51 protein-coding genes, 1 tRNA gene and 3 pseudogenes (2 of these 55 cut by a window edge) are annotated in these 56,174 nt (G+C 72.1%); 23 read left to right on the top strand and 32 right to left on the bottom strand.

The genetic code is table 11. The features are described 5' to 3' along the window. A protein-coding gene (gene rsmI, locus ABZ945_RS01765) for a 16S rRNA (cytidine(1402)-2'-O)-methyltransferase (RefSeq protein ID WP_361262237.1) crosses the window boundary here: on the bottom strand, positions 1-402 show its start. It extends 531 nt beyond the left edge of the window; the window shows 402 of its 933 coding nt (coding positions 1-402); it begins with the start codon at positions 400-402; the stop codon falls past the left edge of the window. A gap of 130 nt (positions 403-532) precedes the next feature. On the opposite strand from rsmI, the gene ABZ945_RS01760 reads away from it, so the two are divergent. The 6 genes from ABZ945_RS01760 to ABZ945_RS01735 all read left to right on the top strand — a co-directional run bounded on the left by ABZ945_RS01760 (position 533) and on the right by ABZ945_RS01735 (position 6,709). Then, on the top strand, positions 533-2,281 hold the full coding sequence (locus ABZ945_RS01760; RefSeq protein WP_361262234.1) for a phospholipid carrier-dependent glycosyltransferase: 1,749 nt from the start codon (positions 533-535) through the stop codon (positions 2,279-2,281). Continuing rightward, on the top strand, positions 2,260-2,847 hold the full coding sequence (locus ABZ945_RS01755) for a hypothetical protein (protein WP_361262231.1): 588 nt from the start codon (positions 2,260-2,262) through the stop codon (positions 2,845-2,847). Before ABZ945_RS01760 ends, ABZ945_RS01755 begins: the two co-directional genes overlap by 22 nt. A 292-nt stretch (positions 2,848-3,139) precedes the next feature. Continuing rightward, on the top strand, positions 3,140-4,780 hold the full coding sequence (locus tag ABZ945_RS01750; RefSeq protein ID WP_361262228.1) for a penicillin-binding transpeptidase domain-containing protein: 1,641 nt from the start codon (positions 3,140-3,142) through the stop codon (positions 4,778-4,780). A 164-nt stretch (positions 4,781-4,944) separates the two neighbouring features. Next, positions 4,945-5,796 (top strand): EamA family transporter, encoded by an 852-nt coding sequence (locus ABZ945_RS01745; RefSeq protein ID WP_361262225.1) that lies wholly within the window; start codon positions 4,945-4,947, stop codon positions 5,794-5,796. Between the two features lie 108 nt (positions 5,797-5,904). After that, a complete protein-coding gene (locus ABZ945_RS01740) occupies positions 5,905-6,336 on the top strand; it encodes a DUF6003 family protein (RefSeq protein WP_361262222.1) in 432 nt (143 codons plus the stop codon). Between the two features lie 46 nt (positions 6,337-6,382). Beyond that, positions 6,383-6,709 carry a hypothetical protein gene (locus ABZ945_RS01735; protein ID WP_361262219.1) on the top strand — a complete coding sequence of 109 codons (327 nt, stop codon included), beginning with the start codon at positions 6,383-6,385 and terminating at the stop codon, positions 6,707-6,709. A gap of 45 nt (positions 6,710-6,754) precedes the next feature. Here ABZ945_RS01735 and ABZ945_RS01730 read toward each other — a convergent pair whose 3' ends face one another. The 4 genes from ABZ945_RS01730 to ABZ945_RS01715 form a co-directional block, all read right to left on the bottom strand. Continuing rightward, positions 6,755-7,918 (bottom strand): serine hydrolase domain-containing protein, encoded by a 1,164-nt coding sequence (locus tag ABZ945_RS01730; RefSeq protein WP_361262216.1) that lies wholly within the window; start codon positions 7,916-7,918, stop codon positions 6,755-6,757. 82 nt (positions 7,919-8,000) lie between these two features. Continuing rightward, positions 8,001-8,798, bottom strand: a complete 798-nt coding sequence (locus ABZ945_RS01725) for an ABC transporter ATP-binding protein (RefSeq protein WP_361262213.1) — start codon at positions 8,796-8,798, stop codon at positions 8,001-8,003. Positions 8,799-8,841: 43 nt separating this feature from the next. Continuing rightward, positions 8,842-9,612, bottom strand: coding sequence for a cobalt ECF transporter T component CbiQ (cbiQ, locus tag ABZ945_RS01720; RefSeq protein WP_361262210.1), 771 nt, complete (start codon positions 9,610-9,612; stop codon positions 8,842-8,844). A 45-nt stretch (positions 9,613-9,657) separates the two neighbouring features. Then, positions 9,658-10,722: an energy-coupling factor ABC transporter permease gene (locus ABZ945_RS01715; RefSeq protein WP_361262207.1), complete on the bottom strand. Its 1,065-nt coding sequence runs from the start codon at positions 10,720-10,722 to the stop codon at positions 9,658-9,660. A 173-nt stretch (positions 10,723-10,895) separates the two neighbouring features. Between ABZ945_RS01715 and ABZ945_RS01710 the strand changes: the two genes are divergently transcribed. Next, the gene (locus ABZ945_RS01710) at positions 10,896-11,306 is read left to right on the top strand and encodes an SsgA family sporulation/cell division regulator (protein WP_361262203.1); all 411 of its coding nucleotides are present in this window, start codon (positions 10,896-10,898) and stop codon (positions 11,304-11,306) included. Positions 11,307-11,389: 83 nt separating this feature from the next. Here ABZ945_RS01710 and ABZ945_RS01705 read toward each other — a convergent pair whose 3' ends face one another. Further along, positions 11,390-13,585: an MMPL family transporter gene (locus ABZ945_RS01705; RefSeq protein ID WP_361262200.1), complete on the bottom strand. Its 2,196-nt coding sequence runs from the start codon at positions 13,583-13,585 to the stop codon at positions 11,390-11,392. A gap of 113 nt (positions 13,586-13,698) precedes the next feature. Continuing rightward, positions 13,699-14,292 (bottom strand): TetR/AcrR family transcriptional regulator, encoded by a 594-nt coding sequence (locus tag ABZ945_RS01700; RefSeq protein WP_248636005.1) that lies wholly within the window; start codon positions 14,290-14,292, stop codon positions 13,699-13,701. Between the two features lie 280 nt (positions 14,293-14,572). Here ABZ945_RS01700 and ABZ945_RS01695 point away from each other — a divergent pair, with 280 nt between their 5' ends. After that, on the top strand, positions 14,573-18,148 hold the full coding sequence (locus ABZ945_RS01695) for a S41 family peptidase (RefSeq protein WP_361262196.1): 3,576 nt from the start codon (positions 14,573-14,575) through the stop codon (positions 18,146-18,148). A gap of 17 nt (positions 18,149-18,165) precedes the next feature. Here ABZ945_RS01695 and ABZ945_RS01690 read toward each other — a convergent pair whose 3' ends face one another. The 4 genes from ABZ945_RS01690 to ABZ945_RS01675 all read right to left on the bottom strand — a co-directional run bounded on the left by ABZ945_RS01690 (position 18,166) and on the right by ABZ945_RS01675 (position 20,428). Next, the gene (locus ABZ945_RS01690; protein ID WP_361262193.1) at positions 18,166-18,474 is read right to left on the bottom strand and encodes a hypothetical protein; all 309 of its coding nucleotides are present in this window, start codon (positions 18,472-18,474) and stop codon (positions 18,166-18,168) included. Positions 18,475-18,523: 49 nt separating this feature from the next. Further along, positions 18,524-18,916, bottom strand: a complete 393-nt coding sequence (locus ABZ945_RS01685; RefSeq protein WP_361262191.1) for a PIN domain-containing protein — start codon at positions 18,914-18,916, stop codon at positions 18,524-18,526. Then, complete coding sequence (locus ABZ945_RS01680; protein ID WP_361262188.1) at positions 18,913-19,179, bottom strand: hypothetical protein; 267 nt, start codon at positions 19,177-19,179, stop codon at positions 18,913-18,915. Before ABZ945_RS01680 ends, ABZ945_RS01685 begins: the two co-directional genes overlap by 4 nt. Positions 19,180-19,243: 64 nt before the next feature. Next, entirely contained in the window at positions 19,244-20,428 is a 1,185-nt protein-coding gene (locus ABZ945_RS01675; RefSeq protein ID WP_361262186.1) for an alpha/beta hydrolase, read from the bottom strand. Positions 20,429-20,522: 94 nt separating this feature from the next. Between ABZ945_RS01675 and ABZ945_RS01670 the strand changes: the two genes are divergently transcribed. The 3 genes from ABZ945_RS01670 (at position 20,523) to ABZ945_RS01660 (ending at position 22,730) form a co-directional block, all read left to right on the top strand. Then, complete coding sequence (locus ABZ945_RS01670; protein WP_361262183.1) at positions 20,523-21,407, top strand: aldo/keto reductase; 885 nt, start codon at positions 20,523-20,525, stop codon at positions 21,405-21,407. 148 nt (positions 21,408-21,555) lie between these two features. Then, the gene (locus ABZ945_RS01665) at positions 21,556-22,461 is read left to right on the top strand and encodes a helix-turn-helix transcriptional regulator (protein ID WP_361262180.1); all 906 of its coding nucleotides are present in this window, start codon (positions 21,556-21,558) and stop codon (positions 22,459-22,461) included. Next, positions 22,458-22,730, top strand: a complete 273-nt coding sequence (locus ABZ945_RS01660; RefSeq protein WP_361262177.1) for a DUF397 domain-containing protein — start codon at positions 22,458-22,460, stop codon at positions 22,728-22,730. The genes ABZ945_RS01665 and ABZ945_RS01660 overlap by 4 nt, the downstream gene beginning before the upstream one ends. A 56-nt stretch (positions 22,731-22,786) precedes the next feature. On the opposite strand, the gene ABZ945_RS01655 is transcribed toward ABZ945_RS01660, so the two are convergent. The 5 genes from ABZ945_RS01655 to ABZ945_RS01635 all read right to left on the bottom strand — a co-directional run bounded on the left by ABZ945_RS01655 (position 22,787) and on the right by ABZ945_RS01635 (position 28,632). Then, positions 22,787-24,784, bottom strand: a complete 1,998-nt coding sequence (locus tag ABZ945_RS01655; RefSeq protein ID WP_361262174.1) for a hypothetical protein — start codon at positions 24,782-24,784, stop codon at positions 22,787-22,789. A 217-nt stretch (positions 24,785-25,001) separates the two neighbouring features. Further along, positions 25,002-25,217, bottom strand: a complete 216-nt coding sequence (locus ABZ945_RS01650) for a hypothetical protein (protein ID WP_361262171.1) — start codon at positions 25,215-25,217, stop codon at positions 25,002-25,004. 96 nt (positions 25,218-25,313) lie between these two features. Then, positions 25,314-26,222, bottom strand: coding sequence for an SDR family oxidoreductase (locus ABZ945_RS01645; protein WP_361262168.1), 909 nt, complete (start codon positions 26,220-26,222; stop codon positions 25,314-25,316). Beyond that, a complete protein-coding gene (locus ABZ945_RS01640; RefSeq protein ID WP_361262165.1) occupies positions 26,219-27,097 on the bottom strand; it encodes an alpha/beta fold hydrolase in 879 nt (292 codons plus the stop codon). The genes ABZ945_RS01645 and ABZ945_RS01640 overlap by 4 nt, the downstream gene beginning before the upstream one ends. Continuing rightward, positions 27,097-28,632 (bottom strand): NAD(P)/FAD-dependent oxidoreductase, encoded by a 1,536-nt coding sequence (locus ABZ945_RS01635; protein ID WP_361262897.1) that lies wholly within the window; start codon positions 28,630-28,632, stop codon positions 27,097-27,099. Before ABZ945_RS01635 ends, ABZ945_RS01640 begins: the two co-directional genes overlap by 1 nt. Positions 28,633-28,928: 296 nt before the next feature. Here ABZ945_RS01635 and ABZ945_RS01630 point away from each other — a divergent pair, with 296 nt between their 5' ends. Further along, on the top strand, positions 28,929-29,540 hold the full coding sequence (locus ABZ945_RS01630; RefSeq protein ID WP_361262894.1) for a MerR family transcriptional regulator: 612 nt from the start codon (positions 28,929-28,931) through the stop codon (positions 29,538-29,540). Positions 29,541-29,627: 87 nt separating this feature from the next. On the opposite strand, the pseudogene ABZ945_RS01625 reads toward ABZ945_RS01630, so the two are convergent. The 6 genes and pseudogenes from ABZ945_RS01625 to ABZ945_RS01600 form a co-directional block, all read right to left on the bottom strand. Then, positions 29,628-29,717: pseudogene (locus tag ABZ945_RS01625) on the bottom strand (exodeoxyribonuclease III); the annotation flags it as partial. A 562-nt stretch (positions 29,718-30,279) separates the two neighbouring features. Then, complete coding sequence (locus tag ABZ945_RS01620) at positions 30,280-30,507, bottom strand: DUF397 domain-containing protein (RefSeq protein WP_361262162.1); 228 nt, start codon at positions 30,505-30,507, stop codon at positions 30,280-30,282. A 152-nt stretch (positions 30,508-30,659) separates the two neighbouring features. Continuing rightward, positions 30,660-31,508, bottom strand: a complete 849-nt coding sequence (locus ABZ945_RS01615; RefSeq protein WP_361262159.1) for a helix-turn-helix transcriptional regulator — start codon at positions 31,506-31,508, stop codon at positions 30,660-30,662. Next, a complete protein-coding gene (locus ABZ945_RS01610; protein WP_361262156.1) occupies positions 31,498-32,022 on the bottom strand; it encodes a DUF6879 family protein in 525 nt (174 codons plus the stop codon). Before ABZ945_RS01610 ends, ABZ945_RS01615 begins: the two co-directional genes overlap by 11 nt. Beyond that, entirely contained in the window at positions 32,006-32,212 is a 207-nt protein-coding gene (locus ABZ945_RS01605; RefSeq protein WP_361262153.1) for a hypothetical protein, read from the bottom strand. The genes ABZ945_RS01610 and ABZ945_RS01605 overlap by 17 nt, the downstream gene beginning before the upstream one ends. A 176-nt stretch (positions 32,213-32,388) precedes the next feature. Beyond that, positions 32,389-33,186, bottom strand: a complete 798-nt coding sequence (locus tag ABZ945_RS01600) for an exodeoxyribonuclease III (protein WP_361262150.1) — start codon at positions 33,184-33,186, stop codon at positions 32,389-32,391. 87 nt (positions 33,187-33,273) lie between these two features. Here ABZ945_RS01600 and ABZ945_RS01595 point away from each other — a divergent pair, with 87 nt between their 5' ends. The 5 genes and pseudogenes from ABZ945_RS01595 to ABZ945_RS01575 all read left to right on the top strand — a co-directional run bounded on the left by ABZ945_RS01595 (position 33,274) and on the right by ABZ945_RS01575 (position 39,547). Beyond that, complete coding sequence (locus tag ABZ945_RS01595) at positions 33,274-33,762, top strand: GNAT family N-acetyltransferase (RefSeq protein ID WP_361262147.1); 489 nt, start codon at positions 33,274-33,276, stop codon at positions 33,760-33,762. A 95-nt stretch (positions 33,763-33,857) separates the two neighbouring features. Continuing rightward, on the top strand, positions 33,858-35,117 hold the full coding sequence (locus tag ABZ945_RS01590; RefSeq protein WP_361262144.1) for a hypothetical protein: 1,260 nt from the start codon (positions 33,858-33,860) through the stop codon (positions 35,115-35,117). A 593-nt stretch (positions 35,118-35,710) separates the two neighbouring features. Continuing rightward, a pseudogene (locus tag ABZ945_RS01585) lies at positions 35,711-37,327 on the top strand (ABC transporter ATP-binding protein). Further along, the gene (locus ABZ945_RS01580; RefSeq protein ID WP_361262141.1) at positions 37,324-39,084 is read left to right on the top strand and encodes an ABC transporter ATP-binding protein; all 1,761 of its coding nucleotides are present in this window, start codon (positions 37,324-37,326) and stop codon (positions 39,082-39,084) included. Before ABZ945_RS01585 ends, ABZ945_RS01580 begins: the two are co-directional and overlap by 4 nt. Positions 39,085-39,373: 289 nt before the next feature. Further along, positions 39,374-39,547: a hypothetical protein gene (locus ABZ945_RS01575; RefSeq protein ID WP_361262138.1), complete on the top strand. Its 174-nt coding sequence runs from the start codon at positions 39,374-39,376 to the stop codon at positions 39,545-39,547. A 231-nt stretch (positions 39,548-39,778) separates the two neighbouring features. On the opposite strand, the gene ABZ945_RS01570 is transcribed toward ABZ945_RS01575, so the two are convergent. The 7 genes and pseudogenes from ABZ945_RS01570 to galU all read right to left on the bottom strand — a co-directional run bounded on the left by ABZ945_RS01570 (position 39,779) and on the right by galU (position 45,315). Further along, positions 39,779-39,852: transfer RNA gene (locus ABZ945_RS01570), tRNA-Ala, on the bottom strand. A gap of 73 nt (positions 39,853-39,925) precedes the next feature. Continuing rightward, entirely contained in the window at positions 39,926-40,981 is a 1,056-nt protein-coding gene (glpR, locus tag ABZ945_RS01565; protein WP_361262135.1) for a gephyrin-like molybdotransferase receptor GlpR, read from the bottom strand. A gap of 164 nt (positions 40,982-41,145) precedes the next feature. Continuing rightward, positions 41,146-41,772, bottom strand: coding sequence for a GNAT family protein (locus ABZ945_RS01560; RefSeq protein ID WP_361262132.1), 627 nt, complete (start codon positions 41,770-41,772; stop codon positions 41,146-41,148). Then, complete coding sequence (locus tag ABZ945_RS01555) at positions 41,769-42,374, bottom strand: MogA/MoaB family molybdenum cofactor biosynthesis protein (RefSeq protein WP_361262129.1); 606 nt, start codon at positions 42,372-42,374, stop codon at positions 41,769-41,771. Before ABZ945_RS01555 ends, ABZ945_RS01560 begins: the two co-directional genes overlap by 4 nt. A gap of 119 nt (positions 42,375-42,493) precedes the next feature. Further along, positions 42,494-43,006: pseudogene (moaC, locus tag ABZ945_RS01550) on the bottom strand (cyclic pyranopterin monophosphate synthase MoaC); the annotation flags it as partial. A gap of 75 nt (positions 43,007-43,081) precedes the next feature. Then, positions 43,082-44,407 carry a gephyrin-like molybdotransferase Glp gene (glp, locus tag ABZ945_RS01545; RefSeq protein ID WP_361262126.1) on the bottom strand — a complete coding sequence of 442 codons (1,326 nt, stop codon included), beginning with the start codon at positions 44,405-44,407 and terminating at the stop codon, positions 43,082-43,084. Continuing rightward, on the bottom strand, positions 44,404-45,315 hold the full coding sequence (galU, locus tag ABZ945_RS01540; protein WP_361262123.1) for a UTP--glucose-1-phosphate uridylyltransferase GalU: 912 nt from the start codon (positions 45,313-45,315) through the stop codon (positions 44,404-44,406). The genes glp and galU overlap by 4 nt, the downstream gene beginning before the upstream one ends. Positions 45,316-45,458: 143 nt before the next feature. On the opposite strand from galU, the gene ABZ945_RS01535 reads away from it, so the two are divergent. Next, positions 45,459-46,139, top strand: coding sequence for a 5-formyltetrahydrofolate cyclo-ligase (locus ABZ945_RS01535; protein WP_361262120.1), 681 nt, complete (start codon positions 45,459-45,461; stop codon positions 46,137-46,139). 211 nt (positions 46,140-46,350) lie between these two features. Here ABZ945_RS01535 and ABZ945_RS01530 read toward each other — a convergent pair whose 3' ends face one another. After that, entirely contained in the window at positions 46,351-49,320 is a 2,970-nt protein-coding gene (locus tag ABZ945_RS01530; protein ID WP_361262117.1) for a penicillin acylase family protein, read from the bottom strand. A gap of 372 nt (positions 49,321-49,692) precedes the next feature. Between ABZ945_RS01530 and ABZ945_RS01525 the strand changes: the two genes are divergently transcribed. From ABZ945_RS01525 to ABZ945_RS01505, 5 genes are all read left to right on the top strand, one after another. Further along, positions 49,693-51,627 (top strand): potassium/proton antiporter, encoded by a 1,935-nt coding sequence (locus ABZ945_RS01525; protein ID WP_361262114.1) that lies wholly within the window; start codon positions 49,693-49,695, stop codon positions 51,625-51,627. A 327-nt stretch (positions 51,628-51,954) separates the two neighbouring features. Beyond that, positions 51,955-53,244 carry an MFS transporter gene (locus tag ABZ945_RS01520; protein ID WP_361262111.1) on the top strand — a complete coding sequence of 430 codons (1,290 nt, stop codon included), beginning with the start codon at positions 51,955-51,957 and terminating at the stop codon, positions 53,242-53,244. A gap of 68 nt (positions 53,245-53,312) precedes the next feature. Continuing rightward, positions 53,313-53,660: an FmdB family zinc ribbon protein gene (locus ABZ945_RS01515; RefSeq protein WP_361262108.1), complete on the top strand. Its 348-nt coding sequence runs from the start codon at positions 53,313-53,315 to the stop codon at positions 53,658-53,660. A gap of 98 nt (positions 53,661-53,758) precedes the next feature. Beyond that, positions 53,759-54,781 carry an S-methyl-5'-thioadenosine phosphorylase gene (locus tag ABZ945_RS01510; protein WP_361262105.1) on the top strand — a complete coding sequence of 341 codons (1,023 nt, stop codon included), beginning with the start codon at positions 53,759-53,761 and terminating at the stop codon, positions 54,779-54,781. Positions 54,782-55,085: 304 nt separating this feature from the next. Continuing rightward, a complete protein-coding gene (locus ABZ945_RS01505) occupies positions 55,086-55,619 on the top strand; it encodes an RcpC/CpaB family pilus assembly protein (protein WP_361262102.1) in 534 nt (177 codons plus the stop codon). 166 nt (positions 55,620-55,785) lie between these two features. Here the strand turns inward: ABZ945_RS01505 and ABZ945_RS01500 are convergent, their stop codons facing one another. Together ABZ945_RS01500 and ABZ945_RS01495 are read right to left on the bottom strand one after the other, a co-directional pair. Next, a complete protein-coding gene (locus tag ABZ945_RS01500) occupies positions 55,786-56,010 on the bottom strand; it encodes a hypothetical protein (RefSeq protein ID WP_361262099.1) in 225 nt (74 codons plus the stop codon). A gap of 67 nt (positions 56,011-56,077) precedes the next feature. Beyond that, a protein-coding gene (locus tag ABZ945_RS01495; RefSeq protein WP_361262096.1) for a pyridoxamine 5'-phosphate oxidase family protein crosses the window boundary here: on the bottom strand, positions 56,078-56,174 show its 3' portion. 494 nt of this gene lie beyond the right edge of the window; 97 of the gene's 591 nt are visible here — the last part of the coding sequence; the start codon falls outside the window, past its right edge — the gene reads right to left on this strand; it ends in the stop codon at positions 56,078-56,080.

Genomic DNA, 56,174 nt, shown 5'->3' with positions numbered 1-56,174 from the left:
GGACGGGCCGGGTACGGCGGTGACCCGGATGTCCCGCTCCACGGCGGCGGCGACCAGCCGGTAGCCGGGGTCGGAGACGGAGGGCATGCCCGCGTCGGTGACCAGCAGCACCCGGGCGCCGCCGGCCAGCGCCTCGACCAGCTCGGGGGTGCGGGCGGACTCGTTGCCCTCGAAATAGGAGACGACCCGGCCGGTGGGCTGGACGTTCAGGGCGGCGGTCAGCCGGCGCAGCCGCCGGGTGTCCTCGGCGGCGACCACATCGGCGGCGGCCAGTTCGGCGGCGAGCCGGGGCGGGGCGTCGGCGGTGTCGCCGATCGGGGTGCCGGCGAGGACCAGCGTCCCGGCGGCGGAGTCTCGGATGCCTCCCCGCCGACTCGCCTCGATGCCCGTGTCGGCGGACATATCGTCTCGCACGTCCGTACTCGTCTCCGTGCCCGTCTCCGAGCCCGTGTCGCTGTCCGTTCCTGTCACACGGGCCATCCTCGCAGCCCGGACGCACGACGCGCACAGGCCTGTTCCCTACGATGGCGCGGTGACCAAGACTGCGCCTGAGGCTGCCGAGGCCGTGCCCGGCCGGGACGCCGGGGAAGAACCGCCGTCGTGGCGGCACCGCCTGCGCCGCTTCGGCTACGCCCCGCCGCCCTCGGCCGCCGGGCTGCGGGAGCGGCTGGTGCCGCCGTACGCCCGGCCCTCCGAGCGGGTGTGGGCGCTGTTCGGGGTACCGCCGGACGCGGCGGACCGGGTCTGGCGGCGGTGGGCGTGGGGCGGGCCGCTGCTGGTGGCGCTGGTCGCCGGGGTGCTGCGGTTCTGGCGGCTGGGCGAGCCCAAGGCGGTGATATTCGACGAGACGTACTACGCCAAGGACGCCTGGGCGCTGATCCACCAGGGCTACGAGGGGTCGTGGCCGAAAGACGTCGACAAGTCGATCCTGGCGAACCCGGACGCGGTGGCGGTACCGGTCGACCCCGGCTATGTGGTGCACCCGCCGCTGGGGAAGTGGGTGATCGGGCTCGGCGAGGCGATGTTCGGGTTCGACCCGTTCGGCTGGCGGTTCATGATGGCGGTGCTCGGCACGCTGTCGGTGCTGATGCTCTGCCGGATCGGGCGGCGGCTGTTCCGCTCGACGTTCCTGGGCTGCCTGGCGGGCGCGCTGCTCGCGGTGGACGGGCTGCACTTCGTGATGAGCCGCACCGCGCTGCTGGACCTGGTGGTGATGTTCTTCGTACTGGCGGCGTTCGGTTGCCTGCTGGTGGACCGGGACCGGGCGCGGGCCCGGCTGGCGGCGGCGCTGCCGATGAGCGAGGACGGGGGCGTGCTCCGGCCGGACGCCGATATCGCGGAACGGCTGGGGCTGGGCTGGCGGCCGTGGCGGCTGGCGGCCGGGGTGATGCTCGGCATGGCGGCGGCCACCAAGTGGAACGGGCTGTTCGTGCTGGCGGCCTTCGGGCTGCTGACGGTGCTCTGGGACGTGGGCGCGCGGCGGACGGCGGGCGCGGTCCGCCCGTACGCGGCGGTGCTGCGGCGGGATCTGGTGCCCGCCTTCCTCTCCACCGTCCCGGTGGCCATCGCCACCTATCTGGCCTCCTGGACGGGGTGGATCGCGACCGACCGGGGCTACTTCCGGAACTGGGCGGCCACCGAGGGCAAGGACAGCTCCTGGTCATGGCTGGCGCCGGACTGGCTGCGCAGCCTGTGGCACTACGAGACCCAGGTCTACGACTTCCATGTGGAGCTGACCTCGGGCCATACGTACCAGTCGAACCCGTGGAGCTGGATCGTGCTGGGCCGCCCGGTCTCGTACTTCTACGAGGACCCGGCCCCCGGCACCGGCGGCTGCCCGGCCGGCACCGCGGAGAAGTGCGCCAGCGAGGTGCTGGCCATCGGCACCCCGCTGCTGTGGTGGGCGGCCTGCTTCGCCGTGCTGTACGTGCTGTGGCGCTGGCTGTTCCGCCGGGACTGGCGGGCCGGGGCCATCGCCTGCGCCATCGCGGCGGGGTGGCTGCCCTGGTTCCACTACCAGGAGCGGACGATCTTCCTGTTCTACGCGGTGGTGTTCGTGCCGTTCCTCTGCCTGGCTGTCGCCATGATGATCGGCGCCATCCTCGGCCCACCCGGCACCGGCCCGGCCGCCGAGCGGCGCCGCACCGTCGGCGCGATCGGCGCGGGGGTGCTGGTGCTGCTGATCATCTGGAACTTCATCTACTTCTGGCCGCTGTTCACCGCCGAGCCGATCCCGCTGGACGACTGGCGGGGGCGGATGTGGCTGGATACGTGGGTATAGCGGCCCCGCTTGTGCGGGGCTGCGCCGCCGCCCTGGCCGCCACGGCCCTCGCCCTGCTCGGCCGGCCACTGCTGGGCGGTGGGACGCCGGGGCACCCGGTGGGCACCGCGCTGGACGGGAAGGCCGGGGCGGGCGGGACGGCGACCTACGCGCACGCCGAGGTGGGCGGGGAGTACTGGGTGGCCCTGCCCCCGGCGGAGAACGTCTCCGACGAGCCGGTGACGCTGCTGGCGGGCGAGTTCACGGACGTCCCGCGCGGCCTGAAGCTGGTCGAGTACCGGGCCCTCAGCCACCGGGACACGGACGGGCACCCGCTGGGGGTCTCCCCCGTCAGGCGCGGAACCGGCCTGCCCGATCCCATCCCCCTGCGGGCCCACTCCGCCCGCCCGTCGCCCATCGCGCCGCACCGGCCGGGGGAGGTGTTCTGGGCGGCCCGGTTCCAGGTGGTGGGAAGGATCACCGGCGACCTCTCCGGCTGCCGCTACCGCTACCGCCACGGCGGCGTGGAGTACGAACAGACGCTGAGCTGCGCCACCCGCGTCCGGCTGGGCCCGCCGGTGGGGTAGGGCGCCGACGGGCGGGCGCCCGAGGCGCGTTCCGGACAGGGGCCCGGGGCGTTCCGGACAGGCGCCCGGGGCGCGTTCCGGACAGGCGCCCGAGGCGCGTTCCAGTCGGGCACCCGGGGCGCGTTCCAGTCGGCCCCCAGGGGCGTTCCAGTCGGCTCCCAGGGCGCGTTCCGGTCGGGTAACGATCCGAACTGTTGTCAGAGGGGTCGCGTAGAGTGCCCGAGGTATCACGCTTGAACGTGTTCAAGCACGGTTTCAGGCTCACGGGGGCTCCTGGGGAGGGGACTGCACCATGCGCAGCGGAGCGAAGGTCGCCATCGTCGGCGGCGCGTTCGTCCTGGTGGCGGGCGGCGTCGGCTATGCGGGGTTCAACCTGTGGAACGGCATCACGGGCGGGGTGGACAACGTTGGCGAGGCGCGACCGCTGAAGGCCTCCGGGCCGATCACCGCGGAGGAGACCGAGCGGACCTCGCGGGACTTCCTGGCCGCCTGGGCCAAGGGGGACGCGGAGGCGGCCGGGCAGCTGACCAACGACCCGGCGAACGCCACCCCGGTGGTGGGGAGCTTCCGGGAGGCGGCCCATGTGACCAAGGCGGTGATCACCCCCGGGACGGCGAACGGCGCCAGCGTGCCGTACACGGTGAAGGCGACCGTCAGCCACCAGGGGCACAGCAAGGTGCTGTCGTACTCCTCGAAGCTGACCGTGGTGCGCGGGGCCACCACCGGCCGGCCCCTGGTCGACTGGGCGCCGGCGGTGCTGCACCCCAAGCTGACCAAGGGTGCGTCGCTGCGTACCGGTGAGGCGGAGACCGCCGCGATCGAGGCGGTGGACCGCCAGGGGCGGAAGCTGACCCGGGAGAAGTACCCGTCCCTCGCCACCGTCCTGGACACCCTGCGCACCCGGTACGCGGACCAGGTCGAGGGCGAGCCGGGCATCGAGACCTGGATCGAGCCGGCCTCCGCCGAGGCGCCGAACCAGACCCTGCTGACCCTCACCAAGGGGGTGCCCGGCAAGCTGCGGACCACGCTGGACGCCGAGGTGCAGGCGGCCGCCGAGCGGGCGGTGAAGAGGTTCGGGCAGGCCTCGGTGGTGGCGATCCGGCCCAGCACCGGCGAGATCAGCGCGGTCGCCAACAACCCGGCCGGCGGGTTCGACACCGCGATGCAGGGCGCCCAGGCCCCCGGCTCCACGATGAAGATCGTCACCGCGGCGATGATGCTGGACCGGGGTGTGGTGGACGGGCCGTCCTCACCGGTCGAGTGCCCGGAGGAGGTGCAGTGGAAGGGCGGCACCTTCCACAACCTCGACCACTTCTCCATACCGGACGGCGGCAGCCTCACCGAGAGCTTCCGGCGCTCCTGCAACACCGCGTTCATCAAGGCGGTGGGCCCGCTGAGCGAGAAGGACGTGGAGGACACCGCGCTGGGTGAGACGGCGCGGAAGTACTTCGGCCTCGGTGGGGTGTGGTCCACCGGGATCCCCTCCACCGACGCCAGTGTGCCCGCCTCGGAGGGCTCGGAGACGGCCGCCTCCTATATCGGTCAGGGCAAGGTCACCATGAACGCGCTCAGCGTGGCCTCCATCGCGGCGACCGCGAAGAGCGGGGCCTTCCACCAGCCGGTGCTCGTGCCCAAGGAGCTGATCAAGGGCGAGATCACCACCGCGCAGCCGCTGCCCGGGAACATCGCCTCCGCCCTGCGGACCATGATGAACGCCACGGCGACCACCGGCACCGGCGCCCAGGCGATGGCCTCGGTGAGCGGGGACAAGGGCGCCAAGACCGGCTCGGCGGAGGTGGACGGGCAGTCCTCGTCCAACAGCTGGTTCACCGGCTACGCCGACGACCTGGCCGCCGCCTCGGTGGTCCAGTCCGGCGGCCACGGCGGCGACTCGGCCGGCAAGGTGGTCGCGGACGTGCTCAACGCCCGGTAAACGCAGCAGGGGAATCCGGCGGGAGCCCGTCCACTGGGCGAAACGGTTCGCGTGGCTCGTACACCTACCGTTAGCGTGCGGGCCATGAGCGATTCCGTCCCCGATTCCGGGGTGTTCGTCGGCCACGCCGGCGCCACCGTCGCCGAGATACGCGAGCGGGCGGCGTGACGCCGCTGGTGGTGGCCGCCGTACTCACCGCGGCGGTGACGCACGCCGGCTGGAACGCGATCGCCCACCACATCCGCGACAAGCTGGTCTCGTTCACCCTGATCGCGGGGGGCGGGCTGCTGATCGGCGCCGTGCTGGCCTGCTTCGCCCCGCTGCCGGACCCGGCGGCCTGGCCGTATCTGGGGCTGTCGGCGGTGCTGCACGTGGCATACATGCTGCTGCTGATGCGTTCGTTCACGCTGGGCGACTTCGGCCAGATGTACCCGATCGCCCGCGGCACCGCGCCGCTGGTGGTGACCGTGCTCGCGGCCTTCCTGGTGCACGAGATCCCCGACGGGCAGCAGCTGATGGGCGTGGCGGTGGCCTGCGCGGGGCTGGTCGGCCTCGCCGTCTGGGGCATCCGGGGCACCGGGCGCTCCCCGCACTGGCCCGCGCTGCTGGCGGCGGTGGCCACCGGGGTCGCCATCGCCGGGTACACCGTGGTGGACGGCATGGGGGTACGGGCCGCGGACACCCCGCTCGGCTACACCGCCTGGCTGATGGTCGCCGAGGGCGTCGCCATCCCGGTCTACGCGCTCTACCGGCGCCGCTCGGAGCTGGCGGCCCAGCTGCGGCCGTACGCGGCACGCGGGCTGCTCGGCGCGGCGCTGTCGGTGGCCGCGTACGGGCTGGTGCTCTGGGCGCAGACCCGGGCTCCGCTCGCCCCGGTCGCCGCGCTGCGCGAGTCCTCGATCATCGTCGGGGCCGCGATCGGGGCGCTGTTCTTCAAGGAGCGGTTCGGCGCGCCCAGGATCGCGGCCGCCGGGTTGATGGTCGTCGGCATCGGCTTGATGCTGCACGGCGGGTGAGGATCCACGCAGCAGGGGCGCAGGCGTGGGATTCCGGGGTAGGCCGGGAAGGGAGACGAGACGTCCGGGGGACTTGGCCGCCCGGTACCCGACGGAAGTGAGCTGACGATGACCGACGACGCCTACCTCTACCTCGCGCAGAACGGCATCACCACCGGTGCACCGGGTGTCCCGCTGGTCGCCGTGGGCGGTCTGGAGTGCCTGGAGACCTCGGCGGTACAGGCCTGGTTCGGCGCCCAGGGCGTCTCGCCGGACTCCCAGGCCGTACGGCTGACGGTGCCGGAGGAGGCGGTCGCCATCCCCGAGGACGCCGAGCGGCTGCCCGTACCCCTGAACGAGGAGGAGCTGGCCCGGGTCCGGCAGGCGGCCGCCTCGGGGGTGCGCTCCTCGGTGGAGGCCGAGCTCATGGCGTACCAGAACTGCGCCGGCGACCGCGACGAGCTGCTGCGCCGGGCCGTCGCCTCCGGGCTGCCCGCCCACCGGATCGCCGAGCTGACCGGCCTCGACCCGGTGACGGTCGCCGCGGCGGCGGGGAGCTGAGGGAGGCCGGGGAAGACCAGGAGAGGACGAGGGGGAGGCGGGGGCGATGACCGGGAATCCGCGGCTGATGCGGGGCGGGGCGCTGGTGGGCGAGCTGCGTCCCAGCGGGATGGACATGCCGCTGCTGCTGCACGACTTCCTGCCCGGACCGGGCTGGGCGGAGGTCGGCCCGTACTTCGAGGCGCTGAACGCGGTCGGCCCGCATGACTCGGAGGAACGGCTGCTGGAGCGGGCCATCGCCGCCATCGTGGCGCTGGGGCTGACCCTGGAGCACCCGGACGGCGGGCGGACGCTGAGGGTGCACCAGGAGTGCGCGCTCCGGATCGAGGACGGGGAGGCCTCGGTGCGGTACTGGGTCCAGCCGTATGCATAGAGATCAGCCGATAGGGATCGGCGGATAGGGATCGGCGGATGGCGGTCAGCCGATGACGGTCTTCACGGCGCGGATCAGCGCCTGGGCGCGCGGGTCGGCGGTGACGGTCCTGCGCATGCCGTTGGTGACATAGCCGAGGGCGATGCCGGACTCCGGGTCGGCGAAGCCGAGGGAGCCGCCGCGGCCGGGGTGGCCGAAGGAGCCGGGGCCGAGCAGCGGGGAGGCCGGGCAGTGCAGCATGTAGCCGAGGCCGAAGCGGGTGGAGACCACCAGCACCCGATCCGGCCCGGCGGACTCCTGGGTGCGGGCCATGGCCAGGGTGGCCGGGGCGAAGAGCCGGTGGCCGTCCACCGGCCCGAGGGTGGCGGCGTAGAAGCGGGCCAGCGCCCGGGCGGTGGAGACGCCGGTGGAGCCGGGCAGTTCGGCGGCCCGGTAGGCGGGGTCGTTCTCGTCGGGTACGGGGGTGATGGCCGCGAAGGCGCGGCGGGTGAGCGACTCGGGGTCGGCGTAGGCGTCGGCGACCGAGCGCTTGGGGCGCAGCCGCAGCCCACCGCCGGCGGCCGGCTCCGGTTCGGCGACCGGGCCGACCCGGCCCACCCGGTGGGCCTCGTCCGCCGGCAGCCCGATCCACAGGTCCAGCCCGAGCGGGCGGGCGATCTCCTCGGCGACCCAGCGCCCCAGGGAGCGCCCGGTGACCCGCCGGACCAGGCCGCCGAGCAGCCAGCTGTACGTGTGGGGGTGGTAGCCGTGGTCGGTGCCGGGCCGCCACAGCGGGGCCTGGGCGGCGACGGCGGCCGAGGAGAGGGCAGGGTCGGCGGCCTCGGCGAGGGTCAGCGGGCGGTCCAGCACCGGGACGCCCGTCTGGTGGGCGAGCAGATGGCGGACGAGCGCCCGCTCCTTGCCGTTCGCCTTGAACTCGGGCCAGTAGGTGCCCACCGGCGCGTCCAGGTCGAGCTGGCCGCGCTGGTGCAGCAGCAGCGGTACGGCGGCGGCGACGCCCTTGGTGACCGAGCGGACCACCTGCGCGGTGTCCACCGCCCAGGGCGCCTCCCCGTCCACGTCCCGGGTGCCGGCCCAGAGGTCCACCACCTTGCGCCCGTCGCGGTAGACGGCGACCGCGGCGCCCCGCTCCCCGCGCTGCTCGAAGTTGCGGACGAACGCCTCCCGGACGGGTTCCCAGCCCGTTGCCGCACTTCCCTGGACGTCCACCGTCTCGTACTCCTCGCGCCTTGTCCGCCATCGCCGTACGGGGCGGTGTTGCCCACCCGGCCCCGTCCCATGGTGCAACGGGCTACCGGTCGCCCGGCTTCCGGGTCGTGGTCACGGGTGTGACCGGGGCCGCCGCCGGGTCGAAGCCGAACGGCAGCTCCAGCCGGTGGCGGCGCATCAGCTCCCGGTCGGCGAGGAGTTGGCCGGTCGGGGCGTCGGCGGCGATCACGCCCTCGCTGAGCACCACCGACCGCGGGCACAGCTCCAGCGCGTACGGGAGGTCATGGGTGACCATCAGCACGGTGACGTCCAACGAGCGGACGATGTCGGCCAGTTCGCGGCGCGAGGCGGGGTCCAGGTTGGAGGAGGGCTCGTCCAGGACGAGGATCTCCGGCTCCATGACCAGCACGGTGGCGACGGCCACCCGGCGGCGCTGCCCGAAGGAGAGGTGGTGCGGCGGCCGGTCGGCGAAATCGGCCATCCCGACCCGTTCCAGCGCGGTGCGCACCGCCGCCTCCAGCTCCGGGCCGCGCATCCCGGCGGCGGCCGGGCCGAAGGCCACGTCCTCCCGGACGGTGGGCATGAAGAGCTGGTCGTCCGGGTCCTGGAAGACGATCCCGACCCGGCGCCGGATCTCCGCCAGATTGGCCTGGGCCACCGGCAGCCCGGCCACGGCGACCGTCCCGGCGCCCGCGGTGAGGATGCCGTTGAGGTGGAGGACCAGGGTGGTCTTGCCCGCCCCGTTGGGCCCGAGCAGGGCGACCCGCTCACCGCGCTCCACGGTCAGGTCGACGCCGAACAGGGCCTGGTGGCCGTCGGGATACGCGTAGGCGAGGCCGCGCACGTCCAGGGAGGGAACGAAAGCCAGGGTGCCGCTCATGGCGTCCATCCCAGCAGACGGCGACAGAGCGGGCGTACGGGGGTCACAGGGCCCACCCCAGCAGGCAGACCAGCAGCGCGGCCAGCGGCAGGGCGGCCGCGGCGGTCCACTGGGCACGGGAGGCGGTGACCCGGTCGATCACCGGCATGGTCCCGGCGTAGCCGCGGCTGAGCATCGCCAGATGGACGCGTTCGCCGCGCTCGTAGGAGCGGATGAACAGGGCGCCGGCCGACTTGGCCAGCACCGCCCAGTGGCGCGGGCCACTGGCCTCGAAGCCCCGGGAGCGGCGGGCGACGGACATCCGCCGCATCTCGTCGGTGACCACGTCCCCGTAGCGGATCATGAAGGTCGCGATCTGCACCAGCAGCGGCGGCAGCCTCAGCCGCTCCAGCCCGAGCAGCAGGGCACGCAGCTCGGTGGTGGCGGCGAGCAGCACCGACGCGGCGACCCCGAGGGTGGCCTTGGCCAGCACGTTCCAGGCGTCCCACAGTCCGGGGACGGAGACGGAGACGGGCAGGAAGCCGAGCGGCTGGATCTGCTCGCCGGGCACCACGAACGGCATCAGGAAGGCGAAGGCGACGAACGGCACCTCGATGAGCATCCGCCGCAGCAGGAAGCCGATCGGGACCCTGGCCGTCACGGCGACGGCGGCGAGCAGCAGGGCGTACGCGCCGAAGGCCCAGAGCGCGGTGCGCGGGGTGCAGACCACGACCAGCACAAAGCAGAAGACGGCCGCCAGCTTGCAGTGCGGCGGGAGCCGGTGGACGGCGGAGTCCCCCCGGCGGTAGAGCCGCTGGGCATGGCCCGCACCCATCAGACGGCCTCCCGGCCAGCGGCGACGTCCATGACGGCATCCATCTCAGACGGTCTCCCGGTCGCTCTGCTCGCGGTGGTCGGATGTCTCCCGGCGGCGGCGGACGACGGTGAAGACCCCGGTGCCGACGGCGATCGTCCCTGCCACCCCGATGGCCCCGGCCAGACCGACCGAGAGCCGGGGGTCGTCGATACCGGCCACGCCGTAGTCGGCGAGCGGGGAGTCGGCCAGCCCGTGGTCCCGGACCTCCCGGTCGATGCCCTTGTCGGCGGCGACCCGCTCCAGGCCGTCGGGGCTGGCGGAGGCGTAGAAGGAGAAGAACGCGGCCAGGACGAGGGCGGCGGCCGCTCCGATGCCCCACACCCGGCGGGTGGAGTGGCGGTGTACGGGGGCAGGGGCGGGCTTCGGCTCGCGCGCGGGGGCGTCCACCAGTTCGCCGCCGACCCGCAGCTTCAGCGGTGCGGCCAGGTCCCGGGCCCCGTACACCAGGTCGGGGCGGACGGCGAGCACGGCGCCGACAGTCACCGCGGTGATCAGGGCCTCGCCGATGCCGATCAGGACATGGACGCCGAGCATGGCGGCGAGCACGGTGCCGACCGGGACGTTGGTGGTCCCGCCGATGGCGTACAGCAGGGTGAAGGCGGCCGCGGCGGCCGGTACGGAGACCAGCGCGGCGACAAAGGAGGCGGCGGTCACCGAGGAGCGCCGGCGGGGCAGCACCTTCACCAGGGTGCGGAAGAGTGCGTAGGCGACGACGACCGTGACCACGCCCATCAGCAGGATGTTGACCCCCAGCGCGGTGAGCCCGCCGTCGGCGAAGAGCAGCGCCTGCATCAGCAGCACCATGGAGACGACCAGGATCCCGGTGTACGGCCCGACCAGGATCGCGGCGAGCGCCCCGCCGAGCAGATGGCCGCTGGTCCCGGCGGCCACCGGGAAGTTCAGCATCTGCACGGCGAAGACGAAGGCGGCGACCAGTCCGGCCAATGGCGCGGTCTTCTCGTCCAGCTCCTTACGGGCCCCGCGCAGGGCGACGGCCACCGCTCCGGCGGCGGCGACACCGGCGGCGACGGAGACGGGTGCGTTGATGAATCCGTCAGGGACATGCATGGTGGGCCCGCTTTCGGACAGGCGATACGGAGAGGGCTTCCGCATGATGGGGCTTGTTGCGAGCCGGTCGCAAGAGCCAGTCCATCGTCACAAGGGTGCCGTAGGGGGCGGGCGTTTTCCACTGAGAAGTGGGACATTGGAGACAAACAACGCAAGCGTGAGGAGTCGGGTCGATGTATCCCGCCGAGGAAGGCCCCGCCCAGGGCAACGTCGTCCACACCAAGGCGCTGATCGTGACCGACGGCCCGCTCTCCCGCCCCGTACCGGTCGCCCTGCGCATCGATCCGACCGAGCCCGAGCCCGATAGCGCCGACGAAGAGGCGGCCGAGCCGTCCGTGCGCTTCTGCTTCCCCGGCGGCACCGAGTGGCCGGTGCCCCGGGCGCTGCTGGAGAAGGGCCTGCGTGGCCCGGCCCGGGGCGGTGACATCGAGATCTGGCCCTGCGGCCGGGTGCAGGTGATCGTGGAGTTCCACGCGCCGGAGGCGGTCGCGGTCGTCCAGTTCGACTCCTCGGCACTGCTGCGCTGTGTCCGCCGCAGCTACGCGGCCTCGGCGGCGTCCAGCCGCCCTTCTGTCACCAGCTGAGTCCGCCCCCGGGCACGCCTCGGCGGCCGGACCCCGTCCAGGGGGTCCGACCGCCGGCGGTACGAGTACGAAGAGGGGTGCCGTCAGCGGCCGGTGGTGCCGCCGCCCGCGGTGACCAGCTCCCGCTCGTCCTCGCCACGCTGACTCTCGATGTGCTTGCGCAGCGAGTCGCCCTCGACGTCCACATTGGGCAGGGCGCGGTCCAGCCAGCGCGGCAGCCACCAGGCGGCGCGGCCGAGCAGGGCCAGCACCGCCGGGACGATCGCCATCCGGACCACGAAGGCGTCGAAGAAGACGGCGACGGCGAGCCCGAAGCCGATCATCTTGACCATCTGGTCGCTGGAACCGATGAACCCGGCGAAGACGGCGATCATGATGATCGCGGCGGCGGTGACCACCCGGGCCCCGTGCCGGAACCCGGTGACGACCGCCTCGTCCGCCGCCTCACCGTGGACGAACGCCTCCCGCATCCGGGTGACCAGGAAGACCTCGTAGTCCATCGCCAGGCCGAAGACCACACCGATCATGAAGATCGGCATCATGCTCATGATCGGGCCGGTCTGCTCGACGCCGAAGACCGAACCCAGCCAGCCCCACTGGAAGACCGCGACCACCGCGCCGAGCGCGGCGACGACCGAGAGCAGGAAGCCGAGCGCCGCCTTCAGCGGGACGAGCACCGAGCGGAAGACCACCATCAGCAGGAGAAACGCCAGGCCCACCACCAGTGCCAGATACGGCACCAGGGCGTCGTTCATCTTCTGCGAGAAGTCGATGTTCATCGCGGTGGCGCCGGTGACATGGACCTCGTCCCCGGTGGTGTCCCGGATGGAGTGGACCAGCTCCTCGGTCTCGGTGGAGGAGGGGCGGTCCTCGGGCACCACGGTGACGATCGCGGTGTCGCCGGCCTTGTTGAACATCGCCGGGGTGACCGCGGCGACCCCGTCGACCTTCTTGATCTGCCCGGTGGCCTTCTCCGCGGACTCCTTGCCGCCCTCGACCACGATCATCAGCGGTCCGTTGGCGCCGGGGCCGAAGCCCTCGGAGATCAGGTCGTAGGCGCGGCGCTGGGTGGTGGAGGTGGGCTGGGCGCCGTCGTCCGGCAGGCCGACCTCCAGCGAGGCGGCCGGGACGGCGATCACCCCGAGGCCGATCACACCGGCGAGCAGCACGGCGACCGGGTGGCGCAGCACCGTCCGGGCCCAGCGGGTGCCCATGTTCGGCTTGGCGTCGGCGCCCGAGCCGCCCTCGGCGAGCTTGGCGCGGGCCTTGCGGCCGTGCACCCGGGTGCCGGCGTAGCCGAGCAGCGCGGGGATGAGGGTGAGGGCGATGAGTACGGCGATGGCGACCGTGCCGGCCGCGGCGAAGCCCATCTTCGTCAGCATCGGGATGTTGACGACGGCGAGGCCGGTCAGCGCGATGACCACGGTGAGACCGGCGAAGACGACGGCGGAGCCGGCGGTGCCGACGGCGCGCCCGGCGGCCTCCTCCTTCTCCCGGCCCTCGGCGAGTTCGGCGCGGTAGCGGGAGACGATGAACAGCGCGTAGTCGATGCCGACCGCCAGGCCGATCATGGTGGCCAGGATGCCGGTGGTGGAGCCCAGGTCGAGGGCGCTGGCCAGCGCGGTGATGGCCGAGGAGCCGATGCCGACCCCGATCAGGGCGGTGACCAGCGGCATCCCGGCGGCGATCAGCGAGCCGAAGGTGATGACCAGGACCAGGGCGGCGATGACCACGCCGACGATCTCGCCGGAGCCGGTCTCGGGCACCGCCTGGAGGGCGTCACCGCCGATCTCCACGGTGAGCCCGGACTTGCGGGCCTGGTCGCCGGCCTCGGTGAGCGCCTCGCGGTCGGCGTCGGTCAGCTCCATGCCGTTGACCTTGTACGACACCTGGGCGTAGGCGGTGGTGCCGTCCCGCGAGACGGCCTTCGACTGGTACGGGTCGCTGACGTCGGCGACCTTGTCGGAGCCGGAGCGCAGCTCGCCGACGGCCTTGGTGACGACGGCCTTATTGGCCTCGTCGGTCATCTTCTGCCCGCCCGGGGCCTTGAAGACGACCCGGGCGGTGGCGCCGTCCGCGCCGGCGCCGGGGAAGCGCTCGTCGAGCAGGTCGAAGGCCCGCTGGGCCTCCGTGCCGGGTATGGAGAAGGAGCTGGAGGTGGCGGCGGGCGCGAGTGCGGCGCCGGTTCCGGCCAGCGCCAGCAGGGCGACCCAGAGCAGGGCCACCAGATGCCGGCGCCGGAAGGCGGCACGGCCGAGTCGGTACAGGAACGTGGCCACGAGGGCGTCTCCCGGTTCGAGAGGGACAGGACATGGGGAGTCGGCCGACGGCGCGAGCGGTCACGCGTCAGTTGAGCTGCGGGTGGTGCGGATCGAGCTCTGGGTGGTGCGGGTTACGGCTGGCTGCGGGGGGTTCGGACGAGGAGGGCGGGGAGGACCACCGCGTCGATGTACTCGGTCAGAAAGGCCCGGTCCACGTCCCGGGCGTCGATCAGCGGACGGACGACGAAGAGCCCGAGCACCATGTGCGGGACGAGCTGGAGGGCCGGGTTGTCGGCCGCCACCTCACCCCGCCGCACCGCGCGGGCCAGCACCTCGCCGAGGCCGGTGACCTCCGGCTCCACCAGGAGCTCGCGCAGCGCCTGGAGCAGGTCGGGATGGTCGTGGACGGCGTGGACCAGACCCCGCATCAGCGCGGAGTCCTTCTCGATCTGGCATTCGTCGGTGTGCGCCAGCAGTGCCAGGAAGTCGCCGCGGAGCGAACCGGTGTCGATCGCGGCGATGTCCACCGGCTTGTCGTTCCGCAGCGCGTGTGCGACCAGTTCGGGCTTGCTCCCCCACTGGCGGTAGAGGGTGGCCTTGCTGGAGCGCGTCCGCGCGGCGACCGCGTCCATGGTCAGCGCGTCGTACCCGACCTCCCGGAGCAGGTCGAGGACGGCCTCGTACAACTCCGCCTCGCGCTCGGGGGTGAGCCTGCCGCGTGCCATGGGACCGTCCTGCGTGGTGTTGTCGTCGATCGGCCGCGAGCGATCCGCGCCCACCGGCACCAGGCCGCCCGGACACGCACCCACTCGCGATACGAAACGGTTTCGTACACCGGCATCGTATGTCCGCCCCTCAGCGAAACGAAACGGTTTCGTACGTGTCCCCCATCACGTCCCCCATCACGTCCCCGATCACGTCCCTCCCCACGTCATGTCGCGGGGAGATCGTGGAAGTCTCCCCAGCCGGGTTGCCGCGCCCCTTCCGCGCGGAAAACATGAACCTGTGAGCAGCGAAGCCGCCTACCTCCGTCACCCGCACCTCCACGACGACCTGCTGTGCTTCACGGCCGAGGACGACCTGTGGATCGCCCCGCTCGCGGCGGACGGCGATCCGCCCGGGCGGGCCTGGCGGTTGACGGTGGACCGCACCCGGGTGGACCAGCCGCGCTTCTCGCCGGACGGCCGCCATATCGCGTACACGACCTGGCGGAGCCTGGACCCGGAGATCCACCTCGCCCCGGTGGACGGCGGCCCGGCCCGGCGGCTGACCTACTGGGGCGCGCTGGACACCCGGGTGTGCGGCTGGACGCCGGACGGCGAGATCCTGGCCGTCGCCTCGCACGGCCAGCCGTTCTCGCACTTCTCCTGGGCGTACAAGGTGCCGGTGGACGGCTCCCCCGGGGGCAGGCTGCCCTGGGGCCCGGTCTCGGACATCGCCGTCGCCGACGTGGGCGGCCGCCACCTCACCCTGCTGCTGACCGGGAAGCCACCGCATGAGCCGGCCGCCTGGAAGCGGTACCGGGGCGGTGCGACCGGTCGGCTCTGGCTGCACGGCGAGCAGCTGCTGCCCGAGCTGGACGGGCGGGGCCACCTGGACTGCGCGATGTTCGTCGGCGACCGGATCGCCTTCCTCTCCGACCACGAGGGCGTCGGCAACCTCTACTCCTGCCGCCCCGACGGCACCGGGCTGACCCGGCACACCGACCACGACGAGTTCTACGCCCGGCACGCCTCCACCGACGGGCGGCGGGTGGTCTACCAGTGCGCCGGCGAGCTGTGGATGGTGGACGCGCTCACCCCCGACTCGCGGCCGCGCCGGCTGGACATCCGGCTCGGCGGCCCCCGCCCCGGCCGCCGCACCTACCAGGTCCCGGCCTCCCACCACGTCAACGCCGTCGCGGTGGACGACACCGGCCGGGCCAGCGCGGTGGGCGTGCGCGGCAGCCTCTACTGGCTCACCCACCGGGACGGCCCGGCCCGCACCATCGCGGACACCCCCGGCGTACGGGTGCGGCTGCCGGTGATGCTGGGCGACGGCGGCCGGGTCGCCTACGTCACCGACGCCGAGGGCGAGGACGCCATCGAGATCGCCCATCTCCCCCGGGCCAGCGGCGACCGCCCGATCCGCCGACTGGCCGCCGGCGAACTGGGCCGCGTCCACGAGCTGGCCGCCGACCCGGACGGCGACCGGCTGGCGGTCGCCTGCCACGACGGACGGCTGCTCCTCCTGGACGTCTCCGCCGAGGACGCGGCGGCGGTGCCCGAGGCGGTATCGGCGGTTGGGTCGGAGGGCGGCACCCGTCTGGTGCGCGCCAGGCCGATCGGCGCGGAGGGGGCCCCGGGGTCGGGTGCGGAATCCGGTACGGATACGGGTGCGGGCACCGAGGACGGTACGGATACGGGTACGGACATTGGCAGTCGTACGGGTACGGGTACGGACACTGGCAGTCGTACGGGTACAGGTACGGGTGCTGGTGCCGGTACGGGTGCCGACGACCGTACGGGCGCGGGCGCCCAGGAGGCCTCCGGGGCACCGACTTCCCCCTCCCCGGAGGCTTCAGCCTCCCCCTCCCCCACCCTCGAACTGACCCGCTCCATCAACGGCCCCGTCCGCGACCTGGCCTTCTCCCCTGACGGGGCCTGGTTGACCTGGTCGCATCCCGGCATCGGCCGCTCCCTCCGCCAGATCAAGATCGCGCGCATCGCCGACCGCACCATCGTGGACGTCACCAACGGCCGCTTCGAGGACGAGAACCCGGTCTTCACCCGGGACGGCCGCTATCTCGCCTTCCTCTCCTGGCGGGGCTTCGACCCGGTGTACGACGTGCACACCGGCGACCTCTCCTTCCCGCTGGGCTGCCGCCCCCATCTCGTACCGCTGGCCTCCGCCACCCCCTCCCCCTTCGCCCTCTCCCCCGAGGGGCGCCCGGCGGCGGGCGGGCTGGACCCGGGCGAGGCCGGGACCGGCGACGGCACCGTGGTGGTGGAGTTCGAGGGGCTGGAGAGCAGGGTGACCGCCTTCCCGGTCTCCGCCTCCAAGTACTCCTCGCTGCGGCCGGTCGCGGGCGGCGGACTGGTCTGGATGCGCTGGCCGATCTCCGGCGCGCTGGGCGAGACCTTCGCCAACCCGGCCGACACCTCGGGGCGGCCCACCCTGGAGCACTTCAGCCTGGCCAAGGCCCGCCGCACCGAACTGGTCAGCGGGCTGGACTCGTTCGCGGTGAGCGGGGACGGCACCCGGCTGGTCGTGCTGGACGAGGGCGAGCTGCGGGCCGTCCCGGCGACCGAGCCAGGGGACGGCGACAGCACGGTCTACCTGGACACCCGCCGGATCCTGCACGAGGTGGACCCGTGTGCCGAGTGGCGGCAGGCGTACGACGAGGCGGGGCGGATCATCCGGTCCTACTTCTGGGACCCGGGGATGAGCGGTATCGACTGGGACCAGATCCTGGAGCAGTACCGCCCTCTCCTCGAACGGGTGGCCTCACCCGACGAGTTCGCCGATCTGGTCCGCGAGGTGCTGGGCGAGCTGGGCACCTCGCATGCCTACGTCACCCCCGCGCGCCGCAACGAGGGGCCCCCGCACTACCAGCGCTCCCAAGGCCTCCTCGGCACCAACTTCACCGTCCGGGACGGCCGCTGGCTGGTCAAGCGGATCCTGCCCGGTGAGTCCTCCGACTCCAAGGCCCGCTCCCCACTGGCCGGTACGGGCATCCGCGAGGGCGCCGCGCTCACCCATGTGGACGGCCGCCCGGTGGACCCGGTGGCCGGCCCCTTCCCCCTGCTCGCGGGCGCCGGCGGCACCTCCGTGGAGCTGACCTTCGAGCCGCCCGAGGGGGAGCCGGGGCGGGCGCGGCGGATCGCCATCGTGCCCCTGGTCGACGAGCGGCCGCTGCGCTACCAGGACTGGGTGGCCAAACGGCGCGACGTGGTGCGCGAGTTGAGCAACGGCATGTGCGGCTATCTGCACATCCCCGACATGGGCGGCTCGGGCTGGGCGCAGTTCAACCGCGACCTGCGGATGGAGGTGTCCCGGCCCGCGCTGATCGTGGACGTCCGCGGCAACGCCGGCGGCCATATCAGCGAGCTGGTGGTGGAGACCCTGACCCGCAAGATCCTGGGCTGGGACCTCACCCGCAACGCGCAGCCCGTCTCGTACTCCTCCAACGCCCCGCGCGGCCCGGTGGTCGCCCTGGCCGACGAGGCCACCGCCTCCGACGGCGACATGATCACCGCCGCGTTCCGGCTGCTGAAGCTCGGCCCGGTCGTCGGGTTGCGCACCTGGGGCGGTGTGGTCGGCATGACCGGCCGCCACCGCCTGGGCGACGGCACCATCATCACCGTCCCCATGAACGCGGCCTGGTTCGACGAGTACGGCTGGACCGTGGAGAACCGGGGTGTGGAGCCCGACATCGAGATCCAGCGCACCCCCCTGGACTGGGCCGAGGGCCGCCACCGCCAGCTCTCCGACGCGGTCGAACTGGCGATGCAGCTGCTCACCGAACACCCCGCGGCCCGCCCACCCGACTACTCCCAGGTCCCCGACCTACGCCGCCCCAAGCTCCCCCCGCGGGGGTGAGGCGGCTGTCGGTGGCGTTACTCCTGGTGCGGGTTCAGGTGAATCCAGCCGTTCCCAGGAACGTATCGCATCTCCGCGCCCTGGTAAGGCTGGCGACGGCCGGCTGGCTCAGCTGCTCCCGCGGCTATGGCGGTCACCGGGATGTGACCACGATGAAGCACATAGGTGATGGACAGCCGGTGTTCATCCTTCGACCACCACCCCCCGCACGGGTCGGTCTCCTGGGCGATCTTCAGCAGGGCCTTCCCGACGATCTTCTTCTGCCTCTTTGGCAAGACTTCGAACTGGCCACGAGCGTCAGGAGTGAAGAGCAGGTCTCTGATCACGCAGTCCCTCAGGCGTGAAAGGCCCCCGTCTGACGCAGAGGCCGGACGGTCAGACCGTGCGGACGACGGGGGCGGGTTTGATGTCCAGGGCGCCGATGAGAACGCGGATGTCCGACGGATCGGACGTCCAGATGATGGCACCGTAGTTGGCCGCCATGACGACGACCGCGGCATCGACTACGTCACTGGTTCCGGCCTCGCCGCAGAGAACTCCGGCGGCCTTGGCTGTCTCCAGGCCGACCGGCATGACCGTGCACCCGGCGAGGAACTTGCCGAGCCTGACCTGGCGACGGGAGTTCCGCCAGGCTTGGCTGACGACCACGGACGGGACGTGGATGTCACGGCCTTCCTCCAGGGCCAGGTGGTGGCGAGCCCACATGTTCCGGTCGTCGTTGTCGATGGCGATCAGCACACCGGCGTCGTAGAGGTAGGGGATGCTCACGCGGCCGAGGTCCCCACACTACTCAGATACTCGGCGTCGGCGGCGGCCATCTCCGCGCGGGCGGCGGCGAGCTCATCCGGCGTGAACGCGCCACGCTCCGCCTGCCACTCCTGCACCACCGCCCGGCCGGCCCGCCGGCGCAGTTCCCGCTCAGCCGCCCCTGCGACAAGCCGGGAGAGCGGCACTCCTTCCTGCTCGGCCGCGTCCGCCAGTGCTTCGACCAGGGACTCGTCGAGAGTGACAGTCACCTTCTTAGTAGCCATACAAACACCATATCTCGATATGGCGAAAGGCGGGAAGGAACTTGCCTGACTGAGGCAACGGCCCTCAGGGCTGGAACACCACCTCCGGGTTCGCGGCGCTCGGCCCGTCGAAGAGCGGGGCCGGGCGGCCGCGCAGCTGGTGGTCGAAGAAGGCGCCCACATAGGCGCGGGTGATCTGCTGCGAGCGGGTGCCGGAGAGCGGGGAGTCCGGGTCGGTGTCTCCGGCTTGCTCGCCCAGCACCGGCCAGTCGGTGAAGGCGAAGTGCCCGGCGCCGGTAACCGTCAGCCACCGCTTCCAGCCGTCCAGCCGCTGCCAGGCCTGCTCCCAGCTGTGGTCCTCGATGTCCGGGGGCAGCAGCGCCGGGTCGCCGCCGAGCATCAGATAGGGCCGGCCGTCGAGCCCCTGCTCCGGCACCGGGGTGAAGAAGGTGCCGTCGAGGTTGACCCCCGCCTTCACCCGGCGGTCGGCCGCCATCACCGCCGCCGTGCTCGCCCCGCCGATGGAGTGCCCGGCGGCACCGATCCGGCGCGGGTCGATCAGCCCCGCGTACCGCCACACCGCCCGGGGCCCGGTCAGCCGGTCCAGCACGAACGAGATGTCCTTGGCCCGCCCGTCCGACACCCGGCCCATCTCCTCCATCGAGGAGATCTGCTCGCAGGCGGCGCAGCCCAGCAGCCGCCCGCCCGGGAAGCTGGTGCCGTCCGTCTCGTACGCGTGGTCCACGGCCGCGACCACATAGCCCCGGCTGGCCAGCTCCTCGGCGAGCGAGGTCAGCGTGGTGCGCGGCACGGTGAAGCCGGGCGAGAGCACCACCAGCGGATGGCGGCCCGCCAACGGCCGGGCGCCCTCCCGGGCGTATGTACGGGTCCGGCTCACCTGCTCCGCCGTGACGTGCTGCCCCAGCGTGCCCCGGTCGGTGAGCAACGCCGTGGCCTCCGGCACCGTCATATACGAGGCCGGGCGGCCGGTGCCCGCCCTGGCCGGGTAGTACAGCGACAACAGCAACTCCCGGTCGGCCGTGGGCACCCAGGGGTCCTTGCGGCCCTTGTCGACCAGATGCAGCGTGTCCCGGCCCACGGCGGACCCGCCGGTCGGCTTCGGCAGGGCGAGCCGGGGCGCGGCGGTGCCGGAGCCGGCAGGCGAGGGCCCGGGGCTCGCGGCAACCGCCGTACCGGACAGGGTGGTCGGGGCGGCCGCCAAGGTCAGTGCGGCCAGCGTCAGCGCCAAGGCGCGGATCGATCTCCTCATGACCATGATCCTAGATCCCAACTTAGGCCAGCCTGGCCTTATTTACCGAGGCCATCGCATAGGGTCGCCAGCTCACCCTTCGGAGGACCAACCGATGCCCGCAGACCAGCAGAACCCCACCCCCGCCACCGCCCCGCCCTTCCTCATCGGCGGCGAACTCCCGGTCCACCGGCTCGGCTTCGGCGCGATGCGCCTGCCGACCGGGCCGGAGCAGGCCGACCGGCGGGCAGCCATCGCCGTCGCCCGCCGCGCCGTCGAACTGGGCGTCACCCTGATCGACACGGCCCACCTCTACGGCTGGGGCGCCAACGAGGAACTGCTCGCCGAGGCCCTGCACCCGTACCCCGACGACCTGCTGGTCACCACCAAGGTCGGGGTCGTCCACACCCCCGACGGCGGGGAGTACGACGCCCGCCCCGAGAGCCTGCGCGTGCAGGTGGACGAGGGCCTGCGCAGGCTCCGTATCGAGCGCGTCGGCCTGCTCCAACTGCACCGCCTCGACCCGAAGGTGCCGATCGCCGAGCAGGTCGGCGCCCTGGACGACCTCCGGCGGCAGGGCAAGATCGGGCACATCGGCCTCTCCGAGGTCACCGCCGAGGAGCTGGCCGAGGCCCGCCGCACGGCCCCGATCGCCAGCGTCCAGAACCGCTACAACCTCATCGACCGGGCCCACGAGCCCGTCCTGCAAGCCTGCGAGGCGGCCGGCATCGCCTTCCTCCCCTGGCGCCCGGTCGCCGCGACGGCCGAGACCCCCGCTCAGAGCGCCGCCCTCGACACCGCGGCCGCCATCGCCACCGAACTCGGCGCCTCCACCCCCCAGGTCCTCCTCGCCTGGCTGCTCGCCCGCTCCCCCGTCATCCTCCCCATCCCCGGCACCGCCTCCCTCCCCCACCTGGAGCAGAACGTGGCGGCGGCCGCCCTCCACCTCACCGAGGACCAGCGCCGCCGCCTGGACGAGTCGACTCACCCCGCCCCCTGACATTCACGGAATCGTTTCCTCAACACCCCTTCGACCAGCGCCAATTGGTTGTCCGGAGTTTGTCCAGTGCCGTCCGGTCTGCCGGGTCCGTTGAACGGGAAGGGCGAGGCGCAGACGACAACGGCGGTACGCCAGGGAGGTGGCACGCATGACCGAGGAAGCGAACAGGTCCGGGCAGCCGGAGGAGCAGCGGCCGGAGGGACGGCCGGGCGAGGAGGTGGACGAGCCGGGTTGGGAGGTCGACCCGGAGGACGAACGGGGTGTGGCGGTGGTCGCCGCCCTGGGCAAGCAGTTGCGGATGCGCCGCAAGCGGGCCGGGTTCAGCGCGATCCAGTTCGGCCGGGCCATCGGGTACGGCGAGGACCACGTCTACAAGGTGGAGGCCGGTACGCGCATCCCGCGCCCCGACTACCTCGACAAGGCCGACCGGGTGCTGAAGGCGCAGGGACTCATCATCGTCATGAAGGAGGACGTGGCGCAGGCGCGGTACCCGAAGAAGGTCCGCGAGCTCGCCAAGCTGGAGTCCAAGGCGGTCGAACTGCTGTCGTACGGGAGCCACAACCTGTACGGGGCGCTCCAGACCGAGGAGTACGCCCGAGCGCTGCTGAAGACCTGGCGCCCCGCCTACTCGCCCAACCAGTTGGAGCGGATGCTGTCGGCGCGGGTCGCCCGCCAGTCCATCTTCACCCGCTCCCCCGCCCCGGAGCTGAGCTTCGTCCAGGAGCAGGTCACCCTGGAGCGACCGGTGGGCGATCGCGACGTACTCCGCCGCCAACTCCAGCACCTCCTGGTGCTCACGGAGTTGCCCCATGTGGAGATCCAGGTGATGCCCACCGACCGGGCGAACCATCCGGGGACGGGCGGGCGCATCGGGGTGCTGAAGTTCCCGGACGGCACGGCCATCGGACGTTCCGACGGCTGGGCCAACGGCAGGCCGGTGTCAGACCCGAAGCAGCTCCGTATCCTCGAACTGCGCTATGGCATCATCCGGGCCCAGGCTCTCACTCCGGGAGAGTCGGTGGCCTTCATCAAGCAACTGCTGGGAGAGACATGAGCAGCGAAACCTCCACGGATCTTCCCTCCGCCGCCTGGTTCAAGAGCAGCTACAGCAGCAGCAGTGACGGCGAGGACTGCGTCGAGGTGGCCCCCCGGGCCTGGTTCAAGAGCAGTTACAGCGACAGCAGTGACGGCGAGGACTGCGTCGAGATCGCCGCCTGCACCGCCACCGTCCACGTCCGGGACTCCAAGAACATCCCCGGACCGCAGCTCGGCCTGGCCCCCACCGCCTGGGCGGCCTTCATCGCCTACGCGGCCCAGGCCTGACCCGTACACACCGCACGGCAGGGAGAGGCGCGCCCGGCACATCCCGGGCGCGCCTCTCACGGCAGCGCCAGCACCTCTTCGATCGCCGATCGGATCAACTCGTCGTCCAGGAAGGCCCGGTAGTCCCGGTACGTGGACAGCCGGCGGTCGGAGTCCCGCACCGTACGCAGCAGTTCCCGCGCCTCCGGAGAGACCGTGCCCATCCGGGCCAGGGCCCGCAGCGCCTCGCGGAAGAGGCCGTAGAAGTCCCCGCCCTCGGCCACGTCGGCGAGGCACCCCTCCAGGACGGACGCGCTGGGCTCCGCCTCACCGGTGATCGACCAGAGGGCGACCGCCGCCTTGGGCCGCGCCCAGTCGCCGCCGTGCTCCATGGCCCGGCGCACCCGCTCGGCGTACGGCGCGGCCGCCGGCCCGAAGTCCCCGAGCAGGTGGAACGGGCCGTGGTACGGCTCCTCCGCGTCCGACATCGCCGCACCGATCAGCCGCAGCGCCGTCTCCCGGTCACCCCCCAGCCGCCAGCAGGCCCAGGCCACCCGGTGGTGGTGGGCAGACCCGTCCAGCACCGCACAGTCGCGTACGGCCGACTCGGCGGACGCCGCCACTTCCGGCCCCATCGCCACCAGCGCGTCCACCGCCTGCAAGGCGTACCGAGGGTCACCCAGCAGGGCCACCACCTCGGGCAGCGCGGGCGCGGCGGCGGGTCCCCAGGCGGCCAGGATGCGGAGGAACACACCGGTCAGCGGCCCGCCCTCCACGAGCGCCGCGCGCACCGCCGGGGCCAGGACCTCCGCGTACCTCCCCAACGGGGCCAGCACCTCCTCGACCTCCGGCAGCCGGGGGTCGCTCATCACGTACCCCCGGGACCAGAGCCCCTGGTACGGCGCGCACAGCCGCTCCACCAGCCCCGGCAGCCCCCGTTCGTCACCGATGCGGGTCAGCGCCCAGCGGGCGTGGTCACCGACGGTCCCCTCCAGGAGCCAGGCCTCCCCCGGGTCATCCACCAGCGCGGCCAACTCCTCGGCATACGGGGCCGCCTGGGCGCCCAGCACCGCCAGCAGATGGACCGCCCGGTACCGTACGCCGTCGTCCGGGTCGGCGAGCAGCTCACCGGCGAGCGGCAGCACCGCGGCGGCCGCCGACGGCAGGACCACCAGCACCTGCCACACCGCGTCCAGCGCCTCCCGACACACCGGGGCGTTCCCGGTGCGCCGCGCCTCCGCGAGGAGCCCCAGGGCGAAGGCCAGCTCCGTCCGGGGCTCGTCCTCGAAGAGCCGCGCCGCCCAGCGGGCCACATCCTCGCGGGTGAAGGCCCCCTCCACACCGGGCACGTACCAGACGTCCCCGAAGCACACGTCCGGGTCGCAGACCACCTCCACCAGCAGATCCGACCGGTCCACGGCCACCCGGGGCTCGAAGGCCGCCCAGGCGTGCACGGCCGCGACCCGCATCACCGGGGCGCCGGTCCGCAGCACCTCCTCCACCACCGCCCGTACCCGCTCCACCGCCCCGGCGTCCTCCGATTCCGCGGCGGCGGTCCCGAGGGCGAGCAGTACGGTCAGCCGCACCGCCGGGTCCTTCTCCCCCCGCCACCGCTCCAGCAGCCCGCCGATCCCCCCGGCCAGCCCCAGGGCCGCCCTCCGCGCCGCGGGATCGGGGTCCACGAGCAGCGCCCCGATCGCCGGGGCATGGCGCTCCCACGCCTCGCGCCACCCGGCGTCCACGTCCTCCGGCCGGGCCTCCGCCACCTCCTCGTACAGGCCCACCAAGTCGTCGACGAAGCTGGTCCGGCAGCCCAGGTCCGGGTCACCGGCGAGAGCGACAAGGACGGGCAGCAGGATGGTCGCCATCGCCGCCCCCTCTCCGGTCGCCCGCACGGTGTAGCCGTACGACATCCGGTCGAACGGCTCGCAGGCGTCCTCCTCGGTGGCCTCCCGCCCCTTGCGCACCAGCCGCCTCAGGCCGCGCCGCAGCTCCCCAGCCGGACCCCGCCCCACCTCGGACACCACCCGCTCCCAAGGCACCTCGTCCACCACCGCGAGCGTTCCGTCCGCCATGCATCCCCCCGTCCCCATCCCCATCTCCCCCGTCCCCATCCCCATCCCCATCCCCCGCCCCGTCCCCTGGTCGGCTCAGCCTGCCACCCACCACACGCACACGAAAGGCGCACCCGGCGTCCCGGGTGCGCCTCCCTCAGCGGCTGTCAGCAGTCGCCCAGCCAGGCGCCGAAGGCGCCCCACTCAGGCGGCGCGCTCAAGCCCGCCCGGGCGCGGCTCAAGCGCGGCGGTCGCGGCGCTCGTCGGCGGCCATGGCGGTCGGCTGCCGGCGCTCGTCCATCGGACGGTCCTGCCGGCGCGCGGCCTCGTCACGCTGCGGGCGGTCGCCCTTGGCGGGGCGCTGCTGCGCGTTCCGCTTGGCGTCCTGGCCCTGGCGCTTGGCCTGGTCCTTCATGTCCTGCGCCTTGTCCTTGAACTGGTCTGCGATGCCCATCGAGGCTCTCCTGTAAGGGAAGTGGGGACTTCGGGGACCGCTTCCGGTCCCCGGCCTCGATCAGACTGACACGCCCGGGCATACCGCGCATTTCGATCAAGAGGTGACCGGTTCGTCACGCTCCGCACGCGCCAGCTCGTCGGCCTCGCCGCCCGCCCCGACCAGGCCCTTGCCGATCCCGGAGAGCCGGCCCTCGAAGCGCCGGACCTCGCGGGCGCCGACCGTGCCGATGAGGCTCGGCAGATAGCCGCGCACCGACTGCATCCCGCGCAGCCACCACTGGGCGTAGACATGCGCGGAGCGCCGTTCGATACCGGCGACGATCCGGTCCACGGCCGGGCCCAGCGGGTAGGTGCGGTTGCACGGCCAGGGCAGCCGCTGCCGCAACTCCCGCATCACATCGTCCTGGTCGGCTCCGCGCACCATGTCGGTGTCGGTCCAGGACAGATAGCCGACGCCGACCTTCACGCCCCGGTAGCCCACCTCGGCGCGCAGGCTGTGCGCGAACGCCTCCACGCCCGACTTGGAGGCGCAGTACGCGGTCATCATCGGCGCCGGGGTCATCGCGGCGAGCGAGGCGATCTGGAGGAAGTAGCCCCGGCTCTCCAGCAGCACCGGCAGGAAGGCGCGGCCGGTCACGGCGCCGCCGATCAGGTTGACCTCGATGACCCGGCGCCAGGCGACCGGGTCGGACTCGGTGAGCGGACCGCCGGTCGCCACGCCCGCGTTGGCGACCACGATGTCCACCCGGCCGAAGCGTTCCTTGACCTCGGCGGCGACCCGGCTCATGGCCTCGTGGTCGGTGACATCGGCGTGCCACCAGTCGCTCTCGCTGTGCAGCCGCCCGGAGACCCGCTTCAGCTCGTCCGGCTCCAGCCCGACCAGAGCGACCTTCGCCCCACGCGCCGACAGCTTGCGGGCCAGCAGCTCACCCACGCCCCGGGCACCGCCGGTGACGACGGCGACCTGGCCTTCCAGACGACCGACCCTCCGCTGCGAGCTCATGCCGCCCCCTCCTTCACGTTCACCGTCTCCGTCAGGTAGGTGCCGGCCAGTTCCCGGATGCGGCCGGTCACCGCGTCCGGCGCCTCGATCGGGGTCATATGGCCGATCCCGGCCAACTCCTCCAGCCCGACGCACTGCGGCAGCGCGGCGGCGATGGCCCGGGCGTGTACGGGTGGGGTCAACCGGTCGGCCGTACCGGCGATCACGGCCGTGGGCACCGCCAACTCCCGTACGTTCGCCTCCACATCCAGCCCGGACAGCACATGCGACCAGGCGACCCGGGCGCCGCGCGGGCAGGCGTGCACGATCCTGGCGCACTCGATGACCCGGTCCCGCGCCGAAGCGGGGCCCATGGTCGCGTACTTGAGGATGGCGCGGGACACCGGTGTGACCGGGCCGAGCGGGGCGCTGGCGCCCAGTACGGCGGCGGTCAGCCGGGTGCGCAGCGCCCCGGCCCGCAGCGGCAGCACCAGCGACTCGTCCACCAGCTTCGACGCCCCGGTGCTGCACAGCAGTACGGCGGCGGCGTGCTCGCGCACCCGGGGCCGGGTGGCCGCCGCCATGATGGTCATCCCGCCCATGGAGTGCCCGGCCAGCACCGCCTTCTCGCCGGGGGCGAGGGTGGCGGCGAGCACCGCCTCCAGGTCGTCGGCGAGCGCCTCGGTGGAGTAGCCGCCGGGCCCCGCGGCCGGGCTGCGGCCGTGGCCGCGCTGGTCGTAGAGGACCACCCGGTGATCGGCGGCCAGCTCCCGTACCTGCGCGTTCCAGAACTCCGTGGAGCAGGTCCAGCCGTGCGCGAGCACGACGGCCGGGGCCCCCTCGGGCCCGTGCACCCGGGCGTACAGCTCCGTCCCGTCCGCCGACACCACCCGCATCACACCGCCTCCTTCGCCGTCTTCGCCGTCTTGTCGATCCGCTGCGCTACGGCCCGGGGCGGGCGCACGATCTCGTACTCCGCCAGGTCCACCGCCTTGGTCGCCCGCCGGAACTCACTCGTCGTCCCCGGCCACAGGGTCGTGTTGCGCCCGTTGGCGTCCAGGTACCAGGAGTCGCAGCCGCCGGCCTTCCACACCGTGCGCTCCATCCGGGACTGCACCCGCCGGTTCCAGGCGGAGACGGCCGACGGGCGCGGATCCAGCGCCGCCCGCTCCCCCAGCAGCCCGAGCTGCCGCAGATAGTCGGCCATGTAGTTCAGCTGCGACTCGATCATCAGAATCATCGACGAGTTCCCCAGCCCGGTGTTCGGGCCGATGATCGTCATCCAGTTGGGGAAGCCGGCCGCGGTAGCGCCGCGTAGCGCCTCCATACTGTCCTTCCACGCCTCGGCGAGCGTGATCCCGTCCGCCCCGGTGACCCGGGCCGCGATCGGCATGTCCGTCACATGGAAGCCGGTGCCAAAGACGATCGCGTCCACCTCGGCCTCGGTGCCGTCGGCGGCCACCGCCGTACGCCCACGGATCTCCGACAGCCCGGAGGCCACCACGTCCACATTGGGCTGGGCGAGGGCCGGGTAGAACTCGCTCGACAGCAGGATCCGCTTGCAGCCGATGCGGTAGGACGGGGTCAGCTTGGCCCGCAGCTCCGGGTCCTTGATCGCCTTGGCCATGTTCGCCTTGGCCAGCGACTCGACCAGGCCGAGCCGCTCGGGCCGCTTGGTGAAGGCGCTGACCTGGAGTTCGCGGATGCCCCAGAGCAGCCCGCGCCGGGCGGTGGCGGTGAGCGGGAGCCGGCGGTGCAGCCAGCGCTCGGGGCCGCTGATGGCCCGGTCCATGCGCGGCATCACCCAGGCCGGGGTGCGCTGGAACAGCGTCAGCTTCCGCACCGCCGGCTGCACCGCCGGCACGATCTGAATCGCCGAGGCGCCGGTCCCGATCATGGCGACCCGCTTGCCCGCGAGGTCGTAGTCATGGTCCCAGCGCGCCGAGTGGAACACCCGTCCGCCCGCCTCGCGGAAGCCGTCCAGCCCCGGCACGTCCGGGATCTTCGGGTCCGACAGCGGCCCGGTGGCGGAGACGACCGCCTGCGCGGTGAACCGCCCGCGCGAGGTCTCGATCTCCCAGCGCAGCTCCTCGCGGTCCCAGCGCATCCCCAGCACCTCGTGCCCGAGCCGCAGATGGGGCCGGAGCCCGAAGGTGTCGGTGACATGCTCCAGATACGCGCGGATGTGCCGCTGCCCGGAGAAGGTGCGCGGCCAGTCAGGGTTGGGCGCGAAGGAGAAGGAGTAGAGGTGGGAGGGGACGTCGCAGGCGCAGCCCGGATAGCTGTTGTCCCGCCAGGTGCCGCCCACCGAGTCGGCCCGTTCCAGGACGACGAAGTCGGTGATCCCCTCGCGGCGCATCCGGACGGCGGCGCCCAGCCCGCCGAACCCCGACCCGATCACCGCCACTCGTACGTGCTCGTGCTGGCTCATCGCCACCGCCTCCACATCCGCATCGACCGCATCGACCGTCCACACCGACCTCGCCGCCATCGGCGCACACGACCTTGCCAGCAATCACTGGCAAGGTCTCTGGTCGGGAGCGTAGAGCAGTCACATACCGAGCGGTAGGGGTGCGACCGACAAAGTTACCGGCGGTACAACATAGGGTTGTCGGCGTGGCGAACGAGCGGACGAGAACCAGGGCCCACGACGGACGGCCCAAGGAGGAAACCGGGGACGCAAGCCCAGCCTCCAAGCCCCCCGGGCGTGAGTACCGGGCCGAGGAGCTGGCGGAGGCCGCTGGCATCACCGCCCGTACGCTGCGCTTCTACCGCGAGCGCGGACTGATCCCGCCGCCCCGCCGGGAGGGCCGGATCGCCTGGTACGACGACCACCATCTGGCCCGGCTGCGCACCATCGCGGCCCTGCTGGAGCGCGGCCACACCCTCAACGGCATCGCCGACCTCGCCACCGCCTTCGAGAGCGGCCGCGACGTAGGCGAGGTACTGGGTCTCGGCGAGCCGACCGAGGAGGAACCCGTCCGCCTCACCCCCGAGGAACTGGCCGACCACTTCGGCGACCAGGTCACCCCGGAGAACCTGGCCGCCGCCCTGGACCTCGGCTACCTCGCCACCGACGGCGAGGAGATCGTGCACGTCAGCCGTCGCCTGCTGGACGTCTCCTCCGCCCTCGTACGCGAAGGGGTGCCGCTCGCCGCCGTGCTCGCCGCCGCCGGCCGCGTCCGCGAACACGCCGACGCCCTTGCCAGCCTCTTCACCGACCTCCTCCACGAGCACAAGGGCACCGGCACCGACGCCGACCGCCTCCGCCCCCTCGCCAAGAGTGTGGTCGACGCCGAACTCTCCATGGCCCTCGACCGCCGCCTCCGCGAGGGCTGACCGACCCTTCCGACTCAGTCCCCGTACACCGCCGCTGACCAGCCCTGCTCAGCCCCGGGCACCGCCACTGACCAGCCCCGGTCCCGGTCAGTCCCCGTACACCGCCGTCACCGGCGCATGATCACTCCACCGCTCCCCATGACTCGCGGCCCGCTCCACATACGCCTTGACCGGCTGGACACCGCAATGAGGGATCCGCGGCGTTGGGGCAACTGACCAATGCCAGGCTGAGGAACTGTGTCTGCCCCGTATAGAAGCCGAGGGACACGTCACCACCCCACGCCAGGCGCTCGGCCGCCTCCGAGACATGGAATGCCAGCGACGTACTGTCCTGGTCACTCGTTGATCGGAACCGTGGGGCGTGCTCGGTAAGTTGCCGCCCCAGCCATTCGACCGCTTGCTTCGGATCATCCCACGTACCCCTGATGAGCCGAGGCGGTTTCATCAACCAATGCGCTGTTTGCGTCGGAGGCAACGCGCCGGTGCGAAAATCGTCCGCAGCCGTCCGGTACCGCTGGTTGAGTTTGATCCCGTCTGTGTCCTCGTCGCTCATTGGCGGGGGCGGCGGGGCAGGGTGCGGCGGTCGCCTGTGCCCCTCGTTGTCGAACTGCAACTTGTCCCCCAGCCACACGTATCCGTGGTGGTGCAACTCGACTTCCTGTCTTTGGCGTCGCGCGATGGGGAGCCAGCCGGACCCGGACCGCTCCGAAGGGACGAGCCGGGGCCGACTGGAGCCAGATCAGGCGGTGACCGTGAAGCGGGCCGGGTCGATACCCGCCGCGTCCAGCTCCGCCTTGGTGAAGCGCAGCGGCGTCATGTCGGGACGCTTGCTGTCGCCGAGGGCCCACGCGTCCGGGCCGATCTGCGCGAGGGTCACGCACGACTCCCCGTCGGGGTGGGTGTTGCCGCCGCATGCCTTGTTGACCATGACGGTCTCGGCTACGAGGACTGCGTACAGGTCGGTCATTGAAGTGCCTTCCTGGTCGTGAGAACGGCCCAGAGCAGAGCCGTCCACCACCCCGGTGATGCAGGGCGGAAGTCTCCTGGTTCCAGCGGGTAGCTACCGCCTCCCGCTGCTCGACACCGAGCTAATCCCCGACGGGCGGGAGCAGTCACGGCTTATTGGTGTCGTCGGGTAAAGATCATTGCCCACTCGCCGAGGAGTTCGCGACAGGTATCGCCGAACACGGCTAGTTCTTCATATCGGTCGAAGTGTTCGCGGAGTTCCGAGATATCTCGGTTATCACGGAGCATGAGGGCACCGGTTGGGGTCTCGACGGTGGCCAGTCGACGGTCGTACACCGTGAACACGCTGAGGGGGTTGACCCCGACCGGACCAGTCAACCCACTGGGAATGATTCCGATGCGGACCGTGGGGATGCGAGACACAGACGCAACCCGGTCGAGCTGCATGGCCATTTCGACGGGCGAGAGGATGGGCCACTTGAGGGCCTGCTCCGTGAGAATGAACGTGAACCGCTTGGAGGGCTCCAGAAGGACCCTTTGCCGTTCCAGCTTCTTCGACACCGTCTTACTCATGTCGCCGGCATTGCGGGACAGACTCGCACGAACGTACTCCGGCGTGGCCAGCAGACCAGTAATCATAGTCGGCAGAAAAAAGCGAAACTCGGTCGTCACCGTTTCCAGTCGCGCCAGCTCGTTCTGTTTCTTGTCGAGTCCGCGCTTCCGTGAGGACCAGTCGTCTTGCCATTCGATGTTGGCCGAACGGGCGAGAGCCATTATCTCTTGAGCCAGCCCGCCATCCGAGGCCAGCGCTTCAAGAATTAGCTCGACATCAATGATGGTCGGGGTGAGCTTCCGACTCTCAATGTTACTGATCTTGGTTTGGGACATGTTGCAGCGCCTGGCGAGCGCGGTCTGACTGAGACCGGCCCGCCGTCGCTCCGCGCGCAGCGCTTCGGCCAGATCTGATCTGGACTGACCTAGCCTTTCAGGCTCAAGCCTCAAGGCCCTTCACGTACTCCTCGAAAGGCACCGAACGCTCAACCGCAATGCGCCGCCACTTTCTGTACGGGGTCAGGTCGCCGTCGAATGTCTCGCGGTTGATCTGTGTACCGTCCGGACGGAAGTTCAGATACACAAGCTTTGAGTCATCGAACATCCACCAGTCCTGGCCCGTGAGCGGAAGAGCGAAGCCTTCCTGTGTCACGTCGAGTATCCGAATGTCCTCCCCCGCCGCAATATTGCCGGGAATTCCCCAGGCGAACTGGTATCGCTGGTATTCCGTCAACGGCTGCCGAACGACCCTCACACGGCCGATGGTCCGGCCCGTCGCCTTGTAGGTGCGCACGTCCTCGTGCCAGGCGGCATTGTGTTGCTCGGGCTTGGGCTCGCCCCGGAGGAATCGCGCGATGTTCTCTTGCTCGGACGGCATGGTGTACGTCGGCTGCGCTTCGAACCGCCATGCGTCCTGCGTGAAGGAGTCGAAGTACCGGCCCCACTCGTCACCATCCAAGAGCACGAACGGCCTCCCTCAGCACGCGTTCCGGGATGCGCACCAACCCCTCGCCACCCGGCGGCTGGAACGTGGTGTCCGCGGTCCCCTGGACGACGAACGAGCCGTCAGCGGCCCGGTACACGTTCGGGCAATCCTTGTTGTCGCAGTTGCCGCTTCCGTTGCCGGTGAGACGGGTCAGTTCCTCACGAGCCATGATGAAAACCCCCTCGGTCCGGACCCGTGCGGGCCGGTCGAGAAGAACGTTACGAGGCATAGGAGTTGGGCGTCCATGCGGCAACGCCAATATTGGCGTAGTCGGGTAAAGCCAGGCCGCAGCAGTCGCTCGACCAGGACCCAGCCCCTCGGCCGACAAGGCCGAGGGGCTGGGTTCTACACGTCGAAAACGCACGTCACAGGGGCGTGATCTGACCATCGGTCCTCATGCCTGACGGCCCGCTCCACATACGCCTTCACCGCACGCTCGGCCAGCCCCGGGGTCGCCACCTGGAGATCGATCCGCCACCCCGAATCGTTGTCGAAGGCCCGCCCCCGGTACGACCACCAGGAGTACGGCCCCTCCCCCTCCGGATGCAGCGCCCGCACCACATCCACATACCCGGCGTCCTCGTACACCCGCCCCAGCCACTCCCGCTCCTCCGGCAGGAATCCGCTGCTCTTCCGATTCCCCCGCCAATTCTTCAGATCCACCTCCCGGTGCGCGATGTTCCAGTCCCCGCACACCACCACCTCGCGCCCCTCCCCCGCAGCCCGCCCCCGCAACTCCTCCAGATACGGCAGAAACTCCTCCATAAACCGCATCTTCTCGTCCTGCCGCTCGGTCCCGACCTCACCCGACGGCAGATAGAGACTGGCCACCGTCACCCCCGGCAGATCCGCCTCCACATAGCGCCCGCTCGCGTCGAACTCCGCCGACCCGAAGCCGACCCGCACCGCGTCCGGCTCCCGCCGGGTGAGCAGCGCCACCCCCGCCCGCCCCTTCACCGCACTCGGCGCATACGTCACATACCACCCCTCCGGCGCCCGCACCTCCTCCGCGAGCTGGGCCTCCTCGGCCCGTACCTCCTGCAGGCAGACGGCGTCGGCGGAGCTGCCGGCCAGCCACTCCACGTACCCCTTCTTGGCGGCGGCGCGCAGCCCGTTCACATTCACGGTCGTCACGGTGAGCATCCCGGCACCCTACCCGCCCCCACCAGGCACCCGACCTCAGGACCTTCGCCCCAGGCCAGGCCCTCCCCTCCCCCGTAGCATGCGGGCATGCATGTTCGCCCCACGCCGTTCGACCACCCCGACGCCCGCAAGCTCAACGACGAGGTCCAGCTCGAATACATGGAGCGCTACGGCGACGGCGGCGACCTCACCTTCCTCGACCCGATGATGTTCCGCCCGCCCCAAGGCCTGTTCCTCATCACCTACGACCACCTGGACCGCCCCGTGGCGACCGGCGGCTGGCGCACCCAGGACCGCAACGACGAGGGGTACGCCGACGGGGACGCCGAGCTGAAGCGCATGTACGTCATCCCCGAGGCGCGCGGCCTGGGCCTGGCCCGCCGCGTCCTCGCCGCCCTGGAGGACGACGCCCGCGCCGCCGGCCGCACCCGCATGGTGCTGGAGACCGGCGACATGCAGCCCGAGGCCATCGCCCTCTACACCTCCAGCGGCTACGCCCCCTGCGCCAAGTTCGGCTACTACCGCCACTACGACAGCAGCCGCTGCTTCGCCAAGGCCCTCACCCCAGCGCCCTGACCGCTCGGCGGCGTCCTGGTCCTCGTGACCGTGACCGGTGCGCCGACGGAGAGGCTCGGCTTCGACGGCCCCGTCGTTGGTGCGAGTACTACCGCGTGGCCAGGGAGGCGGGGCAACCGGGCGGGTGCGACAAGCACCATGTGTCCACGTGGCTGGGCGGCACCGTGCCGAGGAGGAGCGTTCGGCCCCTGGCGCTGGAGGCGCTGGCGCGTCGTCTGGGGCGGCCGGTGACGTACGCGGAGGTGGGATGGCCCTCGCCCGTGGCCGGATCGGGACCGGCGGCGCCGGGTGCCGAGGACACTGTCGAAGGACTGGTGTCTACCGGAAGGGCGGACATGGACCCCGCACGACGAACGGTGCTGGCCGCGTCGCTGTACTCGGCGGCCTTACCCGTCCCCTTGTTCCGCGATCTGGCCGAGCAGACGGACTCGGCGGCAACCGGGCGTACGACGCGCATCGGCCCGGGCGAGGTGGCCACGGTTCGCACCATGACGGAGCGCATCGCCGGAATCCTGGACGAGTTGGGCGGTGCCCACGATCGACCGATGGCCGCCGCCTTCCTGGTGAACACCGTCGGCCCCTGGCTTCGGGCGAGCGCGAGCGGGCCGGTGCGGCGGGGCATGCTGGCCGCCGCGGCTGATCTGGTCTATCTGACGGGCTGGATGGCGATGTACGAGCGCGACCACGGGCTCGGGCAGCGCTACTACCTCCGGGCTCTGGAGCTGGCCGGCACCGCCGAGGACCACGTCACGTACTGCCGGACGCTACGCGGGATGGCACTGCAAGCGGCCAACCTGAAGCACGGCCGCCGGGCCCTGGAGCTGGCCGACAGCGCCGCGGAGGCGGCACCGGCCGGCGGGCCGCGGCTTCATGCCTTCCTCGCGGGACAGCAGGCGCACGGCGCGGCTCTGGTCGGCGACCGCCGGCAGGCGTTCGCCCGGCTGCGAGAGACCGAGGCGGCTCTGTCCCGGGCGGACGACCGCCGCGACCACCTGGGCGGCTACGACCTGGCCGCGTACCACTTCCACGTGTCCAGCGTGACCTACGCGCTGGGAGATGTGCCCGCGTCCGTCCGGGCGATGCAGGACAGCGATCGCGTACGCCCGCCCGTCGAGCGGCAAGGCCGGGCGCACGCCACCGGTCTCCTTGCTCAGCGGCAGATGGAGATGGGTCACATGGACGCGGGCGTTGAGACCTGGGGGCGCTTCCTGGATGACTACGAGGGGCTGTCGTCGTCTCGTGCCGATGAGCACTTCGAGGTCCTGACGCGGGGGCTGCGGTCGCATCGCGTCCCGGCCGCACGGGAGCTGCGGGAACGCGCGGCCGATATCACGCTGCGGAAGGCGACCGCTTAGTCCGTGATCACCACGACCCCGGCCGGTCGTCGGCTGTCCATCGCTGTTGTACGGCAACAGCACAAAGCCCCCGCCGGGAGAACCCGCTGGGGGCTTTGACGTCTGTGGGGTGTTCACGAGCGTCTCTGATCAGGCGCTACTCATCCCTTTGAAGACCCTTTCCCGCGGGGCGAGTGATCGTTCCCCAACAAACATGCAGTCAGCCGGCGCACTCGGCCAGGAAGCTCGCTCCGGCTTACCTGATGAGGCCGAGCGGATGGCGATACGCCCAGGCGAAGGGCTCGACGTCGTCACTTTCGTTGGCGCATTGCGACCTCACGCCGTACGGCCCTTCGGCCGTATGGCATTTTCTTGCGTACGGCGCATGCAGTACCGCAGCCGGAGCATTCGCTGACGCCCCTCGATCCCACGCAAGGACGGCCGAGATGATACGTGGACCAGACCTGCCCGAAGGCGCGCGCCGGGTCCCTTACGAGTCCCCGGGCCTGCCGGATCACCGGAGCCCGCTGCGGTTCCTGTGGTGGCTGACGACAAGTCAGTACAGGCGGGTACTGCTCGGCACCCTGTGGGGCAGTACGTGGATGTGTGCGCTCATGCTTCCGCCGTACCTGTTGTCGAAGACGATCGACGAGGGGCTCAAGGCGCGGGACACCGGGATGCTGCTTCTCTGGATCGGAGCTGTGGTCGTCACCGGGGCCGGGACAGCGATCCTCGGCATCCTGCGGCACCGCACCATGACGCGCATCCGTGTGGACGCGGCCTACCGGACGGTCCAGGTGGTCACCCGCCACGTCACCCGGCTGGGGTCGGCGCTGCCCCGACAGGTGTCTGCGGGTGAGCTCACGCACCTCCAAGCCGGCGACATCAGCAGGATCGCCCAGACACTGACCATCACCGGACCCGGCGTAGGTGCGGTCATCGCGTATGCCGCAACTGCCGTCCTGCTGGTCCGGATCTCGGCCGTCATCGCCTTGGTGGTCCTTCTCGGCGTTCCGGCCCTGGCCCTGACCGTCGGCCCTCTGCTGGGAAAGCTGCACGGCGCCGAAAGCCGTTATCGGGAGGACCAGGGTGCTCTGACCTCTCTCGCCAGCGACATGGTGGCCGGCCTGAGCGTCCTCAACGGGATCGGCGGCAAGCCCCTGTTCGCCGGGCGGTAGCGGGAACGCTCCCAGGCTCTGGTCCCCCTCGGATACCGCGTCGCTGCCATCACCAGCTGGGTCCAGGCACTCACCGCGTGCCTGCCCATGGTCTTCCTTGCCGTGGTGACGTGGATCAGCGCGCGGATGGCGGCCAGTGGGGCCATCACCGTAGGTGAGCTGGTGGCGGTCTACGGATATGTTGCCGCTCTGCTGGTACCCGTCTCATCCTTGATCGAAGGGGCGGATGACCTACCGCGCGGGCTCGTCTCCGCACGGAGGGTGGTCGACATCCTGGCGCTCGCGCCGGCTCCCGAGGAGCACCGGACCCGGCTCGACCCCCCAGCCACTCCCGGCCTGCTGCACGACCCTGTATCGGGCCTGGTGGTGGCCCCAGGGAAAGTGACGGCTCTGGTCGGTGCCCGTCCCGACGAGCCGCGCGCCGTGGTGGACCGGCTGGCCGGCTACACGGACTCCGAGGCCTCCTGGGGGGACCTCAAGCTGTCCGACTGGGACCGCACGGCTCTCAGGCGGCACATTCTGCTCACGGACAACGATGCCTATATGTTCCCGGGCCCCCTGCGTTCCGTCGTCTCCGGCAGCACCGGCCGCTGCGACGAGGACATCCGGCGGGCGCTGCACGCCGCCGCAGCGGAGGACATCATCGACGCGCTTCCCGACAGGCTCGACACCCGCCTGGAGAATCAGGCCCGCAACGTCTCGGGAGGACAGCGCCAGCGGCTGCAGCTGACGCGGGCCCTGCTCGCGGATCCGGCAGTGCTCCTGCTCGTAGAACCGACGTCGGCACTGGACGCGCACACGGAGGCAACCGTTGCCGCCCGGGTGGCAGCGCACCGGCATGGGCGGACCACCCTCGTCGTCAGCACATCGCCGCTCGTGCTCGGCCAGGCCGACGAAGTCGCCTACCTCGTGAACGGAAAGGTGCAGGCGACCGGTACGCACGGAGAGCTCCTCGCCGACCAGCCGGGATACGCGGCACTGGTGTTCCGCGGCAGCACCGAGATCCCTGGCGAAGCCGCCGTGGCACAGCCCATGGAAGGACAGTCCCGATGAGCAGGTCCAACAAGACGCCCCGCCTGCCGATCGCCGATGCCAGGACGGTTCGCCAGGCCGGCTGGCAGATGTTGAGGGACGACGCGGGCGCCGTCTGCGCGATGCTGCTGCTGACGTGCCTTGCCGCGCTTGCCGGCGCGGCCGGTCCCTGGCTCCTCGGCCGCATCGTGACCAGGGTCGAGTCCAGTGACCTGTCCGTCTCCGCAGCCGACGGACTGGCCGCGGCGGTTCTGGGCTTCTCGGCGGCCCGATTGGTGTTGTCGCGCTATGCGCGAGGTCTCTCCCATCGCTTCGGCGAGCGCGCGCTCGCCAGGCTCCGCGAGGAGGTCGTCAACCGCACCCTCTCGCTGCCGGGGCGTGTCTCGGACGAGGTGAGCACCGGTGATCTGGTCACCCGTACCACCCTGGACGTCTCGACCGTCGCGGCCACGCTGCGCAATGCGGCTCCGGACATGTTCATCTCCGGCATCCAGGTCGTGTTCATCTTCGCCGCGGTCTTCCTCCTCGACCCGCTGCTCGGTCTCTGCTCGGTCGTGGGACTGCCAATCGTGTGGGGCGTGAGCCGCTGGTACCTCGCGCGCTCTCGCGACGCCTACCTCGCCGAGGGAGCGGCCGCCGGCGATGTCTCCGAGATCCTCGACTCCACCGCGCGCGGCGCCCGTACCGTCGAGGCCTACGGGCTGCGCGAACTGCGGAACAGCACCCTCGACAAGGCCATCGACACCACCTACCGCGCCGGCATGCGCACCCTCTCCCTACGGACGGTGCTGTTCCCGGTCACCGAGTTCGCGCACACGCTGCCCATGGCGCTCATCCTGCTCGTGGGCGGGTTCGGCTACCTCAACGGCGCCATCTCCCTGGGAGTCGTGGTGGCGGGCAGCCTGTACATGTGGCAGCTGGTCGACCCGCTCAACCAGATTCTCATCTGGGTCGAACAACTGCAGCGCAGCGGCGCCTCGTTCGCCCGCATCAAGGGTGTCGGGCTGGTGTCGCACACAGCTGACGCTCCTGTGCCGACCCCTGTGGACGACCTCATCGAGGTCAAGGGCGTGGGGTATTCCTACGTCCCCGGGCACGAGATCCTCAAGGACGTAGAGATGCTGGTCCGTCCCGGTGAACGGCTGGCGGTGGTCGGCCGGTCAGGAGCCGGCAAGTCCACCCTCGGCAAGTTGCTGTCCGGTGTGGACGTCCCTGACACCGGCCACGTCCTGGTCGGCGGCGTACCCGTCGCGGACCAGGCCGCGGCGGGCGAACTGGGCAACCGCATCGTCCTCATCACGCAACAGCACCACGTGTTCATGGGCACCCTTCGCGACAACATGACCATGGCCGCGCCCGAAGCCGACGACGAGGCCGTCCTCGCGGCCCTGAGGTCAGTGGAAGCGGACTGGGTGGCCGAACTGCCGGAGGGCCTGGACACCCCGCTGGGCTCAGGCGGAGTCGAACTGGAGGCCGCCCAGGCACAGCAGCTCACCCTGGCCAGGGTGCATCTGGCGGACCCGCACACCCTGATCCTGGACGAGGCCACGTCACTGCTCGACCCGACGACGGCCCGGCAGGCGGAGCGGGCAGTGGCCGCCGTCCGGTCGGACCGCACCGTCATCGCCATCGCCCACCGGCTGCAGACCGCACACGACGCCGATCGCATCGCCGTCATGGAGTCCGGCCGCATCGTCGAGCTGGGTACCCACGACGAGTTGGTCGGCGCGGGCGGGCCGTACTCGGATCTGTGGCGGTCGTGGAACGGCGAAAGCTGAGTCTTCGGCACGGTACGCCCCTGGGAGTCCGCTCCTCGGGGGCGTACCCGCTTCTGCTCTCCGCCTGCTCCCCTGGCCCGCCCATCCGAAGCGGCCGACTGGCGCATGGCCAAGTACCGACCGCCAGGACGTCCACTATCTGCATACGCCGTGGATCAACACCTACCGGCCCATCCGCAGCCACAACGAAGGCGCCAACGGGCGCTTCAAGAGCGGGAAGCTCGACATCGGCAACCCGAAGCACCGGCCCGGCCCCGGGCAAGTCACCCAGGCCCTTCTCCTCGCCGTCATGCTCACGGTCGCCAACCTGACCGTCCTGGAGACCTGGCTCACAGAACGCGACGGTCCCGACGAACTCATCGAGGCCGACTTCGACGCCAGCGGCACCCTGTCACCACTCGCTGATCCCGATGTACCGCATGCCCGGCCCAAGGGACGCCCGCCACCGCCCGACACCCGCTGACCAAACCCGCGCGGAACAACCCCACATCGCAGAAGCACGCTGATCACCACGAACGGCGTGCTTCCCCATGCCCAAGGACAGGCAAGCACGCGCAGCCCGCTCGCCACACCGCCCCGCCACCAGCACCCAGACCTCCCGACGAGCCCAGAAACCACGAGATCCCGCCCGATCGAAGTGATCGTGCGGGATCTCGTGAACCGCTTACGAGCTGACTCGTGAACGGCCCGTCTGTGGACCTGTGGGGATTTGAACCCCAGACCCCCTCGATGCGAACGAGGTGCGCTACCAGACTGCGCCACAGGCCCTTGCGACGTGGGAAACATTAGCACCCCGATCGGGGTACGACGAAATCCGGTCCTCGCAGGCCAGGGCGGCCCGCTACTCGTTGGCGGCGCGGGGGCGGTCGTCGTCGGCGTACTGGTCGAAGAGCGGGGTGCGGCCGTGGGCGCGGGGGGGGTGGGGGCTGGGGTTGGGGTTGCGGCGGGTGGCCGGGGGCGGGGTGGGCTCGGCGGCGGAGGAGCGGGCCGCGGACCAGGTGTCGGGGTCGGTGACGTCCACGCCGCTGGTGGCCCGGGGGGCGACCGGGGCGGTGACGTAGGTGGGGAGGGGGACCGGGACCGGGTCCCAGCTGTCGCCTCGGGAGGGGCCCTGGTCGCGCTGCTGGTCCACCCACTCGGCATGGTCGGTCTGCTCGACCAGGGCGCGGCGGCCCGCCTCCTGGGGGGTGAGGGGGGAGGCGGCGGGCTCCGGCGCGGTGGGCTGCGGCTCGGCGGCGTCGGCGGCGGGCGGTTCGGGGGCCGCGGGGCGGCGGCGCGGCCGGTTCTCGCGCAGCCGCTGTGCGGCGGCCTCGGCGCGGCGGCGGTCCATGACGTAGGCGAACCGGCGGCGCTCCTGGCGGCGCAGATGGGCGATATAGGCGCTGAGGAGAATGGCGGGGACGGCGGGCACCCAGAGGAAGGTGAGGCCGCCCACGGCCGCGACGACGGCACCGATGGTGAAGGCGGCGAAGAGGACCACGGTGGTGCGGCGGCGGCGGGCCAGCGCCTTGGTGCGGCGGGCGCGTTCGGCGGCACCGTTGGCGGAGCGGGGGCGCCGGTCGGCGGGGGGCCGCGCGGGCGGGGCCTCGGGGGTGTCCGGCGCGCCGGGGCGTACCTCGGTCCGGGGCGCGGCGAAGGCCCGGACGTCGACCGAGGCCAGATGCTCGGTCTCGGCGTCCGGGTCCACGTCGGGCGGGCCCTCGGCACTGCGCCGGTCCAGCTCCTTGGCGTACCGGCGTTCCATGCCGGCGCGTCCGGACAGGAGCCGGATGGCGGTGCTGAAGCGTTCCGTCGGACGGGCTTCGTTCAACTCGTCCTGCCGGCGGAGCCACATCGGCACCAGGTAGGCGGCCCAGGCCCCGACGATGACTGCGTAGATGAGGCCGCTGCTGCTCACGTGTCACACCGTAGAGGGGTTTGCATCAAGCCATCGCCCAATTGGGCCGGTGTGTCGCACGATCTGGCTGATATCAACGAAATTTTTTCGGACGGTCGGAGGAAAAGGGGGGAGAAGGGAGGGGAGGGGGAGGGGAAAGGCGGGGAGTAATTCGAACGTATGAATTAATTGGTGGGGTGGGCGGTGCGGCCGGCCCGGTGCCAGCGGCGCAGCAGACCCTCGGGGACCTCCTCGGCGGTCAGGGCGAAGACCAGGTGGTCGCGCCAGGCGCCGTCGATATGGAGGTAGCGGGGGCGCAGCCCCTCCTCGCGGAAGCCGAGTTTCTCGACCACGCGGCGGCTGGGGGCGTTCTCGGGGCGGATGCAGACCTCGACCCGGTGCAGCCCCACACGGCGGAAGCAGTGGTCGACGGCGAGGGCGACCGCGGTCGGCATCACCCCGCGGCCGGCCACCTCGCGGTCCACCCAGTAGCCGACGTGCCCCGAGCACATCGAGCCCCAGGTGATCCCGGCGACGGTGAGCTGGCCGACCAGCCGGCCCTCGTACTCCACGACGAAGGGGAGCATCCGGCCCGCGCCGGCCTCCACGCGCAGATGGCGGACCATCTGGCGGTAGGTGGGCCGGCGGGCGAACGGGGTACCGGGGGCGGGCGGCGGGATGGTCGCCTCCCAGGGCCGCAGCCAGTCGCGGTTGCGGCGGTTGACCTCCCGCCAGCCGCGCTGGTCGCGGTGTTTTATCGGCCGCAGGGTCACCGGTCCGTCCACCAGGACCACCGGCCAGCCGGGGGTCATGACGGCCTGGAGTGGTCGCCGCCGCGGAGCTGGTCCACCGCGTGGCCGAGCAGCGGTTCGAGGACGGCCAGTCCGTCGCGTACCCCGCCGGGCGAGCCGGGCAGGTTGACGATCAGGGTGCGGCCGGCGACCCCGGCGAGGCCCCGGGAGAGCGCCGCGGTGGGCACCTTGTCCCGGCCGTACGCCCGGATCGCCTCCGGGATGCCGGGCACCTCGTGGTCGAGCAGGGCCCGGGTGACGTCGGGGGTGCGGTCGGTGGGCGAGACACCGGTGCCGCCGGTGGTGAGGATGACGTCGTAGCCGGCGTCCACCCCGGCGCGGAGGGCCGCGCCGACCGGGTCGCCGTCGGGGACGACCTGGGGGCCGTCGACGGTGAAGCCGAACCGGGCCAGCCCCTCGGCGAGCAGCGGGCCGCCCCGGTCCTCGTACACCCCGGCGGCGGCCCGGTTGGAGGCGGTGATGACGAGGGCGCGGTGGGGGGCGGAGGGGGATGACGGGGGTGGGGGCGATGACTGCGGTGTGGTCGGTTGGTGGGATGGCGGTGGTGGGGTCGGTTGGTGGGGGGTGGGGGCGCCGGTGACGTGGCCGGCTCGGGGGGTCATCGGGTGCCCTCGGCGGCCGGTTCGGCGGCCCACTCGGTGGCGCCGCCGGGCTCGGGGGCGGGGGCGGGGGCAGCGGTGGGGCCTACGCCGCCGGTCGGTCCCTCGGGGACTTCAGGGGAGGTGCGGTGGTAGGGGCCGGATTTGCCGCCGGTCTTCTCTTCCACCTGGATGTCGCTGATGACGGCGGACTTGTCGACGGCCTTGACCATGTCGACCACCGTGAGGGCGGCGACGGAGACGGCGGTGAGGGCCTCCATCTCGACGCCGGTGCGGTCGGTGGTCTTCACGGTGGCGGCGATCTCGACGGCGTCGTCGGCGAGGGAGAGGTCGAGGGTGACGCCGGAGAGGGCGAGGGGGTGGCAGAGGGGGATCAGCTCGGGGGTGCGCTTGGCGCCCATGATCCCGGCGATCCGGGCGGTGGCGAGGGCGTCGCCCTTGGGGACGCCCTCGCCGCGCAGCAGCTCGATCACCCGCGGGGAGACCCGCACCCGGCCGGTGGCGCGGGCGGTGCGGGCGGTGACGTCCTTGGCGGAGACGTCCACCATGCGGGCGGCCCCGGACTCGTCGATATGGGTCAGTCCGCTGCCTTGCGTCGTACTCACTGCTGAACTCCGCCTCGCGTTCGGCGCCATTGCCCCGTATCGACCAGTGTGACCCAGGGGTCCCGGGGACGCCCCGGGAAGGCACGGCGCGCAATACGGTACCGGTCAGCCGATGAGGATGACTTCCAGCTCCTGGCCCGGTTCGACGGAGTCGGTGTCCTCGGGGACGACGATCAGGGCGTCGGCGAGGGCGAGGGCGCCGATGAGGTGGGAGCCGGCGCCGCCCACCGGGGTGACGGTGCCCGCCTCGGGATCGTAGGTCCCGCGCAGGAACTGGCGCTTGCCGGGCGGGGAGGTGAGGGCCCGGTCGGCGGCGACGGCGGCGCGCAGGCGGGGGCGGGCGTCGTCGGGGACGTCCCGCAGGCCGCGCAGGGCCCGGATCGCGGGCCGGACGAACAGCTCGAAGGAGACGTAGGAGGAGACCGGGTTCCCGGGGAGGGCGAGCAGCGGGGTGCGGTCGGGGCCGATGGCGCCGAAGCCCTGGGGCTTGCCGGGCTGCATGTCCAGCTTGCGGAAGTCGACGCCGGGGGCCGCTTCGTCCGGCTCCGCCTCATCGCCGAAGGAGCCGGCGGTGGAGAGGGCCTCCTTGACCACGTCGTAGGCGCCGACGCTGACCCCGCCGGTGGTGACCAGCAGATCGGCGCGGATCAGCTGGTCCTCGATGGTGGCGCGCAGGGTGTCGGGCTCGTCGGTGACGGCGCCGACCCGGTAGGCGATGGCCCCGGCGTCCCGGGCGGCGGCGGCCAGGGCGAAGCTGTTGGAGTCGTAGATCCGGCCGGAGGCCAGCTCCTCGCCGGGCTGCACCAGCTCGCTGCCGGTGGAGAGGACGACCACCCGGGGGCGGGGGCGCACCTTGGCCGTGCCGTGGCCGATGGCGGCGAGCAGGCCGATCTGCGGGGGGCCGAGGACGGTGCCGGCGGAGAGGGCGAGGTCACCGGCGCGTACGTCGCTGCCGCGGGGGCGGATGTGCGCCCCGGCCTCGGCGGGGCGGTGGACGCGGACCTCGCCGCTCGCCCCCTCGGGGGCGGCGCCGGCCGGGCGCATGCCGGTGGCCGCGCCCTCGCCGGTGCCGCCGTCGGTCCACTCGACCGGGACGACGGCCTCGGCGCCGGGCGGCAGCGGGGCGCCGGTCATGATGCGTGCGGCCTGGCCGGGGCCGACGGTGGGCAGTCCCGCACTGCCCGCCGCCACGTCGCCGATCACGGTCAGCACCGCCGGGTACTCCTCGGTGGCGCCGGTGACATCGGCGACCCGTACCGCGTAGCCGTCCATGGAGCTGTTGTCGAAGGGCGGCAGGGCGACGGGCACCATGACGTCCTCGACCAGGACACAGCCCTGGGCTTCGGGCAGCGGCAGCTCGATCGGGTCGAGCGGGTGGACCGACTGGAGGATGTCCTCCAGGTGCTCGTCCACCGACCAGGTCGTGCTCACAGGCTCTGCATCTCCTCGGTGACGTAACGGCGGAGCCAGGTGCGGAACTCCGGACCCAGATCCTCACGTTCGCACGCGAGCCTGACAATGGCGCGCAGATAGTCGGCGCGGTCGCCGGTGTCGTAGCGGCGGCCCTTGAAGACCACCCCGTGCACCGGCCCGCCCACGTTCTCGTCGGTGGCGAGCTTCTGCAGGGCGTCGGTGAGCTGGATCTCGCCGCCGCGGCCGGGCGGGGTCTCGCGCAGTATCCCGAAGACGGCGGGGTCGAGGACATAGCGGCCGATGACGGCGTAGTTGCTGGGCGCCTCGGCCGGGTCGGGCTTCTCGACCAGCCCGGTGACCCGGACGACGTCGCTGTCCGCGGTGGTCTCCACGGCGGCGCAGCCGTACAGGTGCACCTGGGCCGGGTCGACCTCCATCAGGGCGACCACGCTGCCGCCCTCGCGCGCGCGGACGTCGACCATCCGGGAGAGCAGCGGGTCGCGCGGGTCGATCAGGTCGTCGCCGAGCAGGACGGCGAACGGCTCGTCGCCGACGTGCGGGGCGGCGCAGAGCACGGCGTGGCCGAGGCCGCGCGGATCGCCCTGGCGGACGTAGTGCATGGTGGCCAGGTCGCTGGACTCCTGGACCCTGCCGAGCCGTTCGGTGTCGCCCTTGCGGCTGAGGGCCTCCTCCAGCTCGTAGTTGCGGTCGAAGTGGTCCTCCAGCGGGCGCTTGTTGCGGCCGGTGATCATCAGCACATCGGACAGGCCCGCGCCGACGGCCTCCTCCACGACGTACTGGATGGCCGGCTTGTCGACGACCGGCAGCATCTCCTTGGGAGTGGCTTTCGTCGCCGGCAGGAACCGGGTGCCGAGACCTGCGGCGGGGATGACAGCCTTGCTGAGTCCGATGTGCGACTGAGTCATGCGGTAACCATATCTGTTCGTTATGAGCGGAAGGTTAATGATTTTCACCTTTCGCCCTACTTGCTCTCATACAAACACATAGACACGTCATAGCAACGAGCGCTCCGCTATTGCTCTGCATACGACATGCTTGTGAGGTCATCATGGTGGGCGACCAGCCCGACGAGGCCGCGGGGCCCGGGAGAACCGTTCCGTCCGACGACGCCGTGCCGGCGGCCGTACCGTCCGACAAGGCCCTGCTGCGCCGCCGACTGCTCGCCGCACGGGCCCTTCTGACCAGTGATGACGTCCACACGGCCGCCGTGGTTCTGACCGGTTCGGCGATGGCGCTGCCCGAGCTCACCCGCGCCCGCACGGTGGCGGCCTATATCTCGGTGGGGCGCGAACCCGGGACGCGGGCGCTGCTGGACGCCCTGCGTGAGCGGGGCGTACGCGTACTGCTGCCCGTACTGCTGGCAGACAATGACCTGGACTGGGCGGTGTACCAGGGCCCCGGCACCCTGGCGAAGGCGCGGCGCGGGCTGCTGGAGCCGACGGGACCGCGGCTGGGCCCGGAGGCGGTGCTCGGGGCGGGGGCGGTGCTGCTGCCGGGGCTGGCGGTGGACGCGCGCGGGATGCGGCTGGGGCGGGGCGGCGGCTCGTACGACCGGGTGCTGGCCCGGATCGCCCGGGCCGGCGTCGATCCGGCGCTGGTGGTGCTGCTGTACGCCGACGAGGTGCTGGAGCACGTCCCGGAGGAGCCGCACGACCACCCGGTGCACACCGTGGTCACCCCCGAGGTCACCCTGCGGTTCCGGGCCTCGGGTGGCGGCTACGGGGACTGAGGGCCTTCGGAGGGCATGAGGACGGCCCCCGTCCGGGGGAGTTCCGGACGGGGGGGTGCTCGGAGGGCACGGGGGAGACGGCGCGGCCCCCGGCGGACGGACGCGAGGTCCGGACGGGGGGTGCTCGGAGGGCACGGCGGAGACGGGCGCGGCCCCCGGCGGACGGACGCGAGGTCCGGGCCGGGGGCCGTTCGACAGGCACGGGGGCCGGTCAGGAGTTCTTGCCGCCGGGCGGGGTGAGGACCAGGGTCTCGTCCGTCGCCGCGTCCACCGCCTTCGGCCCGTAGGCCCACTCCAGCAGCTCGCCCTTGACCCACTTGTCCGTCTGGTCGGTGTAGTGGGCGTTGTAGGCGTGCCCGGAGGCGCCGGTCAGGTTGATCCAGCGGGACTTGTCCCAGTCGCCGACGGTGACGACCATCCGCATCGACGGCACCCAGACCACCCCGTACCCGCCGGCCGCGTTCCAGCCGGTGGCGTTGACCGCGGCCTCACCGCCCGAGAGGTTCCACGGGCCTCGGTTGAGCAGGGTCTTCAGCAGCCCGGGGCCGCTGGTGCCCAGGGTCTGGTTCTCCAGGTTCAGCTGGTGCAGCCGGCCCCAGCTCCAGCTGGAGACGTCCTTGCCGAGCTTGGCGGTCAGCTCCCAGCGGGCGTCCTCCATGGCCCGCTTCAGCAGCCCGTCCCGGGTCTTGGTGGCCTCGTGGGTACGGCTCCGGGCCGAGGTCCACCACTCGTTGTCCTGGTCCTTCAGCAGCCCGCGCACCACCTCGTACCAGCGGTCGCCGCCGTCCGGCTGGGCGGTGTCGGCGTCCCGCTGGCCGCACTCGCGCACCAGCCGGTCCTGCTCGTCGGCCGGACCGGTGGAGTCGGCCGGCGGCACGGTCAGGCACTCGCCCTTGGGCCGCAGCTCCTTGGGCAGCTTGTTGCCGAAGGCCAGCTTCAGGGTGTTGCGCCAGACCGCGTTGAAGTAGGCGGCGGCCCCGGAGTCGGAGTCCTGGGTGTAGTCCCATCCCTCCAGCAGCTTCTGCGCCTCGCGGACGTGCGGGTCGCTGAAGTCGATCTTCAGCAGATACGGGGTGAGCAGCCGGGCGATCTCGCTGCTGGAGTCCGTCTGCATCACGCGCATGTCCTCGGTCGACACCTTGGCGCCGTCCTTGGTCTTCGCCTCGATCAGGTCGTTGATCCGCTGGCTGCGCGCGCCGTAGCCCCAGTCCTTGGTCAGCGGGTAGCGGTACTCGTCCTCGTCGATCACGGCCTGGTTGGCGGTCACGATGTAGCCGCGGGAGGGGTTCTGCTCCCAGGGCAGCTCCTCGAAGGGGATGTACTCCTTCTTCCAGGTGTACTTGGGGTCCCAGCCCGGCGCCGGCAGGGTGCCGTCGTGGCCCTCCTGGCGGACCGGGATACGGCCCGGCGCCTGGTAGCCGATGTTGCCCTCGGCGCCCTTGGAGTCGGCGTAGATCAGGTTCTGGGACGGTACGGCGAAGTCGGCGGCCGCGGCACGGAACTGCTGGAAGTCCTTGGCCCGGTTCAGCTTGAAGACCGCGTCCATGGTCCTGCCGGGCTCCAGCGCGGTCCAGCGCAGCGCCACCGCGTAGCCGTCGCCGCGGTCCGGGGCGAGGTTGTCCACCGGGGCCTCCTCGCCGACCTTGCCCAGCTCCTTGCTGCGGTCGGAGACGAGCGGGCCGTTGTTGGTGGTGCGCACGGTGATGGTGCGGCTGCCCCCGCCGGCGACCTTGATGGTCTCGTCGCGGGTGGTGAACGGCAGCTCCTTGCCGCCGTACTGGTAGCCGCTGTCGGTGACCTTCTCCAGGTAGAGGTCGCTGACGTCGGCGCCGAGGTTGGTCATGCCCCAGGCGATGTCCTGGTTGTGGCCGATGACCACACCGGGCATCCCGGAGAAGGTGTAGCCGGAGACGTCGTAGCCGCAGGTGTTGGTCACCTTCCGGCAGTGCAGGCCCATCTGGTACCAGAGCGAGGGCAGCTGGGGCGCCAGGTGCGGGTCGTTGGCGAGCAGCGGCTTGCCGGTGGTCGTGTACTTGCCGGAGATCACCCAGGAGTTGGAGCCGATGCCGTTGCCGTTGGGGCCGAAGAGGGCGGGGATCTTCTCCAGGGAGCCGGCGAGGGAGGACATCTGGGTCCGGAAGCCCTCGGACGCGCCCTGGGGGGTGTCGGCGGTGCCTGTGCCGGTGCCGGCGGTGCCTGTGTCGGTGCCTGTGCCGGCTGTTCCCGTGCCGGTGCCGGTGCCGGTGTCGAGGCCGGAGCTCGTACCCGTACCGGAGCCCGTCCCCGTACCCGTGCCGGAGTCCGACCCCGTACCGGAGCCCAGGCCCGTACCCGTACCGGAGCCGTCACCGGTGCCGCTGTCCGTTCCCGTTCCCGTTCCCGTATCGGATTCCGCTCCGGATTCGTTCTCGGCGGAGGGGTCGAAGGAGCCGGTGGCGGGGTCGACGCCGCCTCGGTCGACGATCGGGCGGTGCGTCTTGTACGGGTACCGCGGGTACAGCTGCTTGATCTGCTGGGGGGTGAGCCGGCTGGTCATCAGCGAGCGGTCGATCTCGTCCTGGAGGTTGGAGCGCAGGTCCCAGGCCATCGCCTTGAGCCAGGCCACCGAGTCCACCGGGGCCCAGGGCTCGATCTTGTAGTCGTTGGCGAAGGAGAGGGCGGTGTACTCGACCGCGATGTCGCCGCCCTCCTTGCCCTTGAGGTAGGCGTTGACGCCGTCCGCGTAGGCCTGGAGGTTCTTCTTGGTCTCCGGCGAGAGCAGCTTGTCGTACTCCTGCTGGGCGACATGCCGCCAGCCCAGGGTGCGCAGGAAGGCGTCGGTCTCGACCTGCTCCTTGCCGAACATCTCGGAGAGCCGGCCCGCGGTCATATGGCGGCGGACGTCCATCTCCCAGAACCGGTCCTGCGCCTGGACGTAGCCCTGCGCCCGGAACAGGTCCTCGTCGGTGGAGGCGTAGATCTGCGGGACGCCGTAGCCGTCGCGTTTGACGTCCACCGGCTCCGACAGGCCGTCCAGTTCCAGGGTCCCGGTGGTCTGCGGGAAGGGCGTGCGTACCGTACTGACGCCCCAGTAGGCGCCGTAGCCGATGCCCCCGACCAGGGCCAGCACCAGCACGAGCACGAGCAGTCGGGCGCGTCGCCCCTTCTTCTTGGCGGCCGGGGCGGTGGTGTTGGCGGGCATCGCTGTCCTTCGAGGCGCAGGCTGGTCCGGGAGTGCTGGATCAACCATAGGCGCAGCGCCTGAGCCGTCCGGACGCGGTGTCAGTAAGGCCCCATTGATCCCGATCCGCACCGTCCGGGGGCGGGATGATGTGACCACTCGGGCACCGACCCGCGTCAAGGAAGCGTTAATGATTAGGTAAAGTAACGAAGTGCTGTGCCGTCGCCGAAAGGTCGCCGGGGGACGATCCGGCGGCGGGCGGCGCACCCACCGACCAGCCCGCCCTCAGGCCCGCAAGGGTCCGCCAGGGTCCGCCGGGAAAGGAATCGGCCACTGACTGTCCACCAGCTCAACGAACTCCTCTTCGTCTGCGCCCTCGTCCTGCTCGTCGCGGTGGCGGCGGTGCGCGTCTCGTCCCGGAGCGGGCTGCCCAGCCTGCTGCTGTATCTCGGGATCGGCGTCGCCATGGGCCAGGACGGGATCGGCAATGTCGCCTTCGACAACGCCGAGCTGACCCAGGTGATCGGCTACGCCGCCCTGGTGGTGATCCTGGCCGAGGGCGGTCTGGGCACCAAGTGGAAGGAGATGCGGCCGGCGCTGCCCGCGGCGGCCGTGCTGTCGACGGTCGGCGTCGCGGTGAGCGTGGGGGTCACGGCCGCGGCCGCGCACTATCTGGTGGGCCTGGACTGGCGGCAGGCGCTGATCATCGGCGCGGTGGTCTCCTCTACCGACGCCGCGGCGGTCTTCTCCGTACTGCGCAAGCTCCCGCTGCCGTCCCGGGTGACCGGCGCGCTGGAGGCGGAGTCCGGCTTCAACGACGCCCCCGTGGTGATCCTGGTGGTGGCCTTCTCCACGGTCGGCCCGGTCGGCGCCTGGTACACCCTGCTCGGCACCATCGTGCTGGAGCTGGCCATCGGCGCGGTGGTCGGGCTGGTGGTCGGCGCCGCCGGCTCCCTGGGACTGCGCCGGATCGCGCTGCCCGCCTCCGGCCTCTACCCGATCGCCGTGATGGCGATCGCGGTGGCGGCGTACGCGGTCGGCGCCATGCTGCACGGCAGCGGCTTCCTCGCGGTCTACGTCGCCTCGGTGATCCTGGGCAACGCCAAGCTCCCGCACGCCCCCGCCACCCGCGGCTTCGCCGAGGGGCTGGGCTGGATCGCCCAGATCGGGATGTTCGTGCTGCTCGGGCTGCTGGTCACCCCGCATGAGCTGGGCGACGACTTCTGGCCGGCGATCATGGTCGGGCTGGTGCTCACCATGGTGGCCCGGCCGCTGTCGGTGCTGCTCAGCCTGGCGCCGTTCCGCATCCCCTGGCAGGAGCAGGCGCTGATGTCCTGGGCCGGGCTGCGCGGGGCGGTGCCCATCATCCTGGCGACCATCCCGATGGTGTCCGGGATCGAGGGCAGCCGGAACATCTTCAACGTCGTCTTCGTGCTGGTCGTCGTCTACACCCTGGTCCAGGGGCCGACCCTGCCCTGGCTCGCCCGGGCGCTGGGGCTCGGGCGCCCGGCCGAGGCGGCCGACCTGGGCATCGAGTCCGCCCCGCTGGAGCGGCTGCGCGGCCATCTGCTCTCGGTGGCCATCCCGGACGGCTCCCGGATGCACGGTGTGGAGGTCGCCGAGCTGCGGCTGCCCCCGGGGGCCGCGGTGACCCTGGTGGTACGGGACGAGCGGAGCTTCGTGCCCGCGCCCTCGACCGTGCTGCGGCGCGGCGACGAGCTGCTGGTGGTGGCCACCGACCCGGTCCGGGACGCGGCCGAGCGGCGGCTGCGGGCGGTCGGCCAGGGCGGAAAGCTCGCCGACTGGCTGGGTACGGGGACGGGTGCGGGCGGTAGTCCCTCCGGCCGTGCCGGTACGGGCGGCGGGGTGCGGTCCGCCACCAAGCGGACGGGGAGTGCGCGGTCGGCCGGCAAGCGGTCGGGGCGCGGGCGCTGGTCGGGTGCCTCTGATGCCGTCGGTGCCGCCGGTGCTTCCGGTGCTTTCGGTGCCGCCGGTGCTTCCGGTGCCGCCGGTGCTTCCGGTGCCGCCGGTGCTTCCGGTGCCGCCGGTGGGGGTCGGTCCAGCGGTGCGGGTACGGAATTGGGTACGGGGGCGGGGGCCGGTACGGCCGGCGGGGCGCGGTCCCGGGCGGGCGGCGGCGGTGTGGCGGACGGGCCGGTGCGCCGGGTGTCGGGCGGGGCGCTCGGCCGGATGCGCCGCAGGTCGGGCAGCGTCCGCGCTCCGGAGCCGGACCCAAGCCCGGATTCCGGGCCGGGCCCCGAACCGGACTCCGAGCCGGAGAAGGGAGAGAAGGGAGAGAAAGGAACGGAGAAGGGGACGAAGGGGTGAGGGCAGGGGGGAGGGCCCGGACGTGATCTGGCACTCAGCCCGCCGTATCACCCGCGAGATCACAGGCATATGCCAGGCTTTTCCTGCACTTCCCCTGTACCATCAGAGGCACACTGATCGATCCAACTCTGCCTGACGCAGAGCTGGCGCGACCGTATGGCGGCCGGTGACGCCCGGGAGGCGCTACATCCCCTCCCCAGGGTGCCGCTCTGTGCGGAACGTACAGAGCGAGCCGGTATCTACCGCAGTTCCGCGCACGAGGACAGCTCTCGGCCGCCCCGGTACCCCAGGGGGGCGCGCTACCAGGCGGCAGAAAGGCCCGCCGCCGTGGCATCCACGGTCGCCTCCGACTCCTCTCGCGCTTCCGCGCGTCCCGGTTACGGACGCCTGCTGCGCACCCCCGGCGCCTGGACGTTCCTGCTGCCCGGGTTCGCCGCGCGGCAGCCGTTCGCCATGCTCACCATCGGCATCGTGCTGCTGGTGCAGGCCACCACCGGTTCGTACGGCAGCGCCGGCGCCGTCGCCGCGGTGACCGGTGTCTCGATGGCGCTGTTCGCCCCGCAGAGCGGCAAGCTCGCCGACCGCTACGGCCAGCGCGCGGTGCTCGTCCCCGGCGTGCTGGTGCACACCGCCTCGGTGTCGGCGCTGGTCGCGCTGGCCCTGACGGGCGCGCCGCTGTGGGCGCTGTTCGCCGCGGCGGTGCCGACCGGTGCCTCGGTGCCGCAGGTCGGTCCCATGGTGCGGGCCCGCTGGGCGGCCACGCTGGAGAAGTCCCCGCTGATGTCGACGGCCGCCGCCTTCGAGTCGGTGACCGACGAGTTCACCTTCGTGGTCGGCCCGGTGCTGGCGACCGCGCTGTGCACCGGCGTCCACCCGGCGGCCGGTCTGGTCGCCGAGGCGGCGCTGACCCTGGTGGGCGGACTGCTCTTCGCCGCCCAGCGCCGCACCCAGCCCGCGCACGGCCTGGTCACCGCCTCGGAGCGGGCCGAGCACGCCTCCGCGCTCTCGGTGCCCGGGGTGCGGGTGCTGGCCGTCGCCTTCCTCGGCATCGGCTCCGTCTTCGGCGGTATGCAGGTCTCACTGACCGCGTTCACCGAGGAGATCGGCAACCCGGGCGCCAACGGGCTGCTGTACGGGCTGTTCGCGGCCGGCAACATGCTCGCCGGTGTCGCCGTGGGCGCCATCGCCTGGAAGAACGGCCCGCGCCGCCGGCTGCTCGTCGGCTACACGGGGCTGGCCGTCGCGGCCTCGCTGCTGTGGACGACGACCTCCTCCATGGCGCTGCTGGGCGCGCTCGGCCTGGTGGTGGGCGTCTTCATCGCCCCCGCGCTGATCAGCGGCTACACCCTGGTGGACGACCTGGTGCCGGCCTCCGCCCGTACCGAGGCGTTCACCTGGCTCACCGGCGCGGTGGCGCTCGGCCAGGCGTCGGCCGTCACGGTGGCCGGGCAGCTCGCGGACGGGTACGGCTCGACCGCCGGTTTCCTGGTCCCGTTGGGCGGTACGGCGCTGGCGCTGCTGACCCTGGCGAGCCTGCGCTCCCGGCTCGTTCCGCGGCCGGTGGCCCGGACGGTCGCACGTGGCGTCGGTCACCGCGTGCCGGTCACGGTGGACTGATCGAGCGGAATACGTCACTATGGAGCGTCGTTAGCACTCATCGAGTGAGAGTGCCAGGAGGAAGACAAGTGCCGACCTACCAGTACCAGTGCACCGAGTGCGGCGAGGGCCTTGAGGCGGTGCAGAAGTTCACCGATGACGCCCTGACCGAGTGCCCGAGCTGCCAGGGCCGCCTGAAGAAGGTGTTCTCGGCCGTCGGCATCGTGTTCAAGGGCTCCGGCTTCTACCGCAACGACAGCCGCGGCTCGTCGTCGAGCAGCTCGCCGGCGTCGAAGTCCCCCTCGGGGTCTTCGTCCTCCTCGTCCGGGGACTCCTCGTCCTCGTCCTCCTCGGCTTCGGCCTCCTCCGGTTCGTCTGGTTCTTCCAGCTCCTCCGGTGGCTCGAAGTCGGCGGCGGCCTCCAGCTCCGCCGCCTGACGCCTGGCGCTTCGCGCATGGCCCCGCCGTACGGGTACGGCGGGGCCGTTCGCGTTGCCCGACCGCGTCCGTCCGCCCCCCCCGTTAGGGTGAACGGCATGGCGAACGCTATGGGGAACGACGCGGCTATGGGGAACGACGCGAAGGCAGCGAGCACGGAGGCACCGGCGGCCACCGCCGAGGCGGGGGCGGGAGTCCCGGCCGGCACGGTGGACACCGCCCAGCGCGCGGCGGACGCGGCACTGGCGGAGGCGGCCGCGGAGGCCGAGTTCGAAGGCCTGGCCCCGGCCCCACGGGCCGAGATCGGCGTCATCGGCGGCTCGGGCCTCTACTCCTTCCTCGACGATGTCACCGAGGTGACGGTCGCCACCCCGTACGGGACGCCCAGCGACTCCCTGTTCATCGGAGAGGTGGCCGGGCGCCGGGTGGCCTTCCTGCCCCGGCACGGCCGCGGCCACCATCTGCCGCCGCACCGCATCAACTACCGGGCCAACCTGTGGGCGCTGCGGGCCGCCGGGGTGCGCCAGGTGCTCGGCCCCTGCGCGGTGGGCGGGCTGCTCCCGGAGTACGGCCCGGGCACGCTGCTGGCCCCGGACCAGCTGCTGGACCGTACCAAGGCCCGCGCCCAGACCTACTTCGACGGCGAACCGCTGCCGGACGGCACGGTGCCCAACGTCGTGCACACCACGTTCGCGGACCCGTACTGCCCGATCGGGCGGAAGGTGGCGCTGGCGGCGGCGCACGGCCGCGACTGGGCGGCGGTGGACGGCGGGACCCTGGTGGTCGTGGAGGGCCCGCGCTTCTCCACCCGGGCGGAGTCGCGCTTCCACGCGGCGATGGGCGGGGCGGTCGTGGGCATGACCGGGCACCCGGAGGCGGTCCTCGCCCGTGAGCTGGGACTCTGCTACACCTCACTGGCCCTGGTGACGGACCTGGACGCGGGCGCGGAGACCGGCGAGGGCGTCTCGCACGCCGAGGTGCTGCGGGTCTTCGGGGAGAACCTGGGCCGGCTGCGCGAGGTGCTGTTCGACGCAATCGCCGCCCTGCCCGAGAACGGCAGCCGGTCCTGCCTGTGCACCCGGGTCCACGACGGCTGGGACCTGGGCATCGAGCTGCCCTGACCGCCCGCCTGGGTGAGCGGGTTGTCCACAACCGGGCCGCTCGGGACGGGGCCGTGACGGGGTTGTCCACAGGCCCGAGCGGGATCGGAAGACGTACGGGATCGTGAGGCGCGTCGGCGAACTGCCGGCGCGCCTTTCCTGTCGTCCGGAGTCCTCCCGGCTCCGCGTCTCCGCTGGTGGTGGCCCCATGACCTCGGTTCCTCGTTCTCCCTCGGCCTCCGGTCCTCCTTCTCCCTCGGCCTCCGGTCCTCCTTCTCCCTCGGCTCTGTCCCCTTTGCCGTCTGCGTCGTCTTCCTTCGCGTCGGTGCCCGGGGCCCATGGGGTGCCGGGGTTCACCCCGCTGCGGGTGCGCGGTGGGCGCCACCGGCTGCGGCGCGCGGTCCGCAGGAGACGGCGGGCGATGGCCGCCGGACTGGCGGTGACCGCGGCCGCCCTGGCCGCCTCCGGGCAGCGCGGGCCCGGGGAGGGGGACGGGCCGCGGATCGCGGCGGCAGCGCAGCCCGAGCGCCGCCCGGCGCGATCGGCGGAGCTGGTCGCGGCACCGGTGCGGATCGCGGACGCGGAGACCGTGCGGCTGCTGCGGCCCGGCGACCGGGTCGATGTCATCGCCGCGCCGCTCGGGCCGTCCGCGCGGCCCTGGGGCGGCGCTTCCGAGGAGGAGCCGACGGCCCGGGTGCTGGCCCGGGCGGTGAGGGTGGCCGAGGTGCCGCGCGCCGACCGGCACGGCCGGGGTGACGAGGGCGGTGGCGCCCTGGTGGTCCTCTCCGTGCCACGGATGACCGCCGCGGCGCTGGCCGGTGCGGGCGGGCGCTCCCGGCTGGCGGTGGTCGTGTGCTGAGCAGTGGGGCGGGCCGCCGTCGGAGACTGTGGGACGGCCGCCGGAGATGGTGGAGCGGCTGCCGGAGATGGTGGAGCGGCTGCCGGAAGTGGTGGGGCGGCTGTCAGAAGTGGTGCGGCGGCTGCCGGAAGTGGTGGAGCGGCTGCCGGAAGTGGTGGGGCGGCGGTCAGAGGTGGTGGGGCGGCTTCTCGTCCAGGAAGCGGGCCAGGTCGGCGGCGCTGCCACCGGACTGGGGCCGCTCGCCCCAGCCGCGGTCGGTGTCGTCCGAGGACTGCTGGTCCAGCGGATCGTCGAAGACCAGTGCCGGTGTGGTCGGCCTCTCGGCGGGCGGACCGCTCGGCTCGCTCTCGTCGGTGCTCCGGCTGCTGCTCGGAGCGTGGGTGTTCCTCATGCCTCCAGCGTACGGGCGGAGGCAGGCCCCCGGTCCGGGCGCCCGCCTCCGTCCGGCGGGCCCGGCGCTACGGGAAGGTGTAGCGGGTGTGGCTGAAGGTCTGGCCGTTGTGCCCGAAGCCGTAGGCGGTTCCGGGGGCCACGGCGAACAGCAGGTCGTCGCCG

The sequence above is a fragment of the Streptomyces sp. NPDC046887 genome (assembly GCF_040644755.1).
GTDB lineage: Bacteria > Actinomycetota > Actinomycetes > Streptomycetales > Streptomycetaceae > Streptomyces > Streptomyces lichenis.
Note: the sequence above shows the minus strand (reverse complement) of the source record. Positions and strands in the feature narration are given on the sequence as shown.

Coding starts and splice junctions, on each gene's coding strand:
- ABZ945_RS01680 (WP_361262188.1), bottom strand. CDS start 19,179: ATGGCTACTAAGAAGGTGACTGTCACTCTCGACGAGTCCCTGGTCGAA.
- ABZ945_RS01670 (WP_361262183.1), top strand. CDS start 20,523: ATGCCCGCAGACCAGCAGAACCCCACCCCCGCCACCGCCCCGCCCTTC.
- ABZ945_RS01620 (WP_361262162.1), bottom strand. CDS start 30,507: ATGACCGACCTGTACGCAGTCCTCGTAGCCGAGACCGTCATGGTCAAC.
- ABZ945_RS01650 (WP_361262171.1), bottom strand. CDS start 25,217: ATGGGCATCGCAGACCAGTTCAAGGACAAGGCGCAGGACATGAAGGAC.
- ABZ945_RS01660 (WP_361262177.1), top strand. CDS start 22,458: ATGAGCAGCGAAACCTCCACGGATCTTCCCTCCGCCGCCTGGTTCAAG.
- ABZ945_RS01725 (WP_361262213.1), bottom strand. CDS start 8,798: ATGAGCGGCACCCTGGCTTTCGTTCCCTCCCTGGACGTGCGCGGCCTC.
- ABZ945_RS01535 (WP_361262120.1), top strand. CDS start 45,459: ATGGTGGGCGACCAGCCCGACGAGGCCGCGGGGCCCGGGAGAACCGTT.
- ABZ945_RS01645 (WP_361262168.1), bottom strand. CDS start 26,222: ATGAGCTCGCAGCGGAGGGTCGGTCGTCTGGAAGGCCAGGTCGCCGTC.
- ABZ945_RS01560 (WP_361262132.1), bottom strand. CDS start 41,772: ATGACCCCCGGCTGGCCGGTGGTCCTGGTGGACGGACCGGTGACCCTG.
- ABZ945_RS01700 (WP_248636005.1), bottom strand. CDS start 14,292: ATGGCACGCGGCAGGCTCACCCCCGAGCGCGAGGCGGAGTTGTACGAG.
- ABZ945_RS01600 (WP_361262150.1), bottom strand. CDS start 33,186: ATGCTCACCGTGACGACCGTGAATGTGAACGGGCTGCGCGCCGCCGCC.
- ABZ945_RS01500 (WP_361262099.1), bottom strand. CDS start 56,010: ATGAGGAACACCCACGCTCCGAGCAGCAGCCGGAGCACCGACGAGAGC.
- ABZ945_RS01580 (WP_361262141.1), top strand. CDS start 37,324: ATGAGCAGGTCCAACAAGACGCCCCGCCTGCCGATCGCCGATGCCAGG.
- ABZ945_RS01665 (WP_361262180.1), top strand. CDS start 21,556: ATGACCGAGGAAGCGAACAGGTCCGGGCAGCCGGAGGAGCAGCGGCCG.
- ABZ945_RS01555 (WP_361262129.1), bottom strand. CDS start 42,374: ATGACCCCCCGAGCCGGCCACGTCACCGGCGCCCCCACCCCCCACCAA.
- ABZ945_RS01575 (WP_361262138.1), top strand. CDS start 39,374: ATGCTCACGGTCGCCAACCTGACCGTCCTGGAGACCTGGCTCACAGAA.
- ABZ945_RS01710 (WP_361262203.1), top strand. CDS start 10,896: ATGTATCCCGCCGAGGAAGGCCCCGCCCAGGGCAACGTCGTCCACACC.
- ABZ945_RS01595 (WP_361262147.1), top strand. CDS start 33,274: ATGCATGTTCGCCCCACGCCGTTCGACCACCCCGACGCCCGCAAGCTC.
- ABZ945_RS01530 (WP_361262117.1), bottom strand. CDS start 49,320: ATGCCCGCCAACACCACCGCCCCGGCCGCCAAGAAGAAGGGGCGACGC.
- ABZ945_RS01735 (WP_361262219.1), top strand. CDS start 6,383: ATGACCGGGAATCCGCGGCTGATGCGGGGCGGGGCGCTGGTGGGCGAG.
- ABZ945_RS01750 (WP_361262228.1), top strand. CDS start 3,140: ATGCGCAGCGGAGCGAAGGTCGCCATCGTCGGCGGCGCGTTCGTCCTG.
- ABZ945_RS01635 (WP_361262897.1), bottom strand. CDS start 28,632: ATGAGCCAGCACGAGCACGTACGAGTGGCGGTGATCGGGTCGGGGTTC.
- cbiQ (WP_361262210.1), bottom strand. CDS start 9,612: ATGGGTGCGGGCCATGCCCAGCGGCTCTACCGCCGGGGGGACTCCGCC.
- ABZ945_RS01655 (WP_361262174.1), bottom strand. CDS start 24,784: ATGGCGGACGGAACGCTCGCGGTGGTGGACGAGGTGCCTTGGGAGCGG.
- ABZ945_RS01510 (WP_361262105.1), top strand. CDS start 53,759: ATGGCGAACGCTATGGGGAACGACGCGGCTATGGGGAACGACGCGAAG.
- ABZ945_RS01605 (WP_361262153.1), bottom strand. CDS start 32,212: ATGGCTCGTGAGGAACTGACCCGTCTCACCGGCAACGGAAGCGGCAAC.
- ABZ945_RS01715 (WP_361262207.1), bottom strand. CDS start 10,722: ATGCATGTCCCTGACGGATTCATCAACGCACCCGTCTCCGTCGCCGCC.
- ABZ945_RS01740 (WP_361262222.1), top strand. CDS start 5,905: ATGACCGACGACGCCTACCTCTACCTCGCGCAGAACGGCATCACCACC.
- ABZ945_RS01675 (WP_361262186.1), bottom strand. CDS start 20,428: ATGAGGAGATCGATCCGCGCCTTGGCGCTGACGCTGGCCGCACTGACC.
- ABZ945_RS01640 (WP_361262165.1), bottom strand. CDS start 27,097: ATGCGGGTGGTGTCGGCGGACGGGACGGAGCTGTACGCCCGGGTGCAC.
- galU (WP_361262123.1), bottom strand. CDS start 45,315: ATGACTCAGTCGCACATCGGACTCAGCAAGGCTGTCATCCCCGCCGCA.